Raw genomic sequence first — 56529 nt, forward strand, 5'->3', positions numbered from 1 at the left:
CCTCCTTCACCATCAACCCTGACCGCCTCGGTGCCGTGAACATGGTGAGCTACTTCAACGCAGGCACCGCCTGGGCCGTCCAGAAGGGCAACCCGAAGAAGTTCTCCCTCGACGACGTCTGCGGCAAGTCCATCGGCGTCCAGACCGGCACCGTGCAGGAAGATCCGGACCTTTCCGGCCGCAACAAGAAGTGCGTCGCAGATGGCAAACAGCCCATCAACATCGTCACCCTCAAGAACCAGACCGACGTGACCACCCGACTCGTCAACGGCAGCATTGACGCCATGGCCGCCGACTCCCCCATCATCGGCTACGCACTGTCTCAGACGAACGGCCAGCTGGAGAAGCTTGGAGACGTCTACGACGCCGCACCGCAGGGCATCGCCGTCGCGAAGTCGGACACCGCCCTCGCCGACCTCATCCAGAAGACCCTCACCAAGCTCATGGCTGACGGTTCGTACAAGAAGATCCTCACCGGCTGGGGCAACGCCGAAGGCGCCATCACCAAGTCCGAGGTCAACCCGGCGGTCAAATCTTGAGTCTGCCCGCCACTGACAAAAAATCAGGTGCACAGATGGATCACCATCAACAAGGCCACAATGCACCGGTGCTGAACAACTCGGTTCCGGTACGCCACCCTGGCCGGTGGATCAGCGCCATCATCATCCTTGGTGTCGTGGCGCTGATGGTTCAAAGCGTGATTACCAACCACAACTTCCGCTGGGACGTGGTGGGGACGTACATCCTCGACGTGAAAGTCGTGCAGGGTGTGGGCTGGACGTTGCTCTTGACAGTGGCATCCATGGTCATTGCGATTGTCCTCGCCATCCTCCTGGCGGTGATGCGGCAGTCCGACAACCCCGTGCTGCGCTACACGTCCTGGGTGTGGGTCTGGTTCTTCCGGGGTACGCCTGTGTATACCCAGTTGGTTTTCTGGGGCTTGATTGCTGTTCTCTATCCGAAGATCAGCGCTGGCGTGCCGTTCGGTCCTGAATTGTTCAGCTTGGATACCAGCACGGTGATCACGGCACTTGTTGCGGCGATCCTGGGCCTTGGCCTGAACGAATCCGCGTACTTGGCAGAGATCTTCCGGGCGGGCCTGAAGTCCGTGGATAAAGGTCAAACAGAAGCCGCGGCGGCGCTAGGCATGGGCGGCGGCAAGATCATGTGGCGGATCATCCTTCCCCAAGCAATGCGCATCATCGTTCCGCCGACGGGCAACGAAACCATCGGCATGCTCAAGACCACCTCGCTGGTCCTGGCCGTCCCGTTCACCCTGGACCTGACGTTCGCGACCAACGCCTTGGCCAACCGGATCTACCTTCCGGTGCCTTTGCTGATCGTCGCCGCCATCTGGTATCTCGTCATAACCAGCCTGCTTATGGTCGGCCAGCACTACATCGAGGCGTACTACGGCAAGGGCGTTGACGTTAACCAGGCTCCAGCCGTGGTTATCAACCCCGCCGCTGCCAAGGCTGCCGCAGCGGTCGCACCGAGCGCCGACGCAGAACCGGCACTGAAGATGGACTTCCCCGAGGATGAGGCAAAATGACGGTCACCACACAGAAACCGCTGGTGCGGATCGAAGGCCTGCACAAGTACTACGGCCAGCACCATGTCCTCCGCGGCATCGACCTCACGGTCAACCAGGGTGAAGTCTCCGTTGTCATCGGACCCTCCGGCTCCGGCAAATCCACCATGTTGCGGTGCGTCAACCTGCTTGAAACGATCAGCGCCGGGCGCATCTCGGTGGGTGACCAGTTGATCGGCTACCGCGAAGTCAACGGCCGCCTGCACGACCTGAAGACCAGGGAAATCGCAGCGCAGCGCCGCGAAATCGGCATGGTCTTCCAGCGTTTCAACCTGTTCCCGCACAAAACCGCGCTTTACAACGTGATGGAAGCGCCGGTGCAAGTCAAAGGCAAGAACAAAGCTGCGGCCAAGAAGCAGGCCTTGGAATTGTTGGAGCGGGTGGGGCTCGGCGAGCGGGCCAACCACTACCCGGCCCAGCTTTCCGGTGGCCAGCAGCAGCGCGTGGCGATCGCACGGGCCTTGGCAATGGAGCCCGAGCTGATGCTCTTCGACGAGCCCACGTCAGCTCTTGACCCCGAGCTCGTGGGCGACGTGCTGAATGTGATGAAGGACCTGGCGAAATCCGGCATGACCATGATCGTGGTGACCCACGAGATCGGCTTTGCCCGCGAGGTCGGCGACACCTTGACGTTCATGGACGGAGGTGTGGTGGTGGAATCGGGTGATCCCCGCGAAATCATCGCCAACCCCCAGCACGCCCGCACCAAGGAGTTCCTCAGCCGCGTGCTGTAGTTCCCCGCGCTGCGGTTCATGCCTCACGCTGCGGCTCATGCCTCGCGCCGCGGCTTTTGCCCAGCGCTGCGGCTTATTCCCCACGCCGCGGTTCATGCCCCACGCTGCGGTTTATGCCTCACGCTGCGGTCTGTGCCTCACGCCGCGGCTTATGCTCCGCGCTTCTCCGATGCCCTGGCGCTACTGGAATTCCGGTAGCGTCGGGGCATCGTCGCGTCATGGGGAAAATACTGTGTCATGAGCTTGAACGCGGGCGGCGCCGAGGAACACCTGCTTCGGCCAGTCTCCTCTCAAGAAGCCCCGGAACCATGAGATCCGGCCATACCCAACGGACCACACCGCACCCCGTGGCCCGGATTCGGTCCTCGCGAATCTTCTCGTCGATCACCGCTTGGGCAGCCGTACGGCCTTTCAGGAACTCCGGCTTCAGGTATTTGTCGATCCCATCGAATTCACCCGCCACTTTCGCGCCCTTCCAATAGAAGTCCGAGTAGCCGATAAGGCCCCCTCCGTCACGGAATTCCTGTTGGAGAACCGGAGCCTCGAATCCTGCGGCGCGGATCAAAGCTCGGCTGTACGACTCCCCTGGAGATCCGGATAGGGGATCTGCGAAATCCACGGCAACGCGTATCCTGCGGATAGCTGCCGCTGTGTAGTTGTCACCGATGCCTTCCAGGAGCGCCTCCTTCGTGATCGGAAGGAAATTGCGTTTCTTGTCCGGTTTCAACACGTGATCCAGTGGAACGATGGCCTCGACGAATGGCGTAAACGCAGCCAGATCCAGGACCGTGCGAATACGGCCGGTCACCAGAAGGCCCTCGCGTCGGTATATCTTGAGCCCATCCGGGTTTGCGTAGTGGCGGGATACCCCCGGACGCGACCGGCCGCCGTCGTTCTGCAGTGTCAGCGCCACCACCGGATGATGGAATCCGATAAACGGAATTCTCCATACCGACGCCGCTGAATGCCTGCCGAATATGGTCCTGCCAGTGGCTACTTCCGCAGCGGCGCCCACTTTGACCCGGTATTGTTCCCACGGCTTCAGTGCAGCCCAGGTTGCGCCGTCGATATATACCCCTTGACGGACCCGATGCAATGCGCCTGATTTGGCTCTCCGTGCGAGTTCCTTGGGGGTCAGCCCGTGGAAAGGATGGTCTCCGGTGAGGATGAGTCTGGATAGATCGGCCATGCTTAAGAAACTGGCATGACGATCAGTGTCCGGGCAGTGCTGGCCTGTTCTATGTGGAAAGTTCGGGGAATCTGACGACACGTCTAATGCTCAGTGACCCGAGTCCAACCTAGCGCTACCGGAATTCCGAGTGCGTCAGGTATTTTCCGGAGCGCCAGGCGTTCCCCGCAGCGCCAGAACCTACGCCCCGACCAGCACTTGCGACACCGCGGAGGCCACCGCTGCCCTGATGCGCGCGTGCAAGGGACGCAATCCCGCTCGGTCCGTGCGCACTTCCACGATGCTGCGGCCCTTCAATGGCAAGGCAAGCGCCGTGGCGAGCTCCGCCGTCGTACGCACTGAAACATGCCCGACGCCGTACGCCGCCGCCAGCGCGGAAATGTCAACACTGTGCGGGGTGCCGAAGAGGCGTTCGACGGCGGTGCCGTACCCGCCGTCGTCCGCCACCTTGCCGTGCTCGAGGAGGCCGAAGATCCCGCCGCCGGCGTCGTTGAGCACAACGATCCGGAGGTCCGGTCCTGGTTCGCCGGCGCCGAGGAGGAGGCCGCCGGCGTCGTGCAAGAAGGTGACATCGCCCACGAGGAGCGTTGTTTCGCGGCCTGCGCCGAGCGCAATACCTGTGGCCGTCGAGATGGTGCCGTCGATGCCGGCGAGGCCGCGGTTCGCGTACACGGTGGCGAGCGGTTCCGGAGCAGGTGCGCCGGCGAGGTCGACGTCGCGGATGCCGTTGGAGGAGCCCAGGACAAGTTGGCCGCGGGCCTGCGTCCAGACCTTTGCACCGACCGCCGGACCGTTCGCTTCGGGTGAGGATTCGAGGACGAGGTCGAGTGCGCGCTGCGCCGCTGCGCCGGCCAAAAGCCAGGCGTCGAGCCATTCGGACGGGCCGCGACCGGAGAATTCGGCCAGATCAGCCAGGGATTCAAAGCGTTCCTCGCGACGCCGGCCGTGCTCGTACCAAGCCACCGGAACGGGCTCATACATGGCGGCGGGAACGTCTTCGCGGGCCAGCAACGCTGCGACGGGCCGGGAAAGTGTCGGACGGCCGAAGACCACCACTCGTTCAATCGGAAGCGCGGAATCCCTCCCGAAATGTTCCAGCATCAACCGGTACGGGCCCACGGCGTTCGGTCCGAAACGCGCATTCGACGATGGCTCCGCGAGGAGCGGAAGGCCGTGCGCCCGCGCGAACGCTTCGGCGACCGGACCAGCGTCGTGCCCTGCCAGAACAACTGTGCGGCGCTCGGGCAACTCGGCGGGAGCAGGGGACATGCTCATTGGTTGCGGACCGGCGTCGTAATGGAAGATTCCGTGCCCCTGGGCGGCGGGCAGGGACTCGCCGTGTTCCGGTACGAGAGGGTCCCGGAAGGCGAGGTTGAGTTGCACCGGGCCCGGCGGGGTGCCCTCGAGCGCACCCGTTGCCGCGTAGATGGCGGTCTCGACGGCCCGCTGCGGATCCGCGCCGGCAGCGACGTCGACGGCGAAACGCACGTGTTCGCCGAAAATATCCAGTTGGATGGTGGTCTGGTTGGCGCCTGTTCCGAGGAGTTCAGCGGGCCGGTCGGCGGAGAGGACCACAAGCGGCACGGCCGCGTGGTTGGCTTCCATGACAGCCGGAAGCAGGTTCCCGACGGCGGTGCCCGAGGTAGTGAGGACGGCGACGGGAGCGCCCGTGGAGAGTGCGAGGCCGAGGGCCGTGAAACCCGCCGAACGTTCGTCGATCCTGACGAGGATGCGGATTCTCCCGACGGCTTCTGCCTCAGCCAGCGCGTACGCCATGGGTGCCGAGCGCGAACCGGGAGCGACCACCGCGTGCCGCACACCGCCGTCGAGCAGTGCCTTGACGGCGATCCGGGCAGCGGCGAGGGAACTCAGGGAGCCTTGCGAAGTCACCGCACCAGTCTATTCGCGCCCGCCATCGACCCTCGCTCACGTCTGGCGCACAAACCCGAAACGCCGGCTCACATCCGGCGCGCAAACCCGAAACGCCGACCCACTCCCTTGAAGGGAGTGAGCCGGCGTCAGGAAAAACCCACCAAACGTGAGCGGGCGTCAGGAAAAACCCCACCAAACGTGAGCGGGCGTCCGGAAAGAATCTAGGCGTCCGTGCGGTACACCTGGACCACCGACGGGCGCGGGGCGCGGACCTGGCCTGCGGCAGGCGAGGAGCCCGCCCCGACGTAGTCCGGGAAGTAGGAGTGCTGGTCCTCGAACGTACCCTCCTCGCCCGGGTGCTGGACCGCGACGAACACGGTCCGCTCGTCGTCGTGGACAATCGGACCACAGGTTTCGGCATCACGCGGCACGGCGAGGAACTGCTCTACCTTGCCGCGGTCGCTTCCTTCCAAGGTGACCTTGAACAAACCGTCGGCGTACCCGATGGACGACGGCGCGCCGTCGGTGGCGATCCACATGTTGCCGACGGAGTCGAAGGCGACGTTGTCGGGGCAGGAAATGGGCGAGACCTTGTCGGCCGGGAAGCCGGAGAAGTATGTGGAGGAGTTCTTGGCCGGATCTCCACACACCATCAGGAGCGTCCAGTTGAAGCGCGTGGAGGTCTGGTCGCCCGTTTCCGTGATCTCCACGATGTGGCCGTCGCGGTTGAGGGTGCGCGGGTTGACCTCGGTGGCGCCTTCCTTGCCTGGCTTGCCGCGGTCCGAGTTGTTGGTGCAGACCACGTAGACCTTGCCGGTTTCGAGGCTCGGCTGGACGTCTTCGCAACGGTCCATCTTGGTGGGTCCCACTTTGTCCGCTGCGAGGCGGGTGTAGACCAGGACCTCAGGCACCGACATGCCCGGAACACGGGAGGCGCCGCCTACCACCAAAGGCAGCCATTCGCCGGATCCGTCAAATGCGCCATCCGAAGGAAGCGCTCCGCTGCCGTCGATTTCGGCCGCGGGAGAGTCGCCGGTGAACTTGGCAACGTAAAGGTCGCCCTCGGAGAGGAGGGTCATGTTGTTTCGGCGGGCAGCGGCCGAATCTCCGGGCTGGTACTTGCCCTTGGAGACGAACTTGTAGAGGTAGTCAAAGCGCTCGTCGTCGCCCATGTAAGCCACCACATGGCCGGACTCGGCCACGATCACGTTTGCGCCTTCGTGCTTGAAGCGGCCCATCGCGGAGTGCTTCTTCGGGGTGGACATCGGATCGAAGGGGTCTACTTCCACGATCCAGCCGAAGCGGTTGGTCTCATTGGCGTAGCCGGCGTTGTTGGTATTGAAGCGAGGCTCGTCCAGTTCCCATTTGCGGGCTGTTGCCTTGTTGGTGAGGCCGTAGCGCTTGTCCCCCGCAGAGGTGCCGGGCGCGACGAAGTAGCCGTTGAAGTTCTCCTCGCCCGAGAGGATGGTGCCCCACGGCGTGGTGCCGCCCGAGCAGTTGCCCAGCGTCCCCTTGATGGCCCGGCCGGAGGGGTCGTCGATGGTCTTGACGAGGTCGGTTCCCGCGGCCGGACCGGTGAGTTCGTAGGTGGTATCGCTCAGGAAACGACGGTTGAGCGACGCGCCTTGCACATAGTTCCACGGCTTGTTCTTGTTCTTGCGCTCCAGTTCAACCACGGTGAGGCCGTGTGCGGCGCGGCCGATCGCGCGGGCCTCGTCAGCGGCCAAGGCGGCCGGGAACATGATGTTCTCGTTGGTGTACTCGTGGTTGGTGAAGAGCACGGCACGGCGGTCCTTGGAGTCCGGAATGGGGAGGATGTCCGTGTAGTCGTTGTTGTAGCCGAACTGGCGGGCTTGCGCGGCCGCGGTCTGCGCACCGAGGTCGAACGCCGGCGAATCGGCGAACAGCGGATCGCCCCAACGGATGATCGGGCGCCAGGCAAATCCTTCCGGCACGGTAAACGCATCAACGGAGGCGTCCATCGGCTTGATGGGAGCAAACTTGAGCTTGCTCTTGTCGAAGCCCGCTTTCGCCGCGGCAGAGAGCCCGGGACCGCCGTCGGCCGCCGCCTTTTCCGGGGCACCAAGGCCGCTGAGTACGACGGCGAGCGCGCCCGCGGCGCCGAGGCCGAGGGCGGTGCGGCGGGACACAGCCGCGGAGGCGATGTCGCGGAAGTAACCGTTCGAACTGGTGTTGCATACCTCGCCCGAGCAGGCGTTGTCGCACTTCAGGGCGCACGTCACGGGGCTGCGCTTGCCCTTCGTATGGCCAAGCATGGGAAGCAGATCAAACTTGCGGGTTGATGGGGACATGGGGAAATACCTCCGGGTGTGAGTGATTTCCCCACCCTGACAGCGCCAGAGGACGCACTGGTTAATTCAGAGTAAATTCCCAGCTTTTTCCCAGCAACTTCTGCATCGATTGCTGAACAACTGTCGTTTTCCAGCCTCAAAACGGCACTTACGGAGCAGTCGATGCCTCCAGGAGGGCGTGGACGCGACGGAGTCGCTCCAGCCACCAGTCGCGGCGTTCAGCGGCCGCCGCAAACTGCTCCAGCAGCCCCTCGTCGGCGATGGCTTCGCGCACGCGGATGGCGCCGTCGTCGGGCACTAACGGATCCGGCGCGATGTCCGAGGCGAACAGGCGCACCGTCCCAAGCCCGCACGCGTACGGCAATTCGGGCAGCGACGCCGCGAGCGCCAGGCCAGCGCGGATGCCCACCGAGGTATCGAGCGCGGAGCTCACCACGGCCGGAAGCCCGGCTTGGGCGACGATGTCCAACGCCCGCCGCACTCCCCCAAGCGGCGCCACCTTGACCACAATCAGGTCCGCGGCGCCCGCGCGGGCGACCTTGAGGGGGTCGTCTTCCTTGCGGACTGATTCGTCGGCGGCGATGGGGACCGGCGTGCCCTGCTGCGCGAGGCGACGGCGGACTTCCGCGAGGCCTTCGATGTGCGGCACGGGTTGTTCGGCGTATTCGAGCCCGACGGCGGACAGGCGCCCAAGTGCCTCGACCGCCTGCGGCACGTCCCAACCGGCGTTCGCGTCCACGCGGATTGCAGCGTCCGGCAAGGCGTCACGGACTGCGGTGACGCGCGCGACGTCGTCGGCCAGTTCCTGCCCGCGCTCGGCTACCTTGACCTTGACGGCGTCAACCCGGCCGAAGCGCTCGAGGACCTCGGGAACTTTGGCGGCGGGAACGGCCGGAACCGTGGCGTTGACGGGGATGCGGTCCCTGAGCGGAGCGGGGAAACCCTGCCAGGCGGCTTCGAGGGCGGCGGCAAGCCAGCGGGCGGCTTCGGCGTCGCCGTATTCGGGGAAGGGGCAGAATTCACCCCAGCCGGCGGGGCCTTGGAACAGCAGGGTTTCGCGCTCCATGATGCCGCGGAATTTCACCCGCATCGGCAGGGACACCACATGTGCGCTGGCGAGGAGGTCATCGATCGGGGGGACAATACCGGGCACGCGGCAACTTTACACCGGGGCCGGGCGCCCTGGATCTGCGCGGGCGACCCTCACACGCGTTAGGTAGAATGCAGCACAGAACCGGAACAACCGCCGAAGGAGCCCGCATGCAGCGCAAGGCCACCGCACTCGACGTCGCCAAAAGGGCGGGTGTCTCGCGGAGTGCCGTGTCCCTGGTGCTCAACGGCCGGGGCGACGGCAATGTGGCCAAGGAAAGCCAGGACCGCATCCGCCAAGCCGCGGCGGACCTCAACTACTCCCCCAACGCCATCGCCCTCAGTTTGCGGAACCAACGCTCGCGGGTGATCGGGATCGTGTCCGACGAAGTAGTCGTGAGCCCGTTCGACGGCAACATCATTGGCGGGGCGGACGACGTCGCGCGCGCCCACGGCTTTGTCACCGTGGTGATGGACACCGAGCTGGACGCATCGCGGGACGAAAGCGCCGTCGAGACCCTCCTGGACCGGCAAGTCGACGGGCTCATGTACGTGACTGTGGGTTTGAAGCCGCTCGACGTACCGCACGGCATGCTCCGCGTCCCGTCCGTCCTGGCCAATTGCTATGACAACAGTCCCACTCCCCAACTGCATCACGTGATCCCGGACGAGGTCTCGGGTGGCAGGGAAGCAACTGGACATTTGCTGCAGTTGGGGCATCGCGAGATCGCTTTCCTGGCTGGCGCGGCAACGTCACCGGCTGTGCCGCTGCGCGTCGAGGGCCATCGGATGGCGCTGGCCGAGGCGTCGATCCCGGTCCGCGAAGACCGCATCATCATGGCTGGCTGGGACATCGACGACGGTTTCCACGGCGCCATGAAAATGCTCGACGGCGTGTCCCCGGCCGAGCGCCCCACCGCGATCGCGTGCGCGAACGATCGCCTCGCCGTCGGGGTTGCATTAGCGGCCGCGCGGCTGGGTCTGTCCGTGCCCCGGGACCTCTCGATCATGGGGTACGACGACGAATTCCGTATCGCCGCCACCATGGTTCCAGCCCTGACAACCATGGCCCTCCCCTTGCGGGACATGGGAGCCGCGGCGATGTCGATGTTGCTGCGGCAGATCGAGGACCCGGGTTCCGGGATTGCCGCCGCCGCTTCGGGTCTGGAAACCATGGTTCCTTGCCGCTTGGTGGTCCGCGAGTCCACGGGACCCGTGCCCGCCCGTTGAAACTGACCGCTTTTTGCGGCGCTGCCGAAGGTGGTCATTTGTGGAGGGCCCGACGCCGGCCTGCCGCCTATTCGGGGAGCTTCAGTTCCCAGACGTCTGCCGCCGCGCCTTCGGGAAGCTCAAGGATCCATTCCTCACCCGGCGCCGGGTAGGCACGGAGCGTCGTGGCCACGGATCCTGTGCGATACACCTCAACGAGTGATGCATCCACGAAAATGCGCAGCTCTTCGCCGTCGGATACCTGGCCAGCAAAGACCACTTGGCGTTCCGTTCCCGAGGCCAGTACCAGCCGCGCTTCGCCGGCGGCTCCGGAAACCAGGGCCTCAGCAAATGCCGGCACAGACACCGTGCCGGCAGCCCCCTCCGCAAGCAAAGGCCCCCGATATGCCTCAACCTCAGGCGCGGGCGAGACCACCAATGTCCCCTTCTGGACCGACAGGAGGCGAGGGTGGGTCAACACGCCCGCCCACCCGGCAGCGTCGATCTCTTCCTGGGTCCGGCCACGGCGTCCGTCGCGACCCGGGCCTTCGTTGGCCCAGCCCCACAAGAGGGCTTTTGATCCTTCAGCCGGCGATTCGAGCTGGACGATCTGCGGAGCATAGAAGTCCCTGCCGAAGTCCGAGCTTCCGCCAGACCGTGGAGTGAACATCGGCAACCCTGTCTGCGGATCCTCGGTCAATGAACCAATGAGGTGGCCCACGCCGTTAGCGTGTTCATGGTCGTCGCCGGAAAGCCACAGCGAGAACATCATGACCCAGGTTTCACCGCTGTCCGCCGCATCGCCGTCGGACGGCACACGGACCAATTGCGGGCACTCCCAGATCTCGGCCGGTGTGTGCGAGGCAGCCACGGGATTTTCGGTGGTGAGCCAAATGCCTTCGTACTTCCAGCTGGACATGTCCTCCACTGAGTAGAGCAAAAGAGCAGCATGTCCATTGGCGAGCCCGGCGCCCTGCATGGCGTAGCGCTTGCCATTGAAGCGGAAAAGGAATGGATCGCGGACGGCCGTGACCAGCGGATCGGCAGGCATGGACGCTGCCACGTGCCCGGTCTGCTCCCAAGTGACCAGGTCCGCTGAACCGCGGGAAATCACCACTTGCGAGTGGCCGTGCCCGGAGGTTACGCCCGAGTAAGCAGCGGTGGGGACACCGCCGTCGTCCGTCACCACGCCGGTCCAGCAACCATACTCATCGGGCCCGCCGTCCTGCGGACGCAGCGCCACGGGATGCTCATCCCACGTGATGAGGTCCGGGGAGCTGACATGGCCCCAATGGATCCGATGGTGGCGGGCCGACTCCGGGTTGTACTGGAAAAAGACGTGGTAGCGGCCGTCGATGTAGCTGACGCCGTTGGGGTCGTTGATCCAGCCCTGCGCAGGCCGCGGGTGGAAGCGCGGGAACGCCGGATCGGGGTGGATGGCTGCCATGGCCAGGGAAGGTGCGGAGGAGATGAGGTCCGTCATCTGGGGCCTTTCGGGGTAGGGAAACTTATTTGCCGGTGCCGGCGGTAAGGCCGTCGCGCAGGGCACGCTGGCCGAACATGAATACCACCAGTGCCGGAATCATGGAGAGGATCACGCCTGCCAGCACCACGGAGATGCTGCCGGTGCCGAGGTTGCCTTGCAGGGAGACAAGGCCCAGCGGCAGGGTGAAGTTTTGTTCGGAAATGGTCATGATGAGGGGCCTGAAGAACTCGTTCCAGTGGTAGTTGAACGCGAGGATTCCCACGATCGCCATGCCAGGAATGGCCAAAGGCGCGTATACGGAACGGAACGTGCGCCAAGGTGAGGCGCCGTCGATCGCGGCAGCTTCACCCAGGTCAGCCGGGAGCCCCATGAAGTACTGGCGCATCAGGAAGGTGCCGAACGCCGTCGGGATCGCCGGGAGGATCAGCGCGAGGAGCGTGTCCGAGAGGCCGATGCCACGGATCAGCATGAAGACAGGAACGATCGTCACCTGGACGGGCACCATCATGGTGGCCAACACGATTGAGAACAGTGCCCCGCGGCCCTTGAACTTCAGGTTCGCGAACGCGTAGCCGGCCAGCGCCGACGTCAACATCTGCCCGACGGCGATCAGTCCGGTCACGAGCGCGCTGTTCAGCACCAGCAACATGATGTTGAGCTGCTTGAAGACTTGCTCGTAGGAGCTGAAGTCGGGATTGATCGGGAGGAACGACGGCGGCAGTTGGAATGATTCCGCAGGTGACCGGAGCGAGGTGGACAGGGTCCACAACACTGGTCCGAGGATGAATACGGAGACGATGGACAGCAGCACGATTCGTCCGGCCATGCTCCAGTTGCGCTTCTTGCGCTTGACGGTGCGCTCTGGCAAAGGCTGCCCGACGACGACGCGCCGGGTTGAGGTTGTAGTCATGGCGGGCCTTACTGGTAGAAGACGAATCGTTTGCTGAGCCGGAACTGGAGGGCGGTGATGGCCATGATGATCAGCGTGAGGATCACGCCGATCGCCGAGGCCTGGCCGAACTCGAGGCGCTGGAACGCGGACTCGAAGATCACCATCACCGCGGTCCGCGTGGAGTCGCCGGGGCCGCCGCCGGTCAGGACGTAGGGCTGGTCGAAGACCTGGAGCGCGTTGATGATCGCCATGACCGATGCCACCAGGGTGGTGGGGCTCAAGAGCGGGAGCGTCACGTGGACGTGCTTACGCCAGCCGGTGGCGCCGTCGAGCGACGCGGCCTCATACGTTTCCGTCGGGATGGACGCCAGGCCGCCGATGAACAGCAGGAACGAGAACCCGAAGTTCTGCCACACATACACCAGGATCACGACGGCGGCAGAACCGGTCGGCGTCGTCAGCCACGGGACGGCGGGGATGCCGACGAAAGACAGGAGCCAGTTGACCACGCCGAATTGTTCGTTGAACAGGTACCGCATGAAGATGGACACCGAGGCGGCGGAAAGGATCAGCGGGAAGAAGAACGCGCTCCGGAAGAAGACGCGCAGCCAGGACGGCAGTTTCTCCTGCACCATGATGGCCAAGGCGAGCGCCAGTCCGAGTTGCAGGGCTACGGCCACCACCACGAACCCGATGGTGTTCAGGAACGAAACGCGGACCGTGGGGTCTTGGGCCACTTCGGCGAAGTTGTCGAAACCGACGAAGCTTGGTGGCGAGATGATGTCCCAGCGGAAGAAGGCGAGGACCACGGACGCCACGATCGGCACCAGTGTGAACAGGCCCATGCCCAGGATCGTGGGAGCCAGGAAAGCCCAAGGCAGCCAGCGCTGGCGCTGCCTTCCGTTTGGCTGGCCCGTCGCGGCGGCGCCGCCACGGCGCGTGGCGGAGGTTGGCCTTGTTGCCGTGCTCATTACTGCCTCCTCAAGGCGATCTCAAGGTCGCGCTGCATGGAATCGAGTGCTTGCTTGAGTTGGCGCTCGTCTCCGCTGACGGCCAGGGATGCGTTCTTCATCAGGGCGGTCTCGACGGCGGCCTCTTGGGCAGGTGCGGGAATCGGACCGGTAGTGGGGAATTTGTCGAGGGTGTCGTAGAAGACTTTCCAATGCTTGGGTCCCCGGCCTGCGTAAAGCTCGGCGTTGACCATGGAGCGGCGGGCCGGGGTGGTGTTCGGCGTCGGGAAGACCAGGCGCATCGCTTCCAGGCTCGACGTGAACTTGACCCACTCCCAAGCAGCGTCCTTGTCCTTGGCGGTCTTCATGATGGCGTAGCCCGCGGTGCCGAACTGGTGCCGTTGGGTCCGCCAGCGGGGGAAGAACTGGACATCGAACCCGTCCTCGGCCATTCCCGCTTCGTGCAGGCCTTCCACCCAGTAGCCGCCGGCCGGGGTCATTCCGATCCTGTTGGAAGCGAACAGGCCGATCAGCGAGCTTCCGCCGCCTTCTTCCGGACGGACGCCCAAGCCATCCTTGACGAGCCCGCGGAGGTAATCGAAAGACTCGTACACCCGGGGGTCGTCCGCATTCGGCTCAAGCCATTGGTACCCGCCCGAACGCAGCTTCCGGGACGGATCCTGTGCGTAGAAGCTGTCCCAGAACCACTCGCCGCCGGTGGATTTGGTTTCTTTGAGGAAGCTCGTGTCGTTGGCGTACAGCCACGGGACAACACCGCCGAAGAGCCTGTTGGTCCAGTAGTACGGAGTGAAGTCGGATGGGCGGGCTTTCCGCATGGCAGCGAGGGAGTTACGGAAATCGACCTGGGTCCAGTTGTCCGCCGGACGGTCGAGTCCTGCCTGCTGAAGGGCCGAGGTGTTGTAGTACATGTTGGCGGCGTTCCAGTCGATAGGCAGCTGGAAAAGGCTGCCCTTGTACATGAACGCTTCCACGAGGCTCGGGTGGACATCGGCGAAGTACTCCTTCATGTCCGCGGCATCGCGGCGAAGGTAGTCGTCGAGCGGGTAGGCCAGCTTTTCGGCAAACAGCTGCGCGCCTTCCGTTGCCACATAGACCACATCCGGTGGCGTTCCGGCCGCCACCATGGTGAGGATCTTGGTAAAGAAGTCCTTCCAGTCCACCGCCTGGATGGCTTGGACCTTGACCGGGATTTCCGGATGGACCCTCATGAACGCATCAATCACCCGCTGGCGGGCGGCAGCGTCCGCGGCGGTTCCCATGATGGCGATGCTGAGGCTGTTGTCCCCGCGGCCCGGGATATCCATGCCGGTCAACCGCGGCCACGACGCGACGGTTGCTCCAACAATTCCCGCACCCAAGGCACCGAGGGCTGTCCTGCGTGAGATTTCACGCAGCATCCCGTTGCTTCCTGGCATGTCGATTTCCTTCCTAACACGTGTTAGGAAGCGTAAATCCTCGACCTAACACGTGTCAAGCGTCACATGGAGATGTTTCGTGCGTCTCCCCAACCCGGTTCACATCCCGCCGCTGAATTCCCCGGCTTCTTGTGCTCGAGCGTTCGGGAAAAGGCCGCCAAATGTGCAAGAGCGTCCAGGAAAAGGCGGTCAGATGTGAGCGCGCGTCGGGAAGGGAACCCCCATAGGTGCAAGAGGGTTCAATTTCGGCGGCGTGGCGAATACGCTGATGCAAACCGCCCGACCCGACCCACCGCCGTCGACACCCGACACCCCACCCGACCCGAACCACCGCCGTCGACACCCACCCCGCCACCACGCGCCAACGGCGAGGACACCCTTATCCCCGACTTTGGAGCACCTGATGACAGGTTGGAACGCAGAGAACCTTGCCGGCTCGCCCGGCGCCGGCGCGGTGACGTTGCTGGCCGGAACGTCGTTTTGCGTCTCGGCGGCCAACGGCGACATGGACCAATCGGCGCCGCACGGGATGTTCTTCCGGGACACCCGGTTCGTCTCGAACTGGCTCCTGAAGGTCAATGGGCACGCCGTCGAGCCGCTGAGTTCCATCGTTCCGGAGCCGTTCCGGGCTGATTTCATCGCGCGCCCGGCACGCACGGACGGGGTCGCGGACAGCCATTTGCTGATCGAACGACGGCGGAGCATGTTCGGCGGCGTCCGCGAAGAAATCACGATCAGGAATTTCTCCACCAAGCCGAGCAGCTTCTCATTGTCGCTCACGGTCAACGCGGACTTTGCGGACATCTTCGAAGTCAAGGAAGGCCGTGCCCACCACGAGAGCATCCATTTGACGCGTGGAAGCAACGGCGAGGTTCGTATTGAGTCGGAAAAGCAGGACCACCCTGTCATGGTCACCATTGATGCTCCGGGCGCCGATGTTGACGGTGACGTCCTGAACTACGACGTCACGATTGATCCGCAAAAGCATTGGTCCACCGTGGTCACGGCCACTCCGAGCATCGAAGGCGTGGGGCCGGAAGCTGACGCGCCGGTCTGGGGCAGCGAACAACCCGTGGACGTGCCGGAGGAGCGGCAACAGGAGTGGGACGAAAAGGTCCCCACCACCGAGTTCAGCAACAAGGCTTTCGAAAAGGTCCTGAACCAGAGCAGGGCGGACCTCGGCTCCTTGCGGATCTTCGACCCCGACCATCCAGGAAGGACTGTGGTGGCTGCCGGATCCCCGTGGTTCATGGCTTTGTTCGGCCGGGATTCCCTGTTGACGTCCTTCATGACCCTTCCATTGGATCCATCGCTTGCCTTGGGCACGCTCCAAACGCTCGCTGACCACCAAGGCAAAACCGTGAATCCCCTGAGCGAAGAAGAACCGGGGAAGATCTTGCATGAGGTCCGCTTCGGCGCCGCCACGGGCCTTGCCTTGGGCGGCGGCAGCGCCTACTACGGCTCCGTCGATGCCACGCCGCTGTTCGTCACGCTGGCCGGGGAGCTGACGCGTTGGGGCTTCCGCTCCGAAGTCACGGCTTCGCTTTTGCCGGCATTGGACCGGGCCTTGGAGTGGATCCGAAACTACGGCGACGCTGATGGGGACGGCTTTGTCGAATACGAACGCGCAACGGAGCATGGCTTGTTCAACCAGGGGTGGAAGGATTCCGGGGACGGCATCAATTTTGCCGACGGCACCATTGCCAAGCCGCCAACCGCCCTTTGCGAAGTCCAGGGGTACGTCTACACGGCCTATCTCAGCCGCGCGCTCATGGCCGAGGTTGACGGCGATATGGAATTGGCCGAGCTATGGGGGGCCCGCGCGGCCGAGCTCAAGCGGAGGTTCAACGAACAGTTCTGGCTCCCGGAGCGTGGCTACTTCGCAGTCGCCCTCGATCGCGACAAACGCCGCGTGGATTCCTGCGCCTCCAATATGGGCCATTGCCTTTGGAGCGGAATCGTCGACGACGACAAGGCTCCCTTGGTCGCGGAGCGGTTGATGTCCAGCGAGATGTTCACCGGCTGGGGCGTGCGCACGCTGGCCTCGGATATGGCAGCCTACAACCCGGCGAGCTATCACAACGGTTCGGTATGGCCGCACGACAATGCCCTGATTGCCGCCGGCCTCATGCGGTACGGCTTCATCGACGAATCCCGGCGCATCATCACCGGGTTGCTCGACGCCGCCGAGGCCTTCGGCGGACGGCTCCCGGAATTGTTCTGCGGTTTGGACAGGAAAACCTACGGCTCGCCCGTTCCCTACCCCTCTTCATGTTCCCCGCAAGCCTGGGCGGCCGCCACGCCGGTCCACCTCCTCCGTGTACTGCTCCGCTTCGACCCCTGCCTCACACACGGCGGGCTGTGGCTTGCGCCCGTGATTCCAGCGGATTTCGGGGACATCCGGGTGCGCAACATTCCGCTGGCCGGATCACGGATAGCGGTGGATTTCGTCAATGGGATTACGCGCGTTGCCCACCTCCCTGAAGACGTCGAGCTGCATCGGGGGCCGCGCAAGCCGCTCTCGGACCTGCTGGACGTTTATAAAGCCGGGGGGCAATAGTGCGCATCGGTTTGGTGGCCCCGCCATGGATTCCGGTCCCGCCGCCGGCGTATGGCGGAACCGAGGCTGTTGTGGACATCCTCGCGCGGGGCTTGTCGGCGGCGGGCCACGAGGTCCTTCTCGCGGCGGCGTCCGGGAGCACATGTCCAGTGGCCAAGATTCCCGGCCCGGCCCCGGCGGACGGATCGCGGATAGGTTTCGGTGTGGACGAACTGCGGCACGCCGCGTTTGCCTTCGCCGCGATGGCAGACATGGACGTCATCCACGACCACACCCTCGCCGGACCGCTTTACCGGCATCGGCCAGGGAACATGCCCATGGTTGCCACAGCACATCTCCCCTTCTCCGAGGAGAACCACGACATCTACCAAGCCATGTCCGCGGACACCGCCATCGTCGCCATTTCGCACCATCAGGCGCAATCTTCCTCGCGGATCGCCGTCCGAAGGGTCATCCATCACGGCATCGACACGTCGTCGATTCCTGTTGGAGCAGGCGATGGCGGATACGCCAGCTTCCTTGGCCGGATGGATCCAGGCAAGGGCTTGCCTGAAGCAATCGAAGCGGCACGATTGGCCGGTGTCCCGCTTCGCATCGCGGCCAAGATGTACAGCGCGGAGGAACAGGAGTACTACTCCGACGTCATCGCTCCCATGCTGGGCCCCGGGGTTGAGTACCTTGGCGAATTGAACGCGACGGACAAGTACAGTCTCATGGGCGGCTCGGTGGCGCTGCTGAATCCCATCCAGTGGTCCGAGCCCTTCGGCATGGCCATGATCGAGGCTTTGGCCACGGGAACCCCGGTGGTGGCAACGCATCGCGGATCCGCCCCCGAAATCGTGTCAGAGGGAACCACTGGCTACCTCGGCACCACTCCCCTCGAGTTGGCGCACGCCTTGATTGCAGCGGGAGCACTGGACCGAGGCGCGTGCCGCGATGCGGCGGAAACCTACTTCAGCGCCGAAAGGATGGTCACCGAGCACCTGTCCCTCTATGAGGAACTCCTGTCCGGGAAACAACCGTCCTGACGCACGTCGGGGCAAACCCCAGCTGGGTATGGCACCCTGAAAGTAATGACTTATCCAAGGACCAGAGGGCTCCCGACCACCCGAAAGACCGATCACGCGCCGAGGGCAGGCACGGGATCGGGCTTCCTTTTTGTGATGGCAACCTTGTGGTGCATGATCGCGTTGGCCGGCACGTACTACTTCTTCGTCCGCACCACCACGGGCCAGTACATTGACGAGTCCGCTTTGGTGGAGGCGGCAACCCTCAACGGTCCGGCCGAACGCGCATCAACCCAGTTCCTCGATTGGCTGCCGGTCATTTCGGTGGTGATTGCCGCCGTCGTGGTTTTGTTCGTCACGATCATGCGGCGCCGCTGGAAGGCGGCCGGGATCGCGCTCGTGGCGTGTGTGGCGGCGAACCTGGCCACCCAGCTTTTGAAGGATTGGTTCCCGGACCGGCCGTTCCGCGGGGTCCAGACCATCGAGCTTAATTCCTTGCCGTCCGGCCACACGACGCTCGCCGCGTCGGCGGCCGCGGCGGTGTTCCTGGTGGTGTCCCCGAGGTGGCGGCCCTTGGCCGGTTTCCTGGGCGGCACTTTCGCGGTGGCGGCCGGAGTGTCCACGCTGGTCAACCAGTGGCACCGCCCGGCCGACGTCGTTGCGGCCTTCCTGGTGGTGGGCGCGGTCATGCTGCCGGCCGGGTGGCTGGTGCTGCGCACGGGGAACCGCTGGAATGTCCAGGACGGTCGCGGCGACCATTGGGCGTCGTCCCGATTGTGGGCGCTGTTATCGACCATGGCCGGGATCGCGTCGGCGGCGGTTGCGGTGTATTCCCTCGTGCGGATCGCCCCCGGCTTCGGCCAGGAAAACAGCACCACGAACTACTTCTGGGCTGGCGTTTCGCTTATTGTGATTGCCGGCTACCTCGCGACGGTTGCCGCCACCTGGCTTTTCGGCGTGAGTGCCCGACGGCGGCACGCGCTTTAGCTGCCGGCCGTCCGGCCTCGCAGGACCCGCCTCCGAGGACGGGCAAAACCCATTGACGCGTCCCCCACCGAGGTCTATCGTTTAGTAAACCAACTGATTGATAAACGAAGTGGTTGATAAAGAGATGGCGGACGACTCCCTCGACAAAGCCTTCGCGGCACTGGCAGATCCGGTGCGTCGAGCGATCGTCGCACGGCTCAGCAGGGGTCCCGCGACGCTCAGCGAGCTCGCAGAGCCGTTCGACATCACTTTGCAGGCCGTGTCCAAGCACATCACCGTCCTTGAAGCGGCGGGCCTTGTCTGGAGGACGCGGGACGCCCAACGCCGTCCCGTGCACTTGGACGCGGCAGCCCTGGAACGCCTTACTTCGTGGATCGATCGGTACCGGCTGGAAGCCGAGGCGCGCTACCGGCAATTGGATGCCCTGCTGGCCGCCCCGCAACGAATGAAGGAGAAGGAATCATGACCAATCCCGTGCTCATCGATGCCGTTCCCGGCACCTCGTACGCCGACATCGTCCGCGAATTCGAGGCACCTGTGGAGGCAGTCTTCCGGGCGCACGCCGAGCAGGACCTGTTCGTCCAATGGATCGGGCCGCGCCGGCTCGAAAGCACCATCACCCACTGGGACTTCCGCACCGGCGGAGGATACGGATTCGAGCAAAAGGACTCCAACGGCAACGTCTATGGCTTCCGCGGTGTAATCCACACCGTCATCGACAACGAGCTCATCATCCAGACCTTCGAATTCCTCGGTGCGCCCAACGAGGTAAGCCTGGACATCCTCCGGTTCGAACCGCTTCCCAACGGCCGCACGCGCTTGCGGGGCCACTCGGTCTTCCCGTCGAAAGAAGCGCTCGAAGCCATCATGGCCGAGGGCATGGAGTACGGCATGACCGAGGGCTACGAAAAGCTCGACGAACTGCTGGCCAAAGGCTGACGGACCTAAGAAGCGTAAACCGGCCTCGGCACCATGGAGCGCAACCGTTTCCGTGCCGGTTCCTCGACGAACTTGAACATCACCCAGGTGCCAAAGGCGATCTCGAGCAGGCACGCTGCCGCGAGCAGGTTGGTCATCAAGGGAGCCGCCCCGGCCGGCCAGTCCCGATTGATCCAGTAGAAGAGGTAGATGAAGAACATGTGCACCAAATAAAGGCTGTAGGAACTCCGGCCGCCATATTGCAGCCAGCGTGCTGACAACGCCGCGTTGAGCCGCCCGCGGGCCAGGCTCAGCAGCGCGACAAGGAGCGGGAACGCAAGGACCGCGAGCCGTCCCGGACCCGGTTTGCCCGCGAGCGCCAGGAAGACGACGACGGCGGTCCCCACCAACACGGCGCCGCGGCCGGCAAGTGCCGGGTTGAGTTTGAGGTGGTCGGCATTGCGGGTCGCGAGGCAAGCGAAGGCACCGGAGGTGAAGCAGCAGGCGATGCGCAACAGCCAATGGAACGGCTGATCGCCCGAACCGACAGGAAGGTCCGGACCCCAGGCCGCTGTGGGAAGCAGAACCACGATCGAAGCCGCCAGGGCCGCGAGCGGATGCAACGTCCGCAAGCGGAAGAGTGGCAACGCCAGCAGGGGGAACGCGAGGTAGGCGAGCCATTCCGCGCTCACCGTCCAGCCGGGACCGAACCAGCTCGCGCCGTCAGTGGTCGGCTGGAACCAGAGGTGCACCATCAACAACTGCTTGGCCAGACCCCAGGGAGACAGATCGGGCGTCTGGGTCTGCAGCGACCATGTTGACGCGTTTTCCTGCGCGGTCCCGTACACGAACCACAGGCCGAGGACGCCCACCACCAGGGCGAACGCCGGCCACATCCGGGCAAAGCGCGCCCAGACAAAATCGCCGGCCGCGCGCCAACGGAACTGCGGCCCAAGCCGGTCCAGGTAGGTATAGGTAATGATGAAGCCGCTGAGGACAAAGAACACGTCCACGCCGAGGTCGCCGTTGGCGATAACGGGGCCGAACAGATCGTAAACCGGCGCCAGGAAGGTCTGCCGCAATGCTTGGAGATGGAAGAGCACAACCCACAGTGCGGCGATGAACCGCAATGCCGTCAGGGTCCCGATATCCGCCTGGGAAGACCCCGCGGGAGTGCTTTTCGGCCGGGTAGTTTTCGTAGTTGCTTGCGAGTGCGGAGGCGACATGACCGAGAACATTCGATTCATTCTACCGAAGGCTCCTGATCGAACGCTGGGAGCCGCCACCCGCCGTCGGGCTAGTAGTTCCTGTGGTGCTTGAGTTTCGGGAGCGCGACGGCGAACACGGCCGCCGCTGCCAGGCCCAGGACGCCTGTGGCCCAGACGCCGGCGGCGAGGGATATCGCGGCGGTCAGGGCCGAGAGGAGGACGGGTCCGCCGGTGGACCCGGCGTCGGAAATGAAGCGCCACAACCCGAGGAACTGGCCGCGGCCTTTGTCCGGCGAAAAGTCTGCGCCGAGGGTCATGATGAGCCCGGAACCGATGCCGTTGCCGAAACCAATGAGCAAAGCGGCCAAGAGCAGTCCCACGAACTCAGTGGACAACGGGATCAGGAACAGCGCGATGCCCATGGTGATGGTGGACGGCACGGCAACCCACAGGCGGCCTTTGCGGTCCATGAGCTTGCCGGCCGGGTAGAAGACCAGCATGTCGATCGCTCCGGACAAGCCGTAAATTAATGAGGCGTGCGTGGCGTCGAGGCCCAGATGGTCCGCCCACAACGGAATGACCACCTGCCGGGAAGCCCTGAGCGCGCTCAGCAGGAGTATTCCCGTGCCGACAGTCAGGAAGACCCGGGCGTGGGAGACCGCGACGCCCCGGAGGGTGGGCTCGGGAGCCTTGGGGCCGCCGTCGGCGTCGTCCGGGAGCACGAGGTCCGGGATGGTGAGGGATAAGACGGATGCCGCGGCCATGCCCACCACGCCAACCCAGTACGCTCCGCTGATGCCGGCGAACTGCATCACCGCCGCACCCACGAACGGACCGATGAACATGCCGATCCGGGTCACGCCGCCCAAGGTGGACAACGCCCGCGCCCGATACATGACCGGAACTGCCTCGGTAAGGTACTTCTGCCGGGCCAGGTTGAAGACGCTGACGGTCATCCCGACGACCGTCATCGCCGCCGCGAGCAACCAGACTCCGTTGTGCGCCAGGAGCGGAGCGAAACCGGCGGCCAGCAAGGCCAACGCTCCAGCGGCGCCTGCCACTACGATCGCCCACCGTTCGCCGAACTTGATGGTGATGAGGGACGCGGGCAGGTTGAAGAACCAGGACCCCAAGCCGATCAGGGTAACCACCAGTGCGGACACGGCCACGGACGCGCCGAGGTCGCGCGCGGACAAGGCAATTACCGGCAACACCGCGCCTTCGCCGATGCTGAACAGCAGTGCCGGCCCGAAGGCGGGTAGGGCAATGCTGCGGAGGCTGAAGGGTTGGACGGTGTTGGTTGTTGTCATCCCCTTCATCCTAGGCTTTTCGCCTGAGCCGGAGGCCCTGCGAAGGAGTATCTTGTCGACATGAGAGATGTATCACTGGATCGGCGCGGGGCGGCCGCCGATCGGCTCCTGCGTGCCGCGGAACTCACTCACGCCCATTGGTTCTTCGGCAACCTCTACGAAAGCCTTGCCAAGATTCCGCACCGCGTCGCGGGCTCAGCGCCGAGCCCCGAATTGCCGAGGTCGCCTTTCGGTGCCGGAAGTCCCGGCCGGTACTACGCCCCCGTTGCGCCATTGAATGTGCCCTTGGTCGTCGCCGCGACGGTCACCTCGTGGAACAGGCCACGACGGCGGCCCTGGCTGGTGCTAGCGGCCGCGAGTTCGGCGGTGGGCGGCGCCGCCACGGCGTACCTTTTGCGGTCGGTCAACCCCAAGTTGTTCTTCGGTCCCGAGCCTTTGGACCCCGCGCAGCGGACCCCGTTGTTGGCAACCTGGTACCGGGTCCACGCGGTCAGGCTGGCGGCGAGCGCGGTGGCCTTGGCCGCGATCGACCACGCAAGGACACTCGGTCCATGACTCAGGAAGAGTGGCGGAAGCGTTCGGAGTGGCCACTCCTCGCGGCGGCTGTGGTGTTCCTCGCCGCGTTTTCGGTCCAGGTCATCGCGAATACCGAGGCCGTTGTGGTGGAAGTCCTCATCTGGGGAACCTGGGCCGTGTTCGTGCTGGACTACGCCATCAACTTGTACCTCGCGCCTCATCGCGTCCGGTGGTTCTTCCGCAACCTGCACGAGCTCGCCATTGTTGCCTTGCCCGCTCTCCGGCCCTTGCGCCTCCTGCGCCTGGTCAGCCTCCTGCAGGTGGTGCACCGCATTGGCGGCAACGCCCTCCGCAGCCGCGTGCTGGTGTACGTCCTGGGGGCTGCCACGCTCCTGATCTATGCCGGCGCGCTTGCCGCCCTCGACGCCGAGGAAAACGTACCGGGTGCGAACATCAAGAACTTCGGTGACGCGATCTGGTGGGCCCTCACCACGATCACCACGGTCGGCTACGGGGACCACTACCCCATCACGGTCCTGGGACGATGCGTGGCCGCTGGCCTGATGGTGGGCGGGGTGGCAATTCTGGGCCTGGTGACCGCTTCCGTGGCGTCCTGGATGGTGGAGTCCGTTGCCGTCGAGACGGCGGCGGAACTCGACGCCGCCGAAGCGCCTGTCTTCGAGGAGCTTCGGCGCCTCCGGACGCAGGTCGATCGGCTCACGGCGTTGCTGGAAGCGCGGGAGGAATCTTCAGCGGAACCTTCGGAAGCCGGCCGGATTACCGAGAATTAGTCGCTATTTCAGGAAACCCGCGCTGAACGAGTTCAAGTCCACGTTGATGCCGTTGAGGTTGTGTTCGAACTTTTGCTGGATTCCGATCCTCATGGTGCCGTTCGTGTTCCAGCCGCCGTACTGAACCGGCGCCGGGGCCAAGTGGTCCGGGATCCATCGTGAATAGTCGAGGTTGCTGGTATCGGTGTCCCACAAGGGGACATCCGCGAACGCCGTGCTGTTGCCCATCAGTCCAGGCCACATTCCGCTGCCGCTGTAGATGACGGGCCGCACGCCGAGGCTCCGCACTCCATCCACCATGGCGCGGGTCACCGGGGAACTCCCGGTTTCGATGTCCAAGGCAAAAAACTGCAATTGCGGTATGTACGGGCCTGCGGCCTTGATGCCGTTCTCCCAGCACGAGGCATCGCGCGTATACACCGCGATCTTGAGTCCGGCGTCGAGCGCCATCTTCAATTGCTCTTGCGTCCTCTGCCAAGGCGTGCACGTGCCCCACACGGTCGAGTGCATCACGTACAGCCGGAACCCTTCGGCATAAGCCTGCCGGAACCACGCCGGATCCGTGACCGCCGCGGTGGTGTCCAGGACTTTCACCGAACCGTTCGGCCCTTCCTGGCCGTTTTGGGGTGCCGCGCCTTGGGGTACCGCGCCTTGGGGCACGACGGCGGCCGGCGCGGCGGCTGCGGCAGCCTGCGGATCCGCGGTCGGTGCTGGAGCGGGTGCCGCTTCGGGCGTCTTTGCGGGGACGGGCGCCACCTCAGCGGCGGGTGCGGCGTTGGCGATCGGTGCCGGACCGGCGTCGGGCACTGAGTTGACGGTTGGCCGGGAAGTACCGGCTGAAGCGCTGGGCAGCACGATCAACAGTAAGAGGGCAACAACGGCAAAAGCGAGTTTTTTCGGGATCAAGCAAGGCTCCTGGGCGCTGGCCGCACGGTCTGAACGAGGGCACAGCGGAAGTCGATGGCGCGACGGATGACACTACGCCGTGCCCGGGCCCAGTTCCCGGTCAGGCGCGAGGACCCCTCGAAAAGGTGCGGTCCAAGAGCCACTCTAGGAAAAAGTCAGGCGATCCGAAAATTTGCAATCCAAGTAGCACTCGAGTATGAAATGGCCCGAATGAAGCGATATGCAAGTAGTGATTAGAGTGGTGTCCGTTACACGTAGCCGTCTACGATCGCGGCCGCGATTTCCTTGTAGGCGCGGCGCGTCTCGGGGCGCAAAACGTCCAACGTGACGAGGTCGCCGTCGGCTACTCCCCTGTCGTGCGGCACGGCAATCAACTGGCGGCAGATCCCCGCGAGATGTTCCTCGATCGCGTTCTTGTCCACGCGGGAGGACACCTCGTCCTTGTCCGTGATGACCACGATCGCGTTGCGGGCAAGGTCCTCGTAGCCATGGCTCGCGAGCCATTGGAGGGTGCTGCGGGCGCGCTTCGCGCCACTCACGGCGTAACCGGCGGCGATGATGAGGTTGTCCGCGGATTGCAGGATGCCCTTCATGGCATTGTGCGTGACACCGGTGCCGCAGTCCGTCAGCGCTACGGAATAGTAGGCCGAAATCAACTGGCGGATGCGCAAGTATTCCTCGGCCGTCAACGAGTCTGAGACTTCCGGATCCTGCTCGCCGGCAATGAGGTGCAGCCTGCCTGCATGGTGCATGTACCGGGCAAGCGCCGTGAGCGAATCGACGTTCTCCACGTTCTTGAGCAGGTCCGTGATGGTGCGCGGGGTGGCCTTCTGGTAAATCCCTTCGCCCAGGGCGCGCTCCACGAGGTCTCCGGAATCCGGGTTGGCGTCGATGGCGCAAGGAGGGTCGCCACGGAATTCCGCGAGCGTGAGGCCAACGCCCACTGTGGTGGACGTCTTCCCGATTCCGCCCTTCAAGCTCAGGACGGCGGTGTTGTAGCTGCCTTGGAGTTGCCGGGAAATACGGCGTGCCAACTCGTCTTCTTCGCGTTGCTTCGCGCTGGGCCCGAGGTTCCAAGCGCCGCCCGTGAGTTTGTACAACATTCCACGGAAGCCCCCGACGGGACGCGGCTTTTGTTCCTTCACGAAGGAACCGGGAGAGGTAATGAAGTCGGAGATCGGAGCGTTCGCCGCTGCGGCTCGCCCTGCCTGCGCGGGAGTCGGACCGGCATCCGCGGCATTGGCTGCCGCATCCGCGGCATTGGCCGCGGCATCCGCGGCATTGGCGGCCGCATCCGCGGCATTGGCTGCGGCATCTGCGGCGGCCGCTGCTTCAGCCCAACTTCGGCTCTGGAGCGGTGCCGCTGCGGGCGCGGGCGTCTGGGAATCGGGCGTAATGATGGGCATAGCTCCTGTCCAGGCGTCGTCACCGTCTGCACGCCGACGATCGCGGCGCCGCAAAAGCTCAGGCTGTCCTTCGCTCGGTGCAGTGGCGCGGGTTTCTTTGTCCGCGGAATCCGGCATTTGTCCTGTCCCCTAAGATTCGCGGCGTTGTGCGCCGCAGCTCTCGTTTCGTTTGCTCCAACCAGCAAGTCTAGGCCCAGCTAGCGGCAAAACCTGACGTACCGGCCGCGCCGCGACGCACTGATCGCGACACATTCTGCTGGATCACCGAGGAACAGCCCTCAGCAGGAGCCCGGAATCCCGCGGATGTGCTGCACCGTTGGCCAAGGTGCTCCAGCAGAAGCCAAGGCGATCCAGCAGAACTGTACACGGCGCCCCTCTTAGAGCGCCCCGGCACGCTTGCGGCGATCCCCTTTGCCGCGCAGGTCGCGGTTCAAGCGGCGGTCGCCGTGGTAGAGCAAGGACTCCCAATCGGTTTGCTCCGGGGTTTTCGGAATGATGGCCGGAGCCTCCGGTTTCGGCTTCTTCGGGGCCACGTACAGCCAGTTCAGGACGCCGAGGTACATGTCCACTCCTGAATTCGCCAAGCCGATATAGGAGCGGATCGCTCCGGCAGCCATCACGGCGTTGAAGGCGGCGAAGGCGAAATTGCCCCAGTTCCCGAGTTCCCAGTTCCGCCACACCGTCAGCAAGGAGAACGCCACAATCAGGTACGGCGCCAGGACATAGAGAGCCGGTGCCGCTGTGCGGTCCTTGACTTTCGGGGTACGGACGAACGGGATCTTGTCCCCGGTAAGGGCTTGCTGGAGGGACTTCAGGACACCGGCGAGGTTGACGGGCAGGAGCACCAGGTTGAAGCCGTAAATCCGGAAGATGTCGCTGAACCGGTGGCCGCAATCCCGAAGATCGCTGCCCATCGCGAGGAAGTAGGGCAGCGCCGCGAGGAACACCAAAGGACTGAGGAGCCGGCTGTCGTAGGGGTAGGCGAGCAGGAACAGCAACCCGAAGCTCGCCCACGTGATGGATGCCATGTAATTGACCCGAAGCAGGATTTCACGCAAGGGCAAAGGACGTTCCGTGCCGCGCCGCTTGCGGACCTGCTCCACGAGCTTGGGCAGGATCAACAAGCCACCGTTGGCCCAACGCCGCCGCTGCACCACGAGCGAGCCGAAGTCCGGCGGCGTGGCGCTGTAACTGAGCCGTTCGGGGTAGTTGACCAAGGTCCATCCATGCTTGCCGAGGTCCACGCTGGACTCGGTGTCCTCGATGACGGTGCGGTCCTGGATGTAGGTCCTCACCTCGAAGCCGCCCACGGTGGAGATCTCGACGATGTCTTCCAGCGCCCGTTTGCGGATCACGGCGTTCGCCCCCACCCAGAACGTTGCGCCGTAACTCGTCATGCCTTGGTGCTGGATGTGCTGGATGTCGGTTGTGGCCCCGGCGATGCGCTCGATGCGGGTGGGGGCGCCGCGGAAGGACGAATACGGGGTCTGCGTGACAGCCACGTTTTCGTTCCCCGGCGATTCGAGGAGGTGGACCAGGCGGAGGCAATAGTCGCGGAGGAGGAGCGAGTCCGCGTCCAACGTCAAGACGTACTTCGTGTCCGGGACGTCCAGGACGTCGACGTCGGTAACAGCCCGGGCCGAATCAGCGGTGGCCACCGCATCGCCGGCGGCCGCAGCTTCGGCGAGGACCACCGCTTCGGCGAGGGCCGCCGTCGGACGCAGCACTGTTCCGTCCGCTGTTTCTTCCCGAAGCCACCGTCCGCCCATGAGCGAGAGGTAGGCATTGAGGTTCATGGCCTTGTTGGCCTCGTGGGAAAGGCTGGCGAAGCGCTTGCGTTCGAACGTGGTGACTTTGACATTGAAGATCCATGTGAGGCGCGCGTACAGCTCTGAAATTCTTTGCCCGCCGGGCGAGGTCCGTTGCGCTTTGGCGGCGGTCAGGGCCAGGATCACCAAACGCAATTCCCGGGCCAGGCCCATGAGGACGAGGTCGACGAAGAACTCATCAACGTGGTCTTCGACGCTTTCGGTCTCGGCCATTCCTTCAAGCCACGCAGCCGCGTACTCGTATTCGTCGATGAGCCGCTGGACCTCGGTGTCCGGCGCCAACTCCTTGCCCTTCAGCAAGCGCGCCCGATACGCGGAATATGCATCGTTGACGCGCATAGCCGGTTCGCGAAGCGTTTCTTCGATCTGTCCGGCGAGCGCCCGGGTTGCCTCGAGCCTGCGGAGGACGTCGGGGTCCTTGGGGAAGGGCGGATCGTCGACGAGCAGTACAACCCGGAGGTCCGGGAATTCCTGCAGGGCCGCGGACCACATGGTGCCCCGGACCACTTCCGGTTCCTCGGCGTACGAAGGAATCAGCACGGTGACGCCGTCGGAGTAGTCGAAGAAGTGGCGGTCGAGTTCGCCGCGGGGGACGCGCCGGTGGTTGCGGAAGCGCGTCAAGGCACCTTGCCGGGCCGTCAGGTACATGAGGGCGGAAAACGTCAGGAACGTCACGACCACGAGATACGAGAGGGTTTCGACGCCGAAGCGGAACCCCGCGCCGGGGTTGTCCACCAATTGCTTGAGCACGGTGGTGACCACATAGCCGAGCCACGCGAGCATGGTGGTTAGGATTCCGATGCGGCCGAGGACGATCTTCCGCCGCGACGGTGTGGGGTGCACGATCGAGAGCGGCTCCGAGCGTTTTTCGGCCCCCCATTGCCGTTTTCGGCTCTTGGAGGACGGCAGTTCCATGGGCCCCTGGGCGTCAGGGCGAAGCAACGCAATCTGTTCCGGCAATGTGTCCCCATCCGAGGTCCGTGTGCCCCCAGCGGGCACGCGGCACAGTGCAGCGTAATGTAACGGACTGCACCCCAGTGCGCCCCTATGATAGGCGAAGAACGCGGGGTTCCCATAGGACTCAAGGAAATGCTACGCACACCGGGGCAAATCCACGGGGATGAGATCTTTTCCAGGCATCCGCGAAGGTCTTTTTCTTGGAAACCCTGGGGGTCTTCTGTGTCCAAACGCTTTCCCGGCCGCCGTTTGTCGCTGCCACGATTGGGTGTCCTGTGTGCGATCGTGATCGCGCTCGTCGCGGCGGGATACTTCGGAGTCCGCAACGTTCAGGACGTGAGCGTCGCTGCCACCATGCCGTCGGCGTTTTCCGGCTATGTGGACGTCACTGCCACCCCGCGTTTCGCGTTCGAAGACCCTGCTGTGCCCAGTGCGAAGGCCGTGGTTCTCTCCTTCGTCGTCGCCGATCCGAAGCAGGGTTGCGCTCCCTCTTGGGGTGCCGCCTACAGCCCTGAGCAGGCCGCGAGCGACCTCGACCTGGACCGCCGGATCGCGCGCTTGCGCCAGCTCGGCGGGACGGCGGCCGTGTCCTTCGGCGGCCTGGTCAACAGCGAACTCGCCGTTTCCTGCACGGACCCGAACGCCCTGACTGCCGCCTACCGGCAGATCGTTGACCGCTACAGCCTCACCACGATCGATCTCGACGTCGAAGGACCCGCCTTGGCCGACACCGCGGCCGCGGACCGGAGGGCGCATGCCATTGCCGCCCTCCAAAAGGAACACAAGGCGAACGGAAAACCGCTCTCTGTGTGGCTGACGCTTCCGGCCGACCCGAGCGGCCTCACCGCGGATGGCCGGAACATGGTGGCGCGCACCTTGGCCGGAGGGGTGGACCTTGAAGGCGTGAACGTCATGGCCATGGACTTCGGAGGCAGCAAGGCGGCCTCGGAGAGCATGGGCCAGGCAGCGAGCGCGGCCGCCGAGGCCGCTCACGATCAGCTCGCCAACCTGTATCACGACGCCGGAACGGACCTTGGGAGCGAAACCCTCTGGCGGAAGCTGGGCGTCACGGTGATGATCGGCCAGAACGACACCCCCGGCGAGGTCTTCACCTTGGCGGACGCCGCCACGATGAACGGCTTCGTCACGTCCAAGAACCTCGGCAGGGTGTCCATGTGGTCCATGAACCGCGACCGGACCTGCAGCCCCAACTACCCGGACTTGAGCAAGGTGTCCGACGGCTGCAGCGGAATCGACCAGGGCTCCCAGCTGTTCTCGGCAACGCTGGCAAACGATGTGGGACTTCCCACGCAGGCCGCGGCTCCGTCGCCAACAACCAGCAGCGCGACGGCCGCGGCAGATGATCCGTCCACCAGCCCGTACCCGGTGTGGAACGCGAATGCGGCGTACGTGGCCGCGGACAGGATCGTGTGGCACGGGAGCGTGTATGAAGCCAAATGGTGGACGCGCGGGGATGTCCCGGACAACCCCGTCCTCCAAGGCGGTGCCACCCCGTGGAAGCTCGTGGGTCCGGTGCTGCCCGGGGATAAGCCCAGCCCCAAAGCAACCGTGGCTCCGGGGACGTTCCCCCAGTGGGTGGCCGAGAAGAGCTACCATCAGGGTGACCGCATCATGTTCGACGGCTTCGCGTTCGAGGCCAAGTGGTGGACCCAGGGCGACAGCCCGGAAGCAGCTATCGAAGGTGCGGCCGACTCGCCCTGGGCAAAGCTGAACGCGTCCCAGCTCCAGGCTGCGAGGCCGACGGCGGCACTCCCCTGAGTGCCTCGGGCGAGGCAGGTTTTCCCTAGCTTTCGCACAAGAAATGCGCAGCTTGGCGAGCATTCCCACAGGATGTGCCAAGGACTAACCGTTGGGGTATTTGGCGTTGCTACCTTGCTAGTGGGCTGGTACTGGGCCAGCCCGCCCTCCCCAACTCGCTCAGGAGTTTCACATGCTCTCTCTGTTCACAAACCAGGTCTCTCGTGTCCGTCGTGACGAAGCAGGCGCCACCGCCGTCGAATACGGCATCATGGTCGCGCTGATCGCCGTCGTCATCATTGTCGCCGTCACGCTTTTGGGCGGGACCGTCAAGGACACGTTCACCAAGATCTCGTGTTCCATGACCACTGGAAAGACCTACACCGCGGGAACCTCCGCCGGCGGGGCCACCTGTAACTAAGGATGTTCGCTTCCTCGGCGACCGTTCATACCAGACCAACAAGGAGCCTCAATGCTTTCCGTTTTCCTGAAGTCCGTATCCCGCGTTCGGAATGACGAAACCGGCGCCACCGCCGTCGAATACGGCATCATGGTTGCGCTTATCGCTGTCGTCATCATCGTGGCTGTGACGCTGCTCGGCGGCACAGTCAAGGACACGTTCACACAGATCTCGTGTTCCCTGACCACTGGCAAGACCTACACGGCAGGGACGTCTGCCGGTGGTGCTACTTGCGCCTAAGAGCCGTCGGCGCAGTGCTTTGAAAGCAACGTGAGGCACACCAAGCAATTTTGTAGTGGCGGCGGCGTTCAGACGCCGCCACTCGGCTTGCATCGGACTACCCGTTCCTCGGAAAGGCAATAACTATGGCCAAGGCATCAGAGCGCGGTGCCGCGGCAGTCGAATTCGCTTTGGTGGCACCCATCCTGGTGCTGCTGGTCCTCGGAATCATCGAATTCGGCCGGGCCTACAACGCCCAGGTATCGCTCACCAACGCAGCGCGGGAAGGTGTGCGCGTCATGGCAATCTCAAATGACCAGACGGCCGCCAAAACCGCTGCGAAGAATGCGGCAGTTACGCTGAACCCCAAGCTGGCCGATACCAATTTCACTTTTAGTCCGGCCAGCTGCACATCGGGGGCGCAGATGTCCGTGACTATCAACTACACCCTCAGCACGCTCACCGGAATCGCCGGTCCATTCGCCATGCAGGGCGTCGGAGTGATGGTATGCAGCGGCTGAGGCTCCACGTCGCCATCAAGGGCGACGACGGCGAGCGCGGCGCGGTCGCCGTGCTTGTTGCCCTCCTCCTGGTGGTGCTCCTCGGCTTCGCGGCTCTTGCCGTCGACGTCGGGATGCTCTATTCGGAGAAAGCGCAGGTCCAGAATGGAGCAGACGCCGCGGCTCTGGGCGTGGCGCAGAAATGCGCCGCGAACACGAGCGATCCGAATTGCTCTTCCACATCGCCGCTCGCTGCCAGCCTTGCCAACAAGAACGCCATCGACGGCCTGAACAACGTCAAGTCACTCAGCGTCGACCTCACCAACCGGAAAGTCACGGTGACTGCAGGAGCGCAGCAGTCCGGCGGAACGCCAAACTCCGTATCGCTCTTCTTCGCCCGTGTGCTGGGGTTCAATACTTCCGACGTCGTAGCTACTTCGAGCGTCCAGTGGGGCAGCGCCCTCGCGGGCCGGACGGCGTTTCCGCTCGCGTATTCCATCTGCCAAGTGAAGGGGTACATCGGCGGGGCCCTCCAGCTTCTCCAGGACCACGGAACGGGAGCCAACCCCAGCTGCAACTATGGCCCTTCGGGCGCCACGGTTGCGGGCGGCTACGGCTGGATCGTCCAGGATGCGGGCGCTTGCGGCGGAACCATCAACCTCGCAACCAGCGAAGGCGGGAGCGCGCCGGGAAACAGCACGCCAAACAACTGCTCGGCCACGCTCCAAAAGTGGGCCGACACCATTACGGCTGGGCGCGACGTGATTGTCCTGCTCCCTGTTTTCGACTCGGTCACCGGAACAGGCAGCGGAGCGGTCTACCACCTCGTGTCCTTCGCCGCCTTCAAGGTGGCCGGCTGGAAGTTTAGTGGCAACAACACTGTCCCGGACGCCTTCCGCAACACGAATTCGGATGTCGGGAACGCGCTGGCCTGCACCGGAAACTGCCGTGGGATCATCGGGAGTTTCGTGAAGTACGTGTCCTTGGCGGACGGCTATTCGCTGGGCCCGGTGGACGCATACGGAGCCACGATTGTCCGCCTCATCAGCTAGTTTCAAACCCCTCTCAGAGCACAGGAGCAGTCAGTGAAGTCCCGCTTGTTGGCAGGCTCGGCAGCAGCACTGTTGGCCGTCATCGGAGTGATTCTCGTCTTTTCCTACGCCCAGGGCGCAGACCAACGGGCGGTCCAGAACCTCTCCCCTGTTGACGTCCTCGTGGTGAAGACTGCGATTCCCGCGGGAACTCCCGTCGGCGCCATGCAGGCGTCCCTGGCCACGGAACAACTCCCGCAATCGGCTGTCCCGGCGACAGCGCTCCATAACCTGAACGATTCCGCGGGCAAAGTCGCCGCCGTCGACCTCGTCCCCGGGGAGACGCTGGTGTCCGAGCGGTTGGTGGCCCCGGACGCCCTCCAAGCCCCGGGCGACGTCAAGGTGCCCGCGGGGCTCCAGGAGGTCTCCTTTCAGCTGGAGCCCCAGAGGGTTGTGGGCGGACGGATTGTCCCCGGCGACCACGTTGGAATTTTCATCTCAATGTCCAGCGGAGGCATAGACGCGAAGTCGGACAAATCCACTACGCAATTGACCATCCCCAAAGTCCTGGTGACGTCCGTCCAGCGCGCTCCCCAAGCCGGGGCGAGCCAGCAACCGACGCCGGCCCCGAGTTCCGGTGCCGCCAACCCGGGCGATACCAGCCTTCCGACCGGCTCACTCCTGTTGACGGTCGCAGTGAGCGACGTCGACGCGGCCAAGATCGTGTTCGCGGCCGAGTTCGAGAAAATCTGGCTCAGCAAGGAGCCTTTGGACGCCAAGGACAGTGGACCCACCATCATCCAGCCGGGAAGTGTGTATCGATGAGCCGCTTTGTCCTGATTACTCCGGACACGGAGTTCGACCAGCGCTTGCGCCAAGCCGTTGCCGGTGGCCTTCCTGGCAGCGTCCAGACGTTCTTCACAAGCGCCCTGCCCACGGACCCTGCCGAGCTGTTCGGCGCGCTGAGCCAGGAACAACTTGAAGTCCTGATTCTCGGTCCGGAAGTCCCTGTGGAGGACGCCCTGCGACTGGCGACAGTCCTCGCCGTGCAATTGCCTGAACTGAGCGTGGTCCTCGTCAGCGATCCGGACCCGGCGTTTGTCCTCCAAGCCATGCGGTCCGGAATCCGGGACATGATTAGCCCATCGGCGGACCTGGCCCAGATCAGGATCACCCTTGAGCGTGCGTGCCAATCCTTCGCCAGCCGCCAGCGCGCCACGGAGCCACAACAGCCCGGAGCGCCAAGGGGTTTGGTGATCGGGGTCTTCTCCCCCAAAGGCGGAGTAGGCAAGACCACCATCGCCACGAACATCGCGGTGGGGCTCGGCAAGATCGCGCCGATGAGCGTGGTGATCGTGGACCTCGACCTGCAGTTCGGCGATGTTGCTTCCGGGCTCTACCTCAATCCGGAGCACACTGTGACTGACGCCGTCACTCCGTCCGCCGCCCAGGATTCGCTGGTCCTCAAAGCCTTCCTCACCGTGCACCCGGCGAGCATCTATGCCTTGTGTGCTCCCAAGAACCCGGTGGAAGCAGACGAAATCTCGCCGGGCCAGGTGGGCCGGCTCCTCGAACAGCTCGCCGAACAGTTCCAATACGTAGTTGTGGACACCGCCCCGGGATTGCCGGAGATCGGCCTCGCCGCGCTGGAACAATGCACCGACGCGGTCTGGGTAACGGCGATGGACGTTCCGAGCATTCGTGGCCTCCGTTCCGGCTTGGACATCCTCCGTCGGTTGAACCTGCTTCCGGAAACGCGTCATGTGGTCCTCAACATGGCCGACTCCAAGTCCGGGCTTTCGGTCCAGGACGTTGAGTCGACCGTCGGCGCGCCAGTCGACATCAGCATCCCGCGATCGAAAGCCGTGGCGTTCTCCACCAATCGCGGAATTCCTGTGCTCCAGGAGGCCGCCAAGGATCCTGCCGTCAAGGGTTTCAAGCAGCTCGTTGAACGCTTCAACCCGGCGTGGCGCGCCACGGCGCAACGCAAACTCCACAGAAGGGTGGTGGTCTAGTGAAACTGTCCGAGCGCCTGCAAGCTGTGGAAGACCCGGAGGCGGCTGCCCCGCGCCCCCGTACAGAACTGCCTCCCGTAAAAGCCAACCCGATGCCGAAACCCCAAGCATCTCTCAAGCTCAGCGAAACGTTGGATCCGCCCAAGCCGAGGGCCCAACAACCGGTGGACGTTTTCGCCGCCCTGAAGCAGCGTGCCGCAACGGCCTTGTTCGAGCGGCTCGGTACCAGGTTCAACGACTCCACCGTGAGCGAGCAGGAACTGCGTGCCACGGCCCGGGAAGAACTCATCAGAATTGTCGACGCGGAGCAGGTTCCCCTCTCCCCCGACGAGCGCAGCCGCCTGGTGGCTGACGTTGCTGATGACGTCCTCGGATATGGCCCGCTACAGCGTTTGCTGGACGATCCCGAAGTCACCGAGATCATGGTCAACAGGATGGACCAGATCTATGTGGAACGGCGTGGCAAGCTGACCCTCACCGATTCCGGATTCAGCTCGGAAGAACATCTCCGCAGGGTTATCGAGAGGATCGTTTCCAGGGTGGGCCGCCGGATCGACGAGTCGTCGCCCCTCGTCGACGCCCGGCTCGAAGACGGGTCCCGCGTCAACGCCGTGATCCCGCCACTCGCCGTCGGGGGTTCCTCGCTGACCATCCGAAAATTCAGCAAAGTGCCGCTGACCGTCCGGAACCTGATCGATTTCGGAACCCTGACGCCCGAGATGGCCGAACTCCTCAATGCCTGCGTCAAGGCGAAACTGAACATCATCGTGTCCGGAGGCACGGGCACCGGAAAGACCACGCTTTTGAACGTCCTGTCTGCCTTCATCCCGGAGGACAACCGCATCGTCACCATCGAGGACGCAGTGGAACTCCAGATCCAACAGCAACACGTGGTCCGCCTCGAAAGCCGGCCCCCCAATACTGAGGGCAAAGGCGAAGTGACCATCCGCGACTTGCTCCGCAACTCCCTCCGCATGCGCCCTGACAGGATTGTGGTGGGTGAGGTCCGCGGTGGAGAGTCGCTGGACATGTTGCAGGCCATGAATACCGGCCACGACGGTTCCCTGTCGACGGTGCACTCGAATTCTCCCCGGGACGCCGTTGCCCGCCTGGAAACGCTGGTTCTCATGGCCGGCATGGACCTGCCCCTACGCGCCATCCGCGAACAAATTGCGTCCGCTGTGAATCTCATCGTCCAAATCTCGCGCCTGCGCGACGGAACACGGCGCATCACCCATGTGACCGAAGTCCAGGGAATGGAAGGCGACATCGTCACCCTGCAGGATGCGTTCGTCTTCGATTATTCGGCCGGCGTCGACGCGCATGGGACATTCCTTGGCAGGCCGGTACCGACGGGAATCCGTCCGCGGTTCATCGACCGCTTCGAAGACCTGGGAATCCGGGTTTCGCCGGGAGTTTTCGCCGCTCCGCTGACCTCACCAAGGAGCTGAGATGCTCTTATTCGGAATGGCCTTGATGCTCCTAGCCATCCTGCTCTTCGGTGTGGCGGTCATCCTGCCCAAGCCCCAAGAGGTCCCGGTGGATCGCCGGCGGCCGCTCGAAGTGGGCTCCGGGTCGCAGCTAACCCGGTTTACCGGCTCGGCCACTGAGCAGCTTCATGGCATCCTTACTCGACGCAACGTTCAGCTATTCGGTCGGGAAGAGCTGGAAAACGCCGGGCTTCGAATGAGCCAAGCGGAGTTCTTCATCCTGGTGATCGCCGGCGCGCTCGTTGGGGCCTTGATCGGCCTCATTGTGGGCGGGCCCTGGCTGGCGGTTTTGTTCTTCCTCGCCGCGCCACTCGTCGGAAAGCTCGCCATCAGGTTCCTCGCGGGCAAAAGGCGTGCAAAGTTTGATGACCAACTTGGAGACACCCTGCAACTGCTCGCGGGCAGCCTCAGGGCCGGCCACAGTATTCTTCGGGCAATTGACGCGGCCGCTGCGGAATCAGCCGTTCCGACGTCGGAAGAGATGCGCCGGGTCATCACGGAGACAAGCCTCGGACGGGACCTTCAAGCCTCCCTCAATGACACCGCCGATCGCATGCGAAGCGAAGACTTCGTTTGGATAGCCCAAGCGATCCAAATCAACCGCGAAGTCGGCGGAAACCTGGCAGAAGTGTTGGACCAGGTCAATGAGACCATCCGTGAACGCAGCGAAATCAAGGGCCACATCAAGTCCCTTGCCGCGGAAGGGAAGTTCTCCGGGTACATCCTCATGGCCCTTCCGTTCGGCATCGTCACAATGCTCATGGTGGTCAATCCCGGCTATATGGAACCGATGTTCACGCATCCGCTCGGTTGGGGAATGATCGCGGCCTCGGTCATCCTCATGACCATCGGCGGACTGTGGATGCGCAAAATCATCAACCTGAAGTTTTGAGGTGAGGCATGAATCCCCTGCTCTTCCTGTCCTTGCTGCTGGTACCCCTCCCGCTTTCCTACCTCTTGTGGTCCTTCCTCTCCGTTGACCGCAAAGCCCAGCGCGCCGTGAAGGAACTGCTTGCACAGGGCTACGACGTCGCAGTGGTCGAGGAGCAGCGGCAAGCCGGCATTTTGGAGCGCATCGGCTACAGGCTCACCCCCGGAAGCTATGTCCAGAAACTTGACAGGCTTCTTTCCTTGGCTGGCCGCCCGCCGTCAATGCCCTTGGGTCGCGTCCTCGCGGCCAAGCCGGCGCTCGGCCTTTGCGGCGCCTTTTTTGGGTTGTTCATCACCAGCAGCAGTTCGAGCGGAATTCTCAAGCTGGTGGGAATATTCGTAGTATTGCTGGGCTATTTCATACCGGACCTGATGCTATATAGCAAAGGCAAAGAGCGGCAAAAGACCATGCAACTGGAACTCGCCAACACCATGGATCAAATGTTGATTTCCGTGGAAGCCGGGCTTGGATTCGAAGGCGCAATGGCGCGCGCAGGTGAAAACGGCAAAGGGCCATTGGCCGAGGAGCTTGTGCGGACCCTACAGGACATGCAAGTTGGCCGGAGCCGCCGCGAGTCCTATCTGTCACTCGCGGAACGGACCAATGTCCCCGAGCTTCGAAGCTTCGTGCAGGCCGTCATTCAGGCAGATACGTACGGCATCGCCATCAGCCGTGTCCTTCGGGTCCAGGCGAAGGTCATGAGGGTGAAACGCCGGCAACGCGCCGAAGAAAAGGCGATGAAGCTTCCGGTCATGGTCCTCTTTCCGCTGTTGCTCTTCATCTTCCCGGTTTTGTTCATCGCGATCCTGGGCCCAGCTGTCATCAATGCGATTTCCTCCTTCAGCGGCGGCGGATGATATGAGAATTCCCCGCGGTTTACTTGCATTCAAGCGGCTAAATTCGACTACATCAAGAAAGGCTTAAGTTTTCCTCAGGATCTGCATAAGATCGGTTTCTTTCGAAATTCGGAAAGTAGCATTGGATCATGTTCAGTTCAGGTTCCAGCGAAACTACCGGAGCGGAAGGCTCTGGCCCTACCGGTCCGTCCGTCGATTCCGTCGGGGCATCTCCCGCCGAGCTTGCTGAGCATCCCATCCTGGACCTTGCGGAATTCCAGCTTCTGGAAGACCAAGTGGATAATCCATCGATCGCCCGGAGCTTTGCCGGAGACTTCGCGAAGCTCTGGGGCATGCGTTATGAAGTCCTGGCGGCTGCCGTCGGACGTGGCGACGAAGCCGCGGCTTTGGACGCCGTCCTGAGCTTGAGGACCTCTTCCGCCATGGTGGGCGGTGTTCGGCTTGCGCGTCTGGCGGCAAAGTTGGAGGGATTCTTGCGGACCAACGATTTCCTCGCGGCCCGCGGCCTCCTCCACGAGGTGGGCGAGTGCGGCCGTCTCACCGTGGGCGAGCTCAGGTCCAGTTACGTGCTCCGGAAGCAGTTGGCGGACGACGGCGCTCCGGCCTAATCGGTCCTCGCCGGCGCCAGCCGGTACCCGACTCCGCGGACGGTCTGCAGGAACCGCGGCGATTGCGGATCCTCGTGGAGCTTGCGCCGAAGGTTGCCAATGTGGGTCTCAACGGCCCGTTCATCGGCTTCGCTGATGTAGGCGTCGTCGTCGTAGTAATCGCCACGGGCTGCCCGGACAAGATCGGCTTTCGTCCGGACTCCTCCACGGTGGCGGAGGATGTCGAACAGCAAATCGAATTCGCTCCTCGTCAACGTGAGCGTTGAACCCCGGAGCGTGACCGTCCTGGTTTTGTGGTTGACGGCCAAACCGTTGTGCTCGATCGCGGCGTCGTCGCGGGGCTGGCGGTCAGGCTCCGGTCGTCCGGTGTCCCCGGCCGGCTCCAGGCCACCCACGCGTGGCCGCCGCATCATCGCCGTCACCCGCGCACGCAATTCGCGGGGCAGGAACGGTTTCTTGACGTAGTCGTCCGCGCCGGTCAGGAATGCGGTCAAGGTGTCCAGCTCTTCGCGACGGGCCGTCAGCATCACCACGTAAGCGTCGCTGAATTGCCGGATTCGACGCAGGACTTCATTGCCGTCCATATCTGGAAGACCGACATCCAAGGTGACCACGGCGGCGTTTCGATGGCGTACGACTTCCACGCCTTCGCGGCCGGTCGAGGCGGAGTGCACCTCAAAACCAGCTTCCTTGAGAATGGCGTCCACCAAATTCCGGACGTCTTCGTCGTCTTCAATGACAACAGCTACCCCAGGCTCGCTCATTGATATCCTCAAGTCGGTGCACCGCCGCACAGCCCAGCGCAATGCGGAAGTATCACCCGATTCCCTACGATACAAGCATTGCCGTCACATAGCACCTAATATGTGGAACAGTAATTGGACCGCGACGCTTCAGCGAAAGGTACAACCTTGGGTGAGCAGCCTTTGTTACGCGTGGCAAACCGTTTCTTCAGGCGGCTCACACCCCGCGTTCGGCTGGCATTTTGCGAATTACCGCTGACGCTCACCATAGCGGCCTTGGTGGTCGCGGCACCGGCACATTGGCCAACCCTGATCCAAAACTGGATGTTTGTGACAGGCGCCATCTTCCATGGGATCCTTTTCCTCGCCTGCCTGGTGATTCCGTGGGAGCGCTTGTCCCCCAGCGCGAGCCTTGCAATTCCGCTCTTGGACCTGGTGGCAATCTTCTTCACGCGCAATGGCGCAATCCAGGCCATACCGTCGCTTATCCTGGTTTCGCTGTTCCCGGTGATCTGGTTGTCGGCTTCCGGTTTGATGCCTAATTGGAGCCTTATTCTCAGTTTTGCGGCGCCATTCATCATTGCCCTTCCACCATTGATTTCGCACCTGCCAAATCCCGGGTCCACGTACATTTCCGCCGCGGTAATTGTGCCCCTCATGATGTTTGCGGTGGCGGCGTCGATTCGCTTGGCCGGTTCGTTCGCAGTCCTCCAGCAACGGCGGGTAAAGCAGCGGGACCAGGCCTTGCGGCATTTGCTTACGGCGAGCAGGCGGAGCGAGACGCTGCTCAAGACAATTCTGGACACGATCGACGTCGGAATTGTCGCCGTCGATGCCAACGGCGAAACGCTCCTGACCAATAACCAGCAAAAGGATTTCCTTCGCCTGCTGACCCCCGGCGAAGACCCGGGTGATGCCGAAAGCTTGATGTTCGGCCAGGACCGGCTCACTCCCCTGCCCCGCGAGAAGAGCCCTGTGCAGCGGGCGGTCCGGGGGGAGACTTTTTCGGACTACCTCGTGTGGTTCGGCTCCGGATCGGAACAGCGGGCCATCTCCACCGCGGCACGGAGCATGAAGAACGACGGCGACGACGACTTCGGCGGGGCCGTGATCGTTTTCCGGGACGTGACTGAGGTGGTGGAAGCCCTTGCGGCCAAAGACGAACTGGTGGCCAACGTTTCGCACGAATTCGGCTCCCCGCTGACGTCCATCATGGGCAACCTCGATTTGGTGCTCCATGGCTCGGCGGAACTGCACCCTCGTGCCCGGACCGGTTTGGAGGTCGCCGAGCGCAATGCGGAGCGGCTCCGGGCCTTGATGGACGATCTCCTCTCCTCTGCCGCGGCGGTGGAGGGCATCCGCCTCCGGCCCACGGACCTGGCGGGTTTGGTGGAGAACAGCCTGGTCTCCGCCCAGGCCCAGGCGGACGCCGCCAACGTGGGCCTCGTCGCCGAGGTGCCCGCTCCCCTGTGGGCCGACGCCGATCCCCTGCGGCTCGGCCAGGCATTGGACAACCTGGTGTCCAACGCCATCAAGTATTCGCCGGACGGCGGCCTTGTGAGCGTGCGTGCCACACGCGACCGCGACTGGGTCCGGCTCGAGGTCGAGGACACCGGCATGGGCATGACCCAGGACGAGACCACCCGGATTTTCACGCGGTACTTCCGCACCAGCAGCGCCCGCGAGGCCTCGATTCCCGGAATCGGCTTGGGATTGTCCATCACCAAATCCATCGTGGAGCGCCACGGCGGCAGCATCACCTGTGAGAGCGAGCCGGGCCGGGGAAGCACGTTCACAGTGGCGTTGCCGGCAACTGCCGGATCTTCGTCCGAGTAGTCACTCGTGGCCGGGCCGAGTATTACTCAGGACGGCAAGTGTACCTAGGCAAGATAATGGAGTACCCGCTACTCGTGACGGGTACATGCCGTGAAAGCTTGAATGAATCCCAGTTGGTCTCAACCGCAATACTTGATCTCTGGGGGTCATTCACATGTACGCATTCTGTAATCCTGCCCTGCCGTCCGCGGGTGCTGCCAGGGCGGAGTCGGCCCGATGAGCACCGGAATGGAATCGGCAGCCAACTTCGCCGGCTCGTTGGGCGGACTTGTCCTCATGTCGATAGGCCAGACGCTCGTAGTGGTGTGCCTGTGCTGCGATATGGTCCGTGCGCTGTCCGTGCCAAGGTCCCATCGCCGCTACGTTGCCAGCACCATCTTCAGGACCTTGGCGATACCGTCGATCCTCGTCATGGGAGTCAGCGTCCTCGAGGATGCCATCTTCCTGTCTTGGACGGACCTGGTGATGGGCGTCTTCGTGATGGTGGCGATCATCTTCCGCTGGCACCATGACAAGGACGAGGACAACTGGTGGAAGGGCAAGGGCAAGAAGCTCGCCCGCTGGGCCCGCAAGCAGTTTGCCGCACCGCCGGTTTTGGCACCGTCCGCAGCCTAGGCGGCATGGCGTAAGGCTCGGGCGAAGCCGCCCGAGCCATCCTCCGCACCTTAGTGGTGGGCGGCGGTCTCCTGGAGCCGCTTGATGAACCAACGTGACTGTTCCGGTCCGTAGGGAAGCACCGGAATCGCTTTGGTAGCGTCCGACGGCGTGTCCCGGATCGACTGCCTGGCCTGCCGTACCGCTGTGGTCATCGTGTCCGCCATCGTCTTCACGAACTGGTCGCTGCAGGGCTTTCCGTGGCCCGGGATCAGGTATTCGTAGCGGTGCCGCAGTGCCGAGATGTGGCGGAGTGCATCGGCCCATTCCTCGGGGTATGAATCTTCGAAGGAGGGGTGGGCGCCTTGTTCCACGAGGTCGCCCGCGAAGAGCGTGGAGGGCGTTCCCACCAGGAGGTCCCCGTCGGTGTGGCCACGGCCCAGGTAGAACAAGGTGGCGGTCAGGCCGCCGAGGTCAACCAGGACGGGCTGGTCCTTGACGATGGCGTTCGGGATCACGATCTCCACGGCTTCGCCCTTGCCTGCTGCCATCTCGGGCTCAGTGGCGGCCACAAAGCGCCGCTGGTGGTCGCCGTCGTCGTCGATCGTCGCGGCGGTGTTGACGTGCCCCCAAAACTCGGTGACGCCGTCGTCGGCAAAAACCGCGTTGCCGAAGTAGTGGTCGTAATGCGCGTGCGTGTTGACGACGACGAGGGGCAACTGGGTCTTTTCGCGCACCGCGGCGAGGATCTGCTTGCCTTGGCGGGGTCCGCAACCGGTGTCGATCACCATGGCTCGTTCAGTTCCTACAACGAGGCCGGTGTTGAGGAGGCATCCTTCGGTCTCCAAAACGTAGTTGTCCGGGCCGACTTCGAGCCATGCTGCCATTGTTACTCCGTCTTCAATTGCGTTCCGGCGGTGTTCAGGCCTTGATTCTACCCACGCGCAGCTGGGAGGATCGTGAACCGGCCGCGCGTCCACACGTGTAAACAGAGAGCAACGATTTCCTCACAGTTCGGACTGACCGGTTTGTTTAGCTGTACCATTCCTTTTGGTAGGACCCGGGCTCAGCCGGATCTGCAGGTAAGGGAATACTATATGTCGACGCAAAAGCCGTCTTCTCTCGCAGTGGCCGAGGCGCTGGGGCGCGCCACCTCCGGGACCGTCAAGCCGTCCACCAATGAACTCCTGGGATTGCGCAGCCAAGTCCTGGAGATCATTGAGGAAGTCTTGGCGGATTCGTCAGAGACGAGCGAGGAGGTGCGCGAACAACTTCGAAAGCACCTGGAGGCCCATCCCGGCCGGCCGGAGAGTGCGCTGCTGGAACATTTGGCTTCCCTCAAGGAGCAGGAGTCCGGCATGGTCGTTCCTGAGCCGGACTCTGAAGAACCCGAACCGGGCCCCGAGCCCGAAGAACCGCGGACGGAAATTTCCGAACCCCATGGCAGCCCGCGGCTGGAGGCCGTCCTCCGCGACCGGATGCTAGTCACCGCTTTCCAGCCGGTGTTCGACCTCCGCACGCAGGCAGTGGTAGGCGCCGAGGCATTGACCCGCTTCGTCAGCGACGGCGGAGACCCCGCGGACTACTGGTTCGCGGAGGCCGAGGATTCCGGACTTCGGACAGACCTTGAATTCGCTGCGTTGGAGTCTGCGCTCTCGGCCGCGGCCGAACTGCCGCAAGAACTGTTCGTCGCGCTGAAGCTCTCGCACGTGGCCTGCATCGATCCGCGGCTCCACGTGCTGTTCGACAATTCTCCCGTGGCTCCCAGCCGTGTAGTCCTCGAACTCACCGGCCGGTTCCTCCAGGACCAATCGGCCTCGCTCGACGCCGCCCTTCAGCCCTTGCGCGCGGCCGGTGTTCGATTGTCCGTTGAGAACACGGGTTCCTATTTTGCGGCCGTCAGCCACATATCCCGCCTCAAGCCGGAAATGATCAAGCTCGATCGCAACCTGGCATCGGGCTTGGACCGGGACCTGCTCCGGCAGGAACTGGTGGAAGCCGAGGTGGCGTTCGCGGCGGAAATCGGCGCAGTGCTGTCCGCGCAGCGCATCGAAACAGAGGACGAGCTCGCCACCGTTACGGGTCTGGGAATCGCGCTCGGCCAAGGTTTCCACTTGGGCCGGCCGTCGGTGCAGCCACGCGAATGGGCTGCTTGGGGCGCACCCACCGAGCACAGCACGCGCCTTTTGGCGCAGGCCAGGAGCCGGCGGACGGCACGCGCCTAGGAGTTCAGACCATGGAGGCCCGCCCGCTCACCTCGCGGGAACGCGGACGTGGCCGCGGTGGTGGTCGATCAGCCACACGGCCATTTCCTGCGCCCGCTTGGCCGCGAGGGCGTCTCCTTCGGTGGCCGAGATGATGGAGCCCTTCATGAGGATGTGCCAGGAGCGCGCGAATTCCTCGGTGCGCTCCAGCCCGGCTTCTTCGGCCAGCTCCTGGACATGTCCCCTGATCCGGGCGAGGTAGGCGATGCTGGCTTTCCCCAAAGGATGCTCACGGCCCATCTCGAGCAGGACGTTGATGAACGAGCATGCCTCGAAATCTTCCCGCCTGAACCAGTCACCGAAAACGTCGAAGATGGCCAGCAGGCGTTCCTCCGGCGTGTTTCCGCGGCTCTTGGCGTCGGAGATGATCAAGTCCACGGTCCAGATCTGGTCGCGCAAAGCCAGGAAGGCGAGCACAAGATCGTCCTTGGAGGGGAAGTGCCGGTAGAAGGTGGCCTTCGCTACCCCTGACCGCTCGATGAGCTGGTCAATTCCCACAGCACGGATTCCGCGCCGGGAAAACAGTTCGTAGGCGGCGTCGAGGATGCGATCCACCGCATCATCTCTGGTGGTCGTTTGTCCGGCTGGCAACGGTGCCGGACTGGGGATGTCCGAAGCGTCTGGCGAGCTCATGGTGACATCAATTTTACTCGTGGCGGGGGGAGACAGACCTGTCTGTCCTCTATCACTTTGGGCGCGTCGCGTCGCGCCGCCGGGCCGCGCTCCCCCGCCGTTCCGCGCCTTCGGTGGTGCGCCGCGCCGTCGGGATCCGCTCCCCTATTGCTTCTCTCCCGGCGTTCTGCTTCGCTTTCCCTACCGGGCCGCCACCGCGCTAATTCCGGTGTGGATCCTGCCCGGCTGAAGGGACATGGGACTGCTATGACTTCTCTGTGGCTAGACGGGCGAGGACCGGACGGGGGTGCCGCCGGCGCCACCAGCCCTGACGAATTCGCCCCCGGAAGCAGCTACGACACCGTGGTGGTCGGTGCCGGCATCACAGGCCTCGCGACGGCGATCATGCTGACGCGTGCCGGGCGGAAGGTCCTGGTCCTCGAAGCCCGACATATCGGCGCAGTCAACACCGGGAACACAACAGCCAAGCTCAGTCTCCTGCAGGGCACGGCCCTGTCCCACATCCGGAACCAGTACACCCCGAACGTGGTCAGCGCCTACGTCGAAGCGAACCGGGCGGGCCAAGCCTGGCTGCTCGACTACCTGGAATCCCGCGGCGTGCCGTTCCAGTACCGCGACGCCTACACCTTCGCGACCACGGCGGTAGGGGCCGAGCGGCTCCACGATGAAGCGGAGGTGGCCCGCGAGGCCGGGCTCGCCGTCGAAATTACCGCGGACACCGGGCTGCCGTTCGGCGTCGAAACCGCTTTGCGGCTCCCCCGCCAGGCACAGTTCAACCCCATGGACGTCCTGGACGCGCTGGCGGCGGATGTGCGGGCGGGCGGCGGCAGCATCGTGGAGGGCGTCCGGGTCATGAACGTCCATAATGGCGACCCGCTGTCGGTCGTTACCCGGCGGGGCGAGGTCCGCGCCGGAAACGTGGTGCTCGCCACCGGAACGCCTGTGCTGAACCGCGGCCTCTACTTTGCGAAGCTTCGCCCCAACCGCTCGTACGCCGCCGCTTTGCGGCTCCCGGACGGCGTGAGTCCGCCGCCCGGGATGTACCTGTCCGCCGAACCGCCCACGCGGTCCTTGCGCGACTATCCAGTGCCCGACGGCGGCACCCTCCTTTTGGTGGGCGGGTTCGGCCACGCGGGTGGCCGGGCACCGTCGCCGCAGTCCCACGTCGACCAGCTGCTCGGGTGGGCGCGGCAGTACTATCCCGACGCGGCGGTCACGCACACGTGGGCCGCCCAGGACTACCAGGCCGTGAACCTCGTGCCGTTCTTCGGGAAGTTCCCGAGGGGCCGGGGAAAGATCTTCTTCGGCACTGGCTACAACAAGTGGGGCATGACCAACGGGGTGGTTGCCGCCTTGGATATCGCTTCCGAGATCACCGGGAGCGGCGAACATGAGTGGGCCAAGACCATCCATCACCGGATCACGTCCCCGCGCGGAGCTGGCTCGGCAATCTCGTTCAACATCGAGACACAGCGGCAGAATTTCCAGGACAAGGCAGCCCTCAAGGACAAGCCGGCCATCACCGAGGAGACCAGCCCTGAGGAGGGCGCTGGCGTCACGGGGCTGTTCCACGGCAAGCCTGCCGCGGTCTGCACGGTGGACGGCACGGTGTGCCGGGTGTCCGCCGAATGCGCGCACCTCGGCGGGATCCTGCGCTGGAACGACGCCGAGAAGTCCTGGGATTGCCCGCTGCACGGCTCGCGGTTCTCGCCTACGGGGAAATTGCTGGAGGGACCCGCTACGCACAACCTCATGAAGCTGCAGTAGGGGGTCTTCCGCGTAGTGCGTCGCCGGTCCGCACTGGGTAGAGTTGGACGGGTGCAGCGTTGCCGCCCGCATTCCGCATCGGTTAGAGGACGGTATGACCCTTATTCGCACACCCGAGGCACAGGCCGCGCCGCAGCCCGCGGCGCCGAAGCGACGGAACCGCCTTGTTCTGAAGTGGTTGGCAATAGCCGCGTCCTTGGGATTCGTGTGGGCGGTTGCAGGCATCTTCCTCTACGTGGAACCCCAGTCCGATGAACCCCAGCGCGCGGATGTGGTGTTTGTCCTCGGTCCGCCGGACTCCCGCATGGACTACGCCGAAAAACTGATGGACGAGGGCTACGCGCCTACCCTCGCGGTGTCGAGTCCCGTGGACGAGAACGGCCGGTTCACTGCGGACATCTGCGGGCAACACACGTCCTACCGGGTGATTTGTTTCCATCCGGAGCCCTTCACCACCCAGGGCGAAGCGCGGGCCCTCAAGAGCATGTCCGAGCGCTATGGCTGGCACAGCGCCAACGTCCTCACGGCCCAGTTCCATGTGACCCGCGCCCGGGTGATCGTGGAGCGTTGCTACAAGGACGAGCTCCACATGGTTGCCGACCAGCCTCAGCTGCCTATCGTGTCGTTGACGGAACCTACGTACTCCTGGGCGTACCAATACCTGTACCAAACCGCGGCGTTCGTGAAGGTGGCAGTGCATCCCGAGTGCTGAGGGGTTTTGGCTTCAGTTGTGCACGGCTCTTTGCTTCAGTGGTGGAGGTGCGTCAGTGGTGGAGGTGTTCCTGGTCGCGGTGGGCGGCAGTCTCCAACTGGAAGGTTGAGTGTTCCACTGGGACGTCGAAGTGCTCGGCAACGCATTTCTGCAGGTCGGCGAGGATCTGCTGGGAGTGTCCGTCCGTGAGGCATTCGTCCTTTAGGGTTACGTGCCCGGTGATCACGGGCGTTCCCGTGCCGATGAGCGTGGCGTGGAGATCGTGCACGTCGACGACGTGGGGCAGCGCGAGGATGTGGTCACGGACGGCACGGAGGTCCAGGCCCTTCGGGGTGGCAGCCAGGAGGACCTCGGTGGTTTCCTTGAGCAGCCGGAGCGTCCGTGGAATGATCAGGACGCCGATGAGCAGCGAAACCAGTGCGTCGGCGCGCGTCCAACCGGTCAGGCTGATCACGATTGCCGCGATGATTACGGCTGCGGAACCCAGGGCGTCGTTCAGGACCTCGAGGAATGCTGCCCGCAAATTGAAGCTGCTGTGGCGGCCCGAGGCCAACACCATCAGGGCCACCGCATTCCCAGCCAGGCCGATGATGCCGAACAGGAGCATCGCGGACGAGCCGACCTCGGGAGGTTCGACCAAGCGGCGGATGCCTTCAACGAGGACGAATCCGCCTACCACCAGCAGGAGTCCGGCTTGAAGCGCGGCCGCGAGGACCTCGGCACGTTTGAAACCCCACGTGCGTTCAGGCGTCCGCGGGCGTAATGCCAGGGACGCCGCGATCAGGGCGATGACCAGTCCGGAAGCATCGGTGAACATGTGGCCCGCGTCCGCCAGCAGCGCGAGCGATCCGGACAGCGCAGCACCGATGATCTCGGCTATGAGGATCAACACCGTCACAGCGAGGGCAGCTATGAGACGCGACCTGTCCTGGGTTGCATCCGCGTGTGAATGGTCGTGACCGCTCATTGGGGGCACTCCGGCACCGTGCAGAGGCAGACGGGTTCTACTGCGAGGATCACGCCGAGGAGATCTTCCAGTGCATGCGCGAGTTTCGTGTCAGAGAGCTCGTAACGGACCCTCCGGCCTTCCGGCTCGGCAACCACCAAGCCGCAGTCCCGCAGGCATGCAAGGTGGTTGGAGAGGACTTGTTTGCTCACTCCAATGGCGTCCGCCAAGTCCCCCGAGTATGCAGGACCATCCTTCAGGCGCATGAGGACGGCGGCCCTCGTCGGGTCGGCCAGGGCCTTCCCGAAGCGCGCCAGCACCTCGTTCACGGTCAACGTCTTCACACCCACAACGGTACACAACTTCATGTAACGTCGCGAGCGGTTGACGGTCCGGTCCAATGCCCGCGCAACCCTGACGCCTTGTCCACGAAATCGATAAGATCAGAGTTACATATGGTGCCTGTGGGTAAGTCGGGGAAGGCGGGGGAAACGGTGAGCATGGGCTTTGCTCCTGTTGAAAGATTGGTCGGGCTGGACGAATTGTCGCCAGTGTGGAAGCAGCTCCCGTTCCTGGTCTTTTACGTAGCTGCGATGGTCATGAGCACCTTCATCCCCACGTTGACCGTCAGCGACGGGCCCGTACTCCTCGGAGGGGCGGCGCTGACTATTGCGGCAACCGTGGTGGCATTCGTGCTTTCCCGGCCCAAGCTGGTCCAATACTCCGCGGTGGTGCCGGCGATTGACTTCTTCGCGGCTGGAGCTTTGCGCCATGGCACCGAGGCGAGCCATTCAATCTATGCCTCGATCGTGCTGGTTCCGGTCCTTTGGTTCGCATCGTTGGACGGCCGGAGGCACGTCGGATACGCCTCTGCGGGAGCGATCGTCGCGATCATGGTTCCCTTCGCGTTGGGAAGCACCATTGAGGACAACCCCAATGAGTTGTCCCGCGGAATCTACAGCACGATTATTTTCGCCCTGGCGGCCGCCGTGGTGAATGAACTAGCGCGCAGGGCCCGGCGCCGGTTGCGCACCGCGAAGAAGCAGGCAGCCGCAGCAGCGGAGGAGTTGAGCGCCGCCGCGCAGATCCAACGATTCCTCCTCCCCCGCAACGCGGCACCGCTGCCGGGATACCAGACAGCGGGGATCTGTATTCCATCAAAGGCCGTGGGCGGTGACTTCTTCGACTGGTACCTGATAGATGACGGACTTGCCTTCACCCTCGGAGATGTCATGGGTAAAGGTGCCGGCGCCGGCATGATCGCCGCCACGGCGAGGGCCGTGGTGCGCAGCGCGCGCAACAGCGATGATCCCGTGACTGCCATGACTCTCACCTCGGACTTCCTCGCCACGGACCTGAGCCAAGCGGGTTCATTCGCCACTCTCTTCCATGCCCGCTTGAGGTCTGCGGACGGTCGGGTCATCTTTTCCGACGCCGGCCACGGACTCACGCTGCTTGTCCGGGCCAACGGCACTTGGGAGCGGCTCGCCTCCCGCGACATGCCGGTAGGCCTCATGCCGGATGCCACGTGGAAATCCGCCGAAATCGTGCTCGGCCAAGGTGACATGATGGTGTGCTTCAGCGACGGAGTCCTCGACCTCTACGACGGCACCTTGTCCGCGATCGATGAAGTGGGCCGCCTCGCAGCCAAAGCCCGGTCCGCCCAGGACATTGTTGACGCCGTCAGCGATCTCGCTTTGGAAAGCGGCAATCCCGACGACGTCACTGTCCTCGCGGTGCGGCGTGATCGCCGGGATCCAAACCGCTCAGGGGCAGCGCCTGAAGGACGCGAGCGCCGCGCCGGGAGGATGCAGGTTTCATGAAGCTGTTGATCGTCCGGGTTTTCGTCTCGCTGACCATATTGACCGGGGTCAACTACATTGCGTGGCGGTGGTTCGCTTCGCTGAACTGGGATGCCTGGTGGATCGCCGTCCCGCTCGTTGCGGCCGAAACATACAGCTTGGTGGACGTGTTCCTCTTCGGCATGACGGTGTGGCGTTTGAAAATACGCAAGGCACCGGATGCCCCGCCCCCGGATGCCACGGTGGACGTTTTCATCACCACTTACAACGAGCCCATGGACCTGGTCATGACCACGGCCCTCGCGGCGAAGAGGATCCGGCACCCGCACACTACTTGGATCCTGGACGACGGGAACCGCCCGGAGTTCCGCGAGGCCGCCGCGGAGCATGGCCTCGGCTATGTGACCCGGGGGCCTGACTGGGCGGGCATGCCCCGGCACGCCAAGGCCGGCAATCTGAACAACGCCCTGATGATGACCGACGGCGAGTTCCTGCTGATCCTGGACGCGGACCAGATCCCGGAGCCGGAAATCCTGGACCGAACCCTCGGCTATTTCAACGATCCGAAGGTGGCGCTGGTCCAGACCCCGCAGTACTTCAGCAACGTCCCGGCTGACGATCCTCTGGGCAGCCAGGCTCCCCTGTTCTACGGGCCTATCCAGCAAGGCAAGGACGGCTGGAACGCGGCGTTTTTCTGCGGTTCAAACGCAATCCTGCGCCGCGAAGCACTGATGCAACTTGGTCTGTCCGGGTATGTGAAGGAGACCGAGAAGAGCATCCGCCGGGCCCTGGGTGCCGCACGGGCGGCGATCCAAAAGGCCCGCAAAACGGCCGAGGAAGGTTCGGAGCTGCTCTTTTCTGTCCTTGACGAGGTCGAGTCGGCAACGACGGATGCCCAAGCGCAATTGGATGCGGGCCAATCGCTGAGCGAGATCACGTACCGCACCCGTCGCCGGGTGGACAACGCCGTGCAATTGTTGGTGGCCGCGGACGTCTCGGCGCTGCAAGCAGACCTCGAAGAGATCGCGGCGATGGCGCCGGTGGAGGTAGGTGCATCGGGAGTTCCCGTGGTGACCGAGGATGCTGTGCAGCGGATGGCGCAACGGGACTGGTCGCCGCTCGGTGCGTTGGAATCGGTGCAGGCGGTGCTGGATGCGTTATCGGTGGAGCGCATGGACGAGGCCCAGCCGATCATGCCTCTGGCCACCATTTCGGTGACCGAGGACATGGCCACGGCCATGCGGATGCATGGCATGGGCTGGCGCAGCGTCTACCACCACGAAGTCCTCGCGTACGGCCTCGCGCCCGAGGACATCGGCACCATGCTGACCCAGCGGCTCCGTTGGGCGCAAGGCACCATCCAGGTGTTGCTGCGGGAAAATCCGCTGGTCCAACCTGGCCTGAAGTGGGGCCAGCGCTTGATGTATTTCGCGACCATGTGGAGTTACCTGAGCGGTTTCGCCGCCGTCGTATATTTCGCTGCACCTATCGTGTACTTGCTTTTCGGGGTCTTGCCGGTCAGCAGTTTGAGCTTCGACTTTTTCATCCGGTTCATTCCATTCATGGTGGTGAACCAGTTGTTGTTCGCCGTCGCCGGCAAGGGCATCCCCACCTGGCGCGGCCAGCAGTACAGCCTGGCGTTGTTCCCCACGTGGATCAAAGCGTGTACGACGGCGGCACGCAACGTGTGGTTCGGACGTCCACTGGGGTTCGCCGTCACCCCGAAAGACCGCCAGTCGGGTGGTCCGCGGTGGAGCTTGATCCGGCCGCAGATCATTGTTTCGGTATTGCTTGCCATTGCCGCACTGGTGGGCATCGCACGGCTTGTCGCCGGGCTGAACGAGCCGATCGGGACCTTGGTCAACGTGGTCTGGGTGGTATACGACCTGGTTGTCATGTCCATCCTGGCCAGGGCGGTCCTGTACCGGGGTTTCACGGACGAAGAGTCCGGAGAGAAGTCCACAAATAATTAGCCAACACCAGAAAGGACACAGGATGGATCTGAGCTATGAAGTAAAAGAGAGTTACGCGGAAATCAAGGCCGCTGGCCGGCTGAATATGGTTTCGGCGCCGAAGCTCCGCGAAATGGTGGCGGATGTCATCGCGGAGGGAACGTCGAGGATCGTGGTGAACCTCGAGGACACGGCCTTCATGGATTCCTCCGGGCTGGGCGCGCTCATCGGTTGCCTCAAGGCTGCCCGGCAGGCCGGCGGCGATCTTCGCATTGCCGCGGTCCAGCCGCAGGTTCAAATGGTTTTGGGCCTCACCAGCATGGACAAGGTGCTCACATCGCACCCATCAGCGGCGGAAGCTTTCAGCCATGACTGAGGACATCCTCACTCGCCGGACCCTCCGGCAGCCGGCCGAACCAGAGGCCGTGAACGCGGTCCATGAGGAGCTCGAGCAGCTCTGGGACGACGCCTCTTTCGTTCCGGACATGGACCGGATGACGTTCGCCACCGCCATCATCGAAGCTGCAAGCAACGTGGTGCAGCATGCCGTTCCCGAGGCCCAAACACCCGTGGAGCTCGGCGTCGAAATCAACGTGCGGCAATCCAGCCTCGAAGCGCGGATCAGTGCCTTCGGGGCCGAGAGCCCGGGCGAGCTGAACTCGGACGGCACCATGCCGGACGGCGATGCTGAGTCGGGTCGCGGCCTGGCCCTGATCCGCGCCCTTGTCACCACCGTGACGTTCACCAGGCAAGGCGCAACGAATACATGGATCCTGTCTAAAACGCCACTGCAAAGCTGAAGCCCCGCCGAAGCCGCCGGCGAAACGCTGACCGGGCCATTAGGTCCGCGGCAACAGCCGGCTTGCTGCCGCGGCGGCGAGTGCGACGACGGCCGCCAGGGAGAGGCTGACCAGCACCCCTTGGTGGGGATCGGGTCGGGCCAATAGTGCGCCGAAGACCGCGACGGCGAGTGCCCCGCCCGTCTGCCTGCTGGTATTGAACACGCCGCTTGCGGTGCCGGAGAGCTGCCCGGGAACGTGGTCGAGCAGTATTGAAGTGGTGGGCGGCATGATCAGCGGGGCGGACAGCCCGACGAGCACCATCGCGGCGGACAACACCCAGACGGGCGCCTGTTCGGGCGCGAGTGCGACGGCGGCGAGTCCCGCCGCCATGATCAGCAGCCCGGTGGTTGCCAGTCGGCGCGCGCCGAAGCGCCCGATGATCTTCGCAATGAACGGAGTGACGAAGGCTCCAATGGCCATCATGGGCAGGAACGCGATGCCTGTGGCAAGGGAGCTGAATCCCCTGTGCTGCTGGAGGTACAGGCTCATGACGAACGGAAGTCCATAAAAGCCGACCATGAACGCGAATCCAATTCCGGCGGATACGGCCATGGTGCGTGAGGTGGCCAGCACTCGTGGGACCATCGGATGGCGTCCGCGGCGCTGGGTCATCACGAAAGCCGCGAGGCTCAGGAACCCGATAGCAAAAGCCAGCAGGACGTGCGGGGCGGCGAGTCCCGATGCTCCTGCCTCGATGGTCGCGTAAGTTATGCCGCCCATGGCGAGGACCGCCGTCGCCTGCCCGGCCCAGTCGAACGGAACGTCCCGTTGCGGCGAGCGCCGCACCCGCGCGAGGAGGAGAAGGCCGATCACTCCGACCGGAAGGTTCACGAGGAAGATCAGCCGCCAGCTCAGCAGGTTGAGCAAGCCCCCGACGACGGGACCTGAGGAGGCGGCGATGGCACCTGCCGCGGCCCAGACGCCGATTGCGCGGGCGCGCTGCTTTGGGTCGCGGAATGTCTGCCCGATGAGGGCCATGGTGGTGGGCATCATGATCGCCGCGGCTGCACCTTGGATGAACCGGGCCGCGACGAGGGCGCCGAGGTTCGGGGCAAGGCCGCACGCGAGTGAGGCGATCACGAAGAGGCCCAGGCCGAAGCCGAAGGAGCGCCGGGCACCGAGGCGGTCGGAGACTGCCCCGGCCGTGAGGAGTAGCCCGGCGAACATGAGGGTGTAGCCGTCCACTACCCATTGGAGCCCGGTCATGCCTCCTCCGACGTCGTTCCTGATACTGGGGAGGGCTACGTTCACCACCACGGCGTCGAGGGTGATGACGAAGTTCCCAAGCGCCGCGGCGCCAAGCGCGGCCCGTTCCTGTCCTGGCACCGGGTTGGTGCGGGTTGCGGTGAGGTTGGTGGTCTCCACGGCTTTTCCTTGCTGATTGCGCGCCGATGTTGTTTCCTGCGCTGGGTTCCTTTCCATGGAACGGCGATCGCTGTGCCGATGGGAGGGGGCTGTTCATACTGGTTCTGGCAGAACCTCCCTGAGCTTGGCGGGCTGCGCTTAACGTTGGTCCATGGACAATCGGACGGACGTGCGCGACTTCCTGGTTTCGCGCCGGGGGCGAATCACCCCTGAGATGGCCGGCCTCACCGTGTATGGCGGGTATCGCCGTGTGCAGGGGTTGCGGCGCGAGGAGGCCGCGATGCTCGTGGGCGTGAGCGTGGACTATTACACGCGGCTCGAGCGCGGGAACCTGTCCGGGGTGTCGGAGGGCGTGCTTGAAGCGCTGGCCCGCGGCTTGCGGCTCAACGACGACGAACGGGACCACTTGTTCGCCCTTGCCCGCACCGCCAACGCTTCCTCCCAGGCGCGTTCCCGGGAGTACCGGCCGAAGACCCAGGCGCGGGTCCGGCCCAGCATCCAGTTCGTGCTCGATTCCATCACGGATGCTCCGGCGTTCGTCAGGAACGGGCGCCGGGACATCCTTGCGGCCAATCATCTGGGCCGTGCCTTGTACGCCCAAATGTTCGAAGACCCCGTGCATCCGGCCAATTCGGCGCGCTACGCGTTCCTTGACCCCCGCGCCCGCGATTTCTATTGCGATTGGAACCTCGCGGCGAACAACATCGTGGCCATCCTGCGCTCGGAGTCGGGCCGTAACCCGTACGACAAAGCCTTGGCCGATCTGGTGGGCAGCCTGTCAATGCGCAGCGAGGACTTCCGCGTCCGGTGGGCTGCCCATGACGTGCGGCATCATTACTCGGGCAGGAAGGAATACCACCATCCTGTGGTGGGCGACATCAGTCTCTTGTTCGAAGCGATGCATCTCGCCGAGGATCCGGGGCTGACGCTTGCTGTGTATCCGGCCGAGCCGGGTTCGGCATCGGAGGAATCGCTTCGGCTGCTCTCCGCGTGGGCGCCGGCAGTCCAGGTTGCAGACCGTACGGGCGTAAAGCCTTCATGAAGAACTGGGTGACGGGACGAGCCACCCGCCTGCCCAGTCCTTCACTTCGCTGTCGGATGGTGTGGCCGGCCATACCGCGTGGCCGGCCACAGACATCGCTCGGCGGGTCCCCGAAGCAATGTCCCGCGTCCGGAATTCTCAGGGGGGCTGAAGCATCGGGACGGACCATCCGGGGGCGGATCCCCCACAAGCAAAACTATGGCCGGATCACCCCGTTAGGTGCTCCAAAGGCCCCTACTGAGTGGTAATCAGCACCAAATTGAGTGTCCGCAGAGGGCAACACTCACACGAGGGACCGAGCAGGTGATTGCACACGAGGGCGTCAATCCGCACCTGCAGGATGCCCGCGCCAGCCCGTACGCTCCTTTGCCAGCGCCACAGCGGTTTCACTCATTTCGTCTGCGAGCTTCAGCGCGTCGTAGGCACCCACGAATGTGTCGCCACTGAATGCTGTGACGCGTGTCCCGTCTTGGGTCTCATCCACAAGGAAATGAACGAATGGCTGAACCTTCATATGCCGGGCGGCGTCGCGGTGTCGCCAATCCCCTTGCCACTCACGGCGTATCTCCACCCAGACGTCAGAGTTCTCGGTTTTCACATCCATCCCCTGCTCACGGAAGAGGCGAACCAGAGCTTCGGTGGTCTCTTCGTGGGATCTGGCGACCGCCCACTGGTCCTCGTTCCGAAAGTGGTGACGGCTGGGTTTGAACTGGATATAAATCGCAACGACCGTCAGAACCGGCCACGTCGCGACCGTGTAGAGCTTTTGGGGCTCCTCCTTCAGCTCAAGTACGAAGACCGCAATGCCAAAAAGCACGATGACGACCAGCGCTATCGCGCGCCAAGTGCTGCGCATCGGCACCAATTCGCCGGCGCCACCCCTGCCGGAGATCATGAAAATTCCGAGGCCGAGAGCCAGCAGCCCCTGAAGTCCCGGAATGAGCGAGAGGGCAATTTCATGACTCAGGTCCACACCGGACAGAAAGATAAGGCCTGCAGGCGCCGTC

The 56529-nt window shown here is 63.9% G+C and carries 52 protein-coding genes (2 of these 52 cut by a window edge); 32 read left to right on the forward strand and 20 right to left on the reverse strand.

Features of this window, described 5'->3' with window-relative positions:
• The 3 genes in view from ABCW42_RS16290 to ABCW42_RS16300 are tightly spaced (at most 35 nt apart) and all read left to right on the forward strand, a layout consistent with a single transcriptional unit that may run on beyond the window.
• Positions 1-539, forward strand: the 3' portion of a protein-coding gene (locus tag ABCW42_RS16290; protein ID WP_423182164.1) for an ABC transporter substrate-binding protein. The gene continues 415 nt to the left of window position 1, outside the view; 539 of the gene's 954 nt are visible here — the last part of the coding sequence; its start codon lies beyond the left edge, outside the window; it ends in the stop codon at positions 537-539.
• Positions 540-574: 35 nt separating this feature from the next.
• Positions 575-1552 carry an amino acid ABC transporter permease gene (locus ABCW42_RS16295; protein ID WP_423182165.1) on the forward strand — a complete coding sequence of 326 codons (978 nt, stop codon included), beginning with the start codon at positions 575-577 and terminating at the stop codon, positions 1550-1552.
• The gene (locus ABCW42_RS16300; RefSeq protein ID WP_423182166.1) at positions 1549-2325 is read left to right on the forward strand and encodes an amino acid ABC transporter ATP-binding protein; all 777 of its coding nucleotides are present in this window, start codon (positions 1549-1551) and stop codon (positions 2323-2325) included. The genes ABCW42_RS16295 and ABCW42_RS16300 overlap by 4 nt, the downstream gene beginning before the upstream one ends.
• A 235-nt stretch (positions 2326-2560) precedes the next feature.
• Here ABCW42_RS16300 and ABCW42_RS16305 read toward each other — a convergent pair whose 3' ends face one another.
• From ABCW42_RS16305 to ABCW42_RS16320, 4 genes are all read right to left on the reverse strand, one after another.
• Entirely contained in the window at positions 2561-3514 is a 954-nt protein-coding gene (locus ABCW42_RS16305; protein WP_423182167.1) for a hypothetical protein, read from the reverse strand.
• Positions 3515-3694: 180 nt separating this feature from the next.
• Positions 3695-5404 carry a 2-succinyl-5-enolpyruvyl-6-hydroxy-3-cyclohexene-1-carboxylic-acid synthase gene (gene menD, locus ABCW42_RS16310; protein ID WP_423182168.1) on the reverse strand — a complete coding sequence of 570 codons (1710 nt, stop codon included), beginning with the start codon at positions 5402-5404 and terminating at the stop codon, positions 3695-3697.
• Positions 5405-5607: 203 nt separating this feature from the next.
• Positions 5608-7698, reverse strand: coding sequence for a PhoX family protein (locus ABCW42_RS16315; protein WP_423182169.1), 2091 nt, complete (start codon positions 7696-7698; stop codon positions 5608-5610).
• Positions 7699-7846: 148 nt separating this feature from the next.
• Positions 7847-8788, reverse strand: a complete 942-nt coding sequence (locus tag ABCW42_RS16320) for an o-succinylbenzoate synthase (protein ID WP_423184923.1) — start codon at positions 8786-8788, stop codon at positions 7847-7849.
• A 170-nt stretch (positions 8789-8958) separates the two neighbouring features.
• On the opposite strand from ABCW42_RS16320, the gene ABCW42_RS16325 reads away from it, so the two are divergent.
• Entirely contained in the window at positions 8959-10017 is a 1059-nt protein-coding gene (locus ABCW42_RS16325; protein WP_423182170.1) for a LacI family DNA-binding transcriptional regulator, read from the forward strand.
• A gap of 67 nt (positions 10018-10084) precedes the next feature.
• Here ABCW42_RS16325 and ABCW42_RS16330 read toward each other — a convergent pair whose 3' ends face one another.
• Genes ABCW42_RS16330 through ABCW42_RS16345 form a run of 4 tightly spaced genes read right to left on the reverse strand, consistent with a single transcriptional unit; the run spans position 10085 to position 14760 of the window.
• Entirely contained in the window at positions 10085-11479 is a 1395-nt protein-coding gene (locus ABCW42_RS16330) for a glycoside hydrolase family 32 protein (RefSeq protein WP_423182171.1), read from the reverse strand.
• A gap of 25 nt (positions 11480-11504) precedes the next feature.
• A complete protein-coding gene (locus ABCW42_RS16335; protein ID WP_423182172.1) occupies positions 11505-12392 on the reverse strand; it encodes a carbohydrate ABC transporter permease in 888 nt (295 codons plus the stop codon).
• An 8-nt stretch (positions 12393-12400) separates the two neighbouring features.
• On the reverse strand, positions 12401-13345 hold the full coding sequence (locus ABCW42_RS16340) for a carbohydrate ABC transporter permease (RefSeq protein WP_423182173.1): 945 nt from the start codon (positions 13343-13345) through the stop codon (positions 12401-12403).
• The gene (locus ABCW42_RS16345; protein ID WP_423182174.1) at positions 13345-14760 is read right to left on the reverse strand and encodes an extracellular solute-binding protein; all 1416 of its coding nucleotides are present in this window, start codon (positions 14758-14760) and stop codon (positions 13345-13347) included. The genes ABCW42_RS16340 and ABCW42_RS16345 overlap by 1 nt, the downstream gene beginning before the upstream one ends.
• A 403-nt stretch (positions 14761-15163) precedes the next feature.
• On the opposite strand from ABCW42_RS16345, the gene ABCW42_RS16350 reads away from it, so the two are divergent.
• The 5 genes from ABCW42_RS16350 to ABCW42_RS16370 all read left to right on the forward strand — a co-directional run bounded on the left by ABCW42_RS16350 (position 15164) and on the right by ABCW42_RS16370 (position 20253).
• Positions 15164-17320 (forward strand): glycogen debranching N-terminal domain-containing protein, encoded by a 2157-nt coding sequence (locus ABCW42_RS16350; RefSeq protein WP_423182175.1) that lies wholly within the window; start codon positions 15164-15166, stop codon positions 17318-17320.
• Positions 17320-18348, forward strand: a complete 1029-nt coding sequence (locus tag ABCW42_RS16355) for a glycosyltransferase (RefSeq protein ID WP_423182176.1) — start codon at positions 17320-17322, stop codon at positions 18346-18348. The genes ABCW42_RS16350 and ABCW42_RS16355 overlap by 1 nt, the downstream gene beginning before the upstream one ends.
• Positions 18349-18393: 45 nt before the next feature.
• Complete coding sequence (locus ABCW42_RS16360) at positions 18394-19314, forward strand: phosphatase PAP2 family protein (RefSeq protein WP_423182177.1); 921 nt, start codon at positions 18394-18396, stop codon at positions 19312-19314.
• Positions 19315-19438: 124 nt separating this feature from the next.
• Entirely contained in the window at positions 19439-19780 is a 342-nt protein-coding gene (locus tag ABCW42_RS16365) for an ArsR/SmtB family transcription factor (protein WP_423184924.1), read from the forward strand.
• Positions 19777-20253: an SRPBCC family protein gene (locus ABCW42_RS16370; protein WP_423182178.1), complete on the forward strand. Its 477-nt coding sequence runs from the start codon at positions 19777-19779 to the stop codon at positions 20251-20253. Before ABCW42_RS16365 ends, ABCW42_RS16370 begins: the two co-directional genes overlap by 4 nt.
• A 5-nt stretch (positions 20254-20258) precedes the next feature.
• Here ABCW42_RS16370 and ABCW42_RS16375 read toward each other — a convergent pair whose 3' ends face one another.
• Complete coding sequence (locus ABCW42_RS16375; protein ID WP_423182179.1) at positions 20259-21470, reverse strand: acyltransferase family protein; 1212 nt, start codon at positions 21468-21470, stop codon at positions 20259-20261.
• Between the two features lie 59 nt (positions 21471-21529).
• On the reverse strand, positions 21530-22750 hold the full coding sequence (locus ABCW42_RS16380; protein ID WP_423182180.1) for an MFS transporter: 1221 nt from the start codon (positions 22748-22750) through the stop codon (positions 21530-21532).
• A gap of 60 nt (positions 22751-22810) precedes the next feature.
• On the opposite strand from ABCW42_RS16380, the gene ABCW42_RS16385 reads away from it, so the two are divergent.
• The gene (locus ABCW42_RS16385) at positions 22811-23305 is read left to right on the forward strand and encodes a hypothetical protein (protein WP_423182181.1); all 495 of its coding nucleotides are present in this window, start codon (positions 22811-22813) and stop codon (positions 23303-23305) included.
• Positions 23302-24057 carry a potassium channel family protein gene (locus tag ABCW42_RS16390; protein ID WP_423182182.1) on the forward strand — a complete coding sequence of 252 codons (756 nt, stop codon included), beginning with the start codon at positions 23302-23304 and terminating at the stop codon, positions 24055-24057. The genes ABCW42_RS16385 and ABCW42_RS16390 overlap by 4 nt, the downstream gene beginning before the upstream one ends.
• A gap of 3 nt (positions 24058-24060) precedes the next feature.
• Here ABCW42_RS16390 and ABCW42_RS16395 read toward each other — a convergent pair whose 3' ends face one another.
• The 3 genes from ABCW42_RS16395 to ABCW42_RS16405 all read right to left on the reverse strand — a co-directional run bounded on the left by ABCW42_RS16395 (position 24061) and on the right by ABCW42_RS16405 (position 29113).
• Positions 24061-24963: a hypothetical protein gene (locus ABCW42_RS16395; RefSeq protein WP_423182183.1), complete on the reverse strand. Its 903-nt coding sequence runs from the start codon at positions 24961-24963 to the stop codon at positions 24061-24063.
• Between the two features lie 248 nt (positions 24964-25211).
• The gene (locus ABCW42_RS16400; protein WP_423182184.1) at positions 25212-26486 is read right to left on the reverse strand and encodes a MinD/ParA family ATP-binding protein; all 1275 of its coding nucleotides are present in this window, start codon (positions 26484-26486) and stop codon (positions 25212-25214) included.
• Between the two features lie 260 nt (positions 26487-26746).
• Positions 26747-29113, reverse strand: coding sequence for a glycosyltransferase family 2 protein (locus tag ABCW42_RS16405; RefSeq protein ID WP_423184925.1), 2367 nt, complete (start codon positions 29111-29113; stop codon positions 26747-26749).
• Between the two features lie 264 nt (positions 29114-29377).
• On the opposite strand from ABCW42_RS16405, the gene ABCW42_RS16410 reads away from it, so the two are divergent.
• The 11 genes from ABCW42_RS16410 to ABCW42_RS16460 all read left to right on the forward strand — a co-directional run bounded on the left by ABCW42_RS16410 (position 29378) and on the right by ABCW42_RS16460 (position 39024).
• Positions 29378-30934 (forward strand): chitinase, encoded by a 1557-nt coding sequence (locus ABCW42_RS16410; RefSeq protein ID WP_423182185.1) that lies wholly within the window; start codon positions 29378-29380, stop codon positions 30932-30934.
• A gap of 172 nt (positions 30935-31106) precedes the next feature.
• A complete protein-coding gene (locus ABCW42_RS16415) occupies positions 31107-31334 on the forward strand; it encodes a Flp family type IVb pilin (RefSeq protein WP_423182186.1) in 228 nt (75 codons plus the stop codon).
• A 51-nt stretch (positions 31335-31385) separates the two neighbouring features.
• A complete protein-coding gene (locus tag ABCW42_RS16420) occupies positions 31386-31613 on the forward strand; it encodes a Flp family type IVb pilin (RefSeq protein ID WP_423182187.1) in 228 nt (75 codons plus the stop codon).
• 125 nt (positions 31614-31738) lie between these two features.
• Positions 31739-32113, forward strand: a complete 375-nt coding sequence (locus tag ABCW42_RS16425; RefSeq protein ID WP_423182188.1) for a TadE family protein — start codon at positions 31739-31741, stop codon at positions 32111-32113.
• On the forward strand, positions 32101-33144 hold the full coding sequence (locus ABCW42_RS16430; RefSeq protein WP_423182189.1) for a pilus assembly protein TadG-related protein: 1044 nt from the start codon (positions 32101-32103) through the stop codon (positions 33142-33144). The genes ABCW42_RS16425 and ABCW42_RS16430 overlap by 13 nt, the downstream gene beginning before the upstream one ends.
• A 33-nt stretch (positions 33145-33177) precedes the next feature.
• Positions 33178-33948, forward strand: coding sequence for a Flp pilus assembly protein CpaB (cpaB, locus tag ABCW42_RS16435; protein ID WP_423182190.1), 771 nt, complete (start codon positions 33178-33180; stop codon positions 33946-33948).
• Positions 33945-35138, forward strand: coding sequence for an AAA family ATPase (locus ABCW42_RS16440; protein ID WP_423182191.1), 1194 nt, complete (start codon positions 33945-33947; stop codon positions 35136-35138). Before cpaB ends, ABCW42_RS16440 begins: the two co-directional genes overlap by 4 nt.
• 92 nt (positions 35139-35230) lie before the next feature.
• The gene (locus ABCW42_RS16445) at positions 35231-36589 is read left to right on the forward strand and encodes a CpaF family protein (protein WP_423184926.1); all 1359 of its coding nucleotides are present in this window, start codon (positions 35231-35233) and stop codon (positions 36587-36589) included.
• Position 36590: 1 nt separating this feature from the next.
• Entirely contained in the window at positions 36591-37520 is a 930-nt protein-coding gene (locus ABCW42_RS16450) for a type II secretion system F family protein (protein ID WP_423182192.1), read from the forward strand.
• An 8-nt stretch (positions 37521-37528) separates the two neighbouring features.
• Positions 37529-38416, forward strand: coding sequence for a type II secretion system F family protein (locus ABCW42_RS16455; RefSeq protein ID WP_423182193.1), 888 nt, complete (start codon positions 37529-37531; stop codon positions 38414-38416).
• 128 nt (positions 38417-38544) lie between these two features.
• On the forward strand, positions 38545-39024 hold the full coding sequence (locus ABCW42_RS16460; RefSeq protein ID WP_423182194.1) for an Hpt domain-containing protein: 480 nt from the start codon (positions 38545-38547) through the stop codon (positions 39022-39024).
• On the opposite strand, the gene ABCW42_RS16465 is transcribed toward ABCW42_RS16460, so the two are convergent.
• Positions 39021-39788 (reverse strand): response regulator transcription factor, encoded by a 768-nt coding sequence (locus ABCW42_RS16465; protein ID WP_423182195.1) that lies wholly within the window; start codon positions 39786-39788, stop codon positions 39021-39023. The two genes, ABCW42_RS16460 and ABCW42_RS16465, sit on opposite strands and share 4 nt — an antisense overlap.
• Before the next feature lie 303 nt (positions 39789-40091).
• On the opposite strand from ABCW42_RS16465, the gene ABCW42_RS16470 reads away from it, so the two are divergent.
• Both ABCW42_RS16470 and ABCW42_RS16475 read left to right on the forward strand, forming a co-directional pair.
• Positions 40092-41603: a sensor histidine kinase gene (locus tag ABCW42_RS16470; RefSeq protein ID WP_423182196.1), complete on the forward strand. Its 1512-nt coding sequence runs from the start codon at positions 40092-40094 to the stop codon at positions 41601-41603.
• Between the two features lie 216 nt (positions 41604-41819).
• The gene (locus ABCW42_RS16475; protein WP_423182197.1) at positions 41820-42218 is read left to right on the forward strand and encodes a hypothetical protein; all 399 of its coding nucleotides are present in this window, start codon (positions 41820-41822) and stop codon (positions 42216-42218) included.
• Between the two features lie 50 nt (positions 42219-42268).
• Here the strand turns inward: ABCW42_RS16475 and ABCW42_RS16480 are convergent, their stop codons facing one another.
• On the reverse strand, positions 42269-43084 hold the full coding sequence (locus ABCW42_RS16480; RefSeq protein ID WP_423182198.1) for an MBL fold metallo-hydrolase: 816 nt from the start codon (positions 43082-43084) through the stop codon (positions 42269-42271).
• A gap of 210 nt (positions 43085-43294) precedes the next feature.
• Between ABCW42_RS16480 and ABCW42_RS16485 the strand changes: the two genes are divergently transcribed.
• The gene (locus ABCW42_RS16485; RefSeq protein WP_423182199.1) at positions 43295-44422 is read left to right on the forward strand and encodes an EAL domain-containing protein; all 1128 of its coding nucleotides are present in this window, start codon (positions 43295-43297) and stop codon (positions 44420-44422) included.
• A 27-nt stretch (positions 44423-44449) separates the two neighbouring features.
• Here ABCW42_RS16485 and ABCW42_RS16490 read toward each other — a convergent pair whose 3' ends face one another.
• The gene (locus tag ABCW42_RS16490) at positions 44450-45094 is read right to left on the reverse strand and encodes a TetR/AcrR family transcriptional regulator (protein WP_423182200.1); all 645 of its coding nucleotides are present in this window, start codon (positions 45092-45094) and stop codon (positions 44450-44452) included.
• Positions 45095-45340: 246 nt separating this feature from the next.
• Between ABCW42_RS16490 and ABCW42_RS16495 the strand changes: the two genes are divergently transcribed.
• Positions 45341-46861: an FAD-dependent oxidoreductase gene (locus ABCW42_RS16495; protein WP_423182201.1), complete on the forward strand. Its 1521-nt coding sequence runs from the start codon at positions 45341-45343 to the stop codon at positions 46859-46861.
• Between the two features lie 94 nt (positions 46862-46955).
• On the forward strand, positions 46956-47573 hold the full coding sequence (locus ABCW42_RS16500) for a YdcF family protein (RefSeq protein WP_423182202.1): 618 nt from the start codon (positions 46956-46958) through the stop codon (positions 47571-47573).
• Between the two features lie 52 nt (positions 47574-47625).
• Here ABCW42_RS16500 and ABCW42_RS16505 read toward each other — a convergent pair whose 3' ends face one another.
• Together ABCW42_RS16505 and ABCW42_RS16510 are read right to left on the reverse strand one after the other, a co-directional pair.
• Positions 47626-48540, reverse strand: coding sequence for a cation diffusion facilitator family transporter (locus ABCW42_RS16505; protein ID WP_423182203.1), 915 nt, complete (start codon positions 48538-48540; stop codon positions 47626-47628).
• Complete coding sequence (locus ABCW42_RS16510; RefSeq protein WP_423182204.1) at positions 48537-48863, reverse strand: ArsR/SmtB family transcription factor; 327 nt, start codon at positions 48861-48863, stop codon at positions 48537-48539. Before ABCW42_RS16510 ends, ABCW42_RS16505 begins: the two co-directional genes overlap by 4 nt.
• A 156-nt stretch (positions 48864-49019) precedes the next feature.
• Between ABCW42_RS16510 and ABCW42_RS16515 the strand changes: the two genes are divergently transcribed.
• The 4 genes from ABCW42_RS16515 to ABCW42_RS16530 are packed head-to-tail and all read left to right on the forward strand — an operon-like array spanning position 49020 to position 53073.
• Positions 49020-50342 (forward strand): PP2C family protein-serine/threonine phosphatase, encoded by a 1323-nt coding sequence (locus ABCW42_RS16515; RefSeq protein WP_423184927.1) that lies wholly within the window; start codon positions 49020-49022, stop codon positions 50340-50342.
• Positions 50339-52294 (forward strand): glycosyltransferase family 2 protein, encoded by a 1956-nt coding sequence (locus ABCW42_RS16520; protein WP_423182205.1) that lies wholly within the window; start codon positions 50339-50341, stop codon positions 52292-52294. The genes ABCW42_RS16515 and ABCW42_RS16520 overlap by 4 nt, the downstream gene beginning before the upstream one ends.
• Positions 52295-52316: 22 nt before the next feature.
• Positions 52317-52649: an STAS domain-containing protein gene (locus ABCW42_RS16525; RefSeq protein ID WP_423182206.1), complete on the forward strand. Its 333-nt coding sequence runs from the start codon at positions 52317-52319 to the stop codon at positions 52647-52649.
• The gene (locus tag ABCW42_RS16530; protein WP_423182207.1) at positions 52642-53073 is read left to right on the forward strand and encodes an ATP-binding protein; all 432 of its coding nucleotides are present in this window, start codon (positions 52642-52644) and stop codon (positions 53071-53073) included. Before ABCW42_RS16525 ends, ABCW42_RS16530 begins: the two co-directional genes overlap by 8 nt.
• A 39-nt stretch (positions 53074-53112) precedes the next feature.
• Here ABCW42_RS16530 and ABCW42_RS16535 read toward each other — a convergent pair whose 3' ends face one another.
• Entirely contained in the window at positions 53113-54480 is a 1368-nt protein-coding gene (locus tag ABCW42_RS16535; protein WP_423182208.1) for an MFS transporter, read from the reverse strand.
• A 151-nt stretch (positions 54481-54631) separates the two neighbouring features.
• On the opposite strand from ABCW42_RS16535, the gene ABCW42_RS16540 reads away from it, so the two are divergent.
• Positions 54632-55522, forward strand: a complete 891-nt coding sequence (locus ABCW42_RS16540; protein WP_423182209.1) for a helix-turn-helix transcriptional regulator — start codon at positions 54632-54634, stop codon at positions 55520-55522.
• 322 nt (positions 55523-55844) lie between these two features.
• Here the strand turns inward: ABCW42_RS16540 and ABCW42_RS16545 are convergent, their stop codons facing one another.
• Positions 55845-56529, reverse strand: partial view of a hypothetical protein gene (locus ABCW42_RS16545; RefSeq protein ID WP_423182210.1) — the 3' portion only. The gene runs 65 nt beyond the window's last position; the window shows 685 of its 750 coding nt (coding positions 66-750); its start codon lies beyond the right edge, outside the window; the stop codon is at positions 55845-55847.

The sequence above is a fragment of the Arthrobacter sp. NyZ413 genome (assembly GCF_049390645.1).
Classification (GTDB): domain Bacteria; phylum Actinomycetota; class Actinomycetes; order Actinomycetales; family Micrococcaceae; genus Arthrobacter.

What these genes read in the sequence shown, in the direction of transcription:
- ABCW42_RS16405 (WP_423184925.1), bottom strand. Translation starts at nt 29,113, where the DNA reads ATGGAACTGCCGTCCTCCAAGAGCCGAAAACGGCAATGGGGGGCCGAA.
- ABCW42_RS16480 (WP_423182198.1), bottom strand. Translation starts at nt 43,084, where the DNA reads ATGGCAGCATGGCTCGAAGTCGGCCCGGACAACTACGTTTTGGAGACC.
- ABCW42_RS16520 (WP_423182205.1), top strand. Translation starts at nt 50,339, where the DNA reads ATGAAGCTGTTGATCGTCCGGGTTTTCGTCTCGCTGACCATATTGACC.
- ABCW42_RS16330 (WP_423182171.1), bottom strand. Translation starts at nt 11,479, where the DNA reads ATGACGGACCTCATCTCCTCCGCACCTTCCCTGGCCATGGCAGCCATC.
- ABCW42_RS16420 (WP_423182187.1), top strand. Translation starts at nt 31,386, where the DNA reads ATGCTTTCCGTTTTCCTGAAGTCCGTATCCCGCGTTCGGAATGACGAA.
- ABCW42_RS16350 (WP_423182175.1), top strand. Translation starts at nt 15,164, where the DNA reads ATGACAGGTTGGAACGCAGAGAACCTTGCCGGCTCGCCCGGCGCCGGC.
- ABCW42_RS16500 (WP_423182202.1), top strand. Translation starts at nt 46,956, where the DNA reads ATGACCCTTATTCGCACACCCGAGGCACAGGCCGCGCCGCAGCCCGCG.
- ABCW42_RS16445 (WP_423184926.1), top strand. Translation starts at nt 35,231, where the DNA reads ATGCCGAAACCCCAAGCATCTCTCAAGCTCAGCGAAACGTTGGATCCG.
- ABCW42_RS16335 (WP_423182172.1), bottom strand. Translation starts at nt 12,392, where the DNA reads ATGACTACAACCTCAACCCGGCGCGTCGTCGTCGGGCAGCCTTTGCCA.
- ABCW42_RS16440 (WP_423182191.1), top strand. Translation starts at nt 33,945, where the DNA reads ATGAGCCGCTTTGTCCTGATTACTCCGGACACGGAGTTCGACCAGCGC.
- ABCW42_RS16375 (WP_423182179.1), bottom strand. Translation starts at nt 21,470, where the DNA reads ATGTTCTCGGTCATGTCGCCTCCGCACTCGCAAGCAACTACGAAAACT.
- ABCW42_RS16305 (WP_423182167.1), bottom strand. Translation starts at nt 3,514, where the DNA reads ATGGCCGATCTATCCAGACTCATCCTCACCGGAGACCATCCTTTCCAC.
- ABCW42_RS16475 (WP_423182197.1), top strand. Translation starts at nt 41,820, where the DNA reads ATGAGCACCGGAATGGAATCGGCAGCCAACTTCGCCGGCTCGTTGGGC.
- ABCW42_RS16365 (WP_423184924.1), top strand. Translation starts at nt 19,439, where the DNA reads ATGGCGGACGACTCCCTCGACAAAGCCTTCGCGGCACTGGCAGATCCG.
- ABCW42_RS16425 (WP_423182188.1), top strand. Translation starts at nt 31,739, where the DNA reads ATGGCCAAGGCATCAGAGCGCGGTGCCGCGGCAGTCGAATTCGCTTTG.
- ABCW42_RS16325 (WP_423182170.1), top strand. Translation starts at nt 8,959, where the DNA reads ATGCAGCGCAAGGCCACCGCACTCGACGTCGCCAAAAGGGCGGGTGTC.
- ABCW42_RS16390 (WP_423182182.1), top strand. Translation starts at nt 23,302, where the DNA reads ATGACTCAGGAAGAGTGGCGGAAGCGTTCGGAGTGGCCACTCCTCGCG.
- ABCW42_RS16345 (WP_423182174.1), bottom strand. Translation starts at nt 14,760, where the DNA reads ATGCCAGGAAGCAACGGGATGCTGCGTGAAATCTCACGCAGGACAGCC.
- ABCW42_RS16380 (WP_423182180.1), bottom strand. Translation starts at nt 22,750, where the DNA reads ATGACAACAACCAACACCGTCCAACCCTTCAGCCTCCGCAGCATTGCC.
- ABCW42_RS16360 (WP_423182177.1), top strand. Translation starts at nt 18,394, where the DNA reads ATGACTTATCCAAGGACCAGAGGGCTCCCGACCACCCGAAAGACCGAT.
- ABCW42_RS16450 (WP_423182192.1), top strand. Translation starts at nt 36,591, where the DNA reads ATGCTCTTATTCGGAATGGCCTTGATGCTCCTAGCCATCCTGCTCTTC.
- ABCW42_RS16525 (WP_423182206.1), top strand. Translation starts at nt 52,317, where the DNA reads ATGGATCTGAGCTATGAAGTAAAAGAGAGTTACGCGGAAATCAAGGCC.
- ABCW42_RS16300 (WP_423182166.1), top strand. Translation starts at nt 1,549, where the DNA reads ATGACGGTCACCACACAGAAACCGCTGGTGCGGATCGAAGGCCTGCAC.
- ABCW42_RS16470 (WP_423182196.1), top strand. Translation starts at nt 40,092, where the DNA reads ATGTTTGTGACAGGCGCCATCTTCCATGGGATCCTTTTCCTCGCCTGC.
- ABCW42_RS16530 (WP_423182207.1), top strand. Translation starts at nt 52,642, where the DNA reads ATGACTGAGGACATCCTCACTCGCCGGACCCTCCGGCAGCCGGCCGAA.
- ABCW42_RS16400 (WP_423182184.1), bottom strand. Translation starts at nt 26,486, where the DNA reads ATGCCGGATTCCGCGGACAAAGAAACCCGCGCCACTGCACCGAGCGAA.
- ABCW42_RS16490 (WP_423182200.1), bottom strand. Translation starts at nt 45,094, where the DNA reads ATGAGCTCGCCAGACGCTTCGGACATCCCCAGTCCGGCACCGTTGCCA.
- ABCW42_RS16460 (WP_423182194.1), top strand. Translation starts at nt 38,545, where the DNA reads ATGTTCAGTTCAGGTTCCAGCGAAACTACCGGAGCGGAAGGCTCTGGC.
- ABCW42_RS16295 (WP_423182165.1), top strand. Translation starts at nt 575, where the DNA reads ATGGATCACCATCAACAAGGCCACAATGCACCGGTGCTGAACAACTCG.
- ABCW42_RS16370 (WP_423182178.1), top strand. Translation starts at nt 19,777, where the DNA reads ATGACCAATCCCGTGCTCATCGATGCCGTTCCCGGCACCTCGTACGCC.
- ABCW42_RS16385 (WP_423182181.1), top strand. Translation starts at nt 22,811, where the DNA reads ATGAGAGATGTATCACTGGATCGGCGCGGGGCGGCCGCCGATCGGCTC.
- ABCW42_RS16430 (WP_423182189.1), top strand. Translation starts at nt 32,101, where the DNA reads ATGCAGCGGCTGAGGCTCCACGTCGCCATCAAGGGCGACGACGGCGAG.
- ABCW42_RS16455 (WP_423182193.1), top strand. Translation starts at nt 37,529, where the DNA reads ATGAATCCCCTGCTCTTCCTGTCCTTGCTGCTGGTACCCCTCCCGCTT.
- ABCW42_RS16340 (WP_423182173.1), bottom strand. Translation starts at nt 13,345, where the DNA reads ATGAGCACGGCAACAAGGCCAACCTCCGCCACGCGCCGTGGCGGCGCC.
- ABCW42_RS16485 (WP_423182199.1), top strand. Translation starts at nt 43,295, where the DNA reads ATGTCGACGCAAAAGCCGTCTTCTCTCGCAGTGGCCGAGGCGCTGGGG.
- ABCW42_RS16540 (WP_423182209.1), top strand. Translation starts at nt 54,632, where the DNA reads ATGGACAATCGGACGGACGTGCGCGACTTCCTGGTTTCGCGCCGGGGG.
- ABCW42_RS16465 (WP_423182195.1), bottom strand. Translation starts at nt 39,788, where the DNA reads ATGAGCGAGCCTGGGGTAGCTGTTGTCATTGAAGACGACGAAGACGTC.
- ABCW42_RS16515 (WP_423184927.1), top strand. Translation starts at nt 49,020, where the DNA reads ATGGGCTTTGCTCCTGTTGAAAGATTGGTCGGGCTGGACGAATTGTCG.
- ABCW42_RS16320 (WP_423184923.1), bottom strand. Translation starts at nt 8,788, where the DNA reads ATGCGGGTGAAATTCCGCGGCATCATGGAGCGCGAAACCCTGCTGTTC.
- ABCW42_RS16415 (WP_423182186.1), top strand. Translation starts at nt 31,107, where the DNA reads ATGCTCTCTCTGTTCACAAACCAGGTCTCTCGTGTCCGTCGTGACGAA.
- ABCW42_RS16495 (WP_423182201.1), top strand. Translation starts at nt 45,341, where the DNA reads ATGACTTCTCTGTGGCTAGACGGGCGAGGACCGGACGGGGGTGCCGCC.
- ABCW42_RS16315 (WP_423182169.1), bottom strand. Translation starts at nt 7,698, where the DNA reads ATGTCCCCATCAACCCGCAAGTTTGATCTGCTTCCCATGCTTGGCCAT.
- ABCW42_RS16505 (WP_423182203.1), bottom strand. Translation starts at nt 48,540, where the DNA reads ATGAGCGGTCACGACCATTCACACGCGGATGCAACCCAGGACAGGTCG.